This is a genomic window from Actinomyces bowdenii (assembly GCF_017592395.1).
Taxonomy (GTDB): Bacteria; Actinomycetota; Actinomycetes; order Actinomycetales; family Actinomycetaceae; genus Actinomyces; species Actinomyces bowdenii.
Map to the genome: position 1 here is coordinate 1 of NZ_JAGFOU010000010.1, position 56,958 is coordinate 56,958.

49 protein-coding genes (1 of these 49 only partly in view) are annotated in these 56,958 nt (G+C 71.9%); 22 read left to right on the plus strand and 27 right to left on the minus strand.

All coding sequences use genetic code 11. The features are described from left to right. From J5X07_RS05795 to J5X07_RS05810, 4 genes are all read right to left on the minus strand, one after another. Positions 1 to 324, minus strand: a 324-nt coding sequence (locus J5X07_RS05795) for a hypothetical protein (RefSeq protein ID WP_208478973.1), incomplete at its 3' end; no start/stop codon positions are given. A 3-nt stretch (positions 325 to 327) separates the two neighbouring features. After that, the gene (locus J5X07_RS05800; protein WP_208478974.1) at positions 328 to 801 is read right to left on the minus strand and encodes an alpha/beta hydrolase; all 474 of its coding nucleotides are present in this window, start codon (positions 799 to 801) and stop codon (positions 328 to 330) included. After that, positions 791 to 1,399 (minus strand): hypothetical protein, encoded by a 609-nt coding sequence (locus J5X07_RS13240; protein ID WP_208478975.1) that lies wholly within the window; start codon positions 1,397 to 1,399, stop codon positions 791 to 793. The genes J5X07_RS05800 and J5X07_RS13240 overlap by 11 nt, the downstream gene beginning before the upstream one ends. Positions 1,400 to 1,588: 189 nt before the next feature. Next, positions 1,589 to 3,301: an alpha/beta hydrolase gene (locus J5X07_RS05810; RefSeq protein WP_208478976.1), complete on the minus strand. Its 1,713-nt coding sequence runs from the start codon at positions 3,299 to 3,301 to the stop codon at positions 1,589 to 1,591. 515 nt (positions 3,302 to 3,816) lie between these two features. Here J5X07_RS05810 and J5X07_RS05815 point away from each other — a divergent pair. From J5X07_RS05815 to J5X07_RS05830, 4 genes are read left to right on the plus strand one after another with little or no spacing between them, the layout of a single operon-like run. After that, positions 3,817 to 4,647, plus strand: coding sequence for an ABC transporter permease (locus J5X07_RS05815; protein ID WP_243896519.1), 831 nt, complete (start codon positions 3,817 to 3,819; stop codon positions 4,645 to 4,647). Further along, positions 4,647 to 5,867, plus strand: a complete 1,221-nt coding sequence (locus J5X07_RS05820) for an ABC transporter ATP-binding protein (RefSeq protein WP_208478977.1) — start codon at positions 4,647 to 4,649, stop codon at positions 5,865 to 5,867. The genes J5X07_RS05815 and J5X07_RS05820 overlap by 1 nt, the downstream gene beginning before the upstream one ends. Beyond that, positions 5,864 to 7,348 carry a glycosyltransferase family 4 protein gene (locus J5X07_RS05825; RefSeq protein WP_208478978.1) on the plus strand — a complete coding sequence of 495 codons (1,485 nt, stop codon included), beginning with the start codon at positions 5,864 to 5,866 and terminating at the stop codon, positions 7,346 to 7,348. The genes J5X07_RS05820 and J5X07_RS05825 overlap by 4 nt, the downstream gene beginning before the upstream one ends. Further along, positions 7,345 to 8,346: a glycosyltransferase family 2 protein gene (locus J5X07_RS05830; protein WP_208478979.1), complete on the plus strand. Its 1,002-nt coding sequence runs from the start codon at positions 7,345 to 7,347 to the stop codon at positions 8,344 to 8,346. Before J5X07_RS05825 ends, J5X07_RS05830 begins: the two co-directional genes overlap by 4 nt. 112 nt (positions 8,347 to 8,458) lie before the next feature. On the opposite strand, the gene J5X07_RS05835 is transcribed toward J5X07_RS05830, so the two are convergent. Continuing rightward, a complete protein-coding gene (locus J5X07_RS05835) occupies positions 8,459 to 11,137 on the minus strand; it encodes a glycosyltransferase (RefSeq protein WP_208478980.1) in 2,679 nt (892 codons plus the stop codon). Between the two features lie 55 nt (positions 11,138 to 11,192). On the opposite strand from J5X07_RS05835, the gene J5X07_RS05840 reads away from it, so the two are divergent. The 4 genes from J5X07_RS05840 to J5X07_RS05855 all read left to right on the plus strand — a co-directional run bounded on the left by J5X07_RS05840 (position 11,193) and on the right by J5X07_RS05855 (position 17,143). After that, positions 11,193 to 11,669, plus strand: a complete 477-nt coding sequence (locus J5X07_RS05840; RefSeq protein WP_208478981.1) for a hypothetical protein — start codon at positions 11,193 to 11,195, stop codon at positions 11,667 to 11,669. Then, positions 11,666 to 13,231 (plus strand): glycosyltransferase family 2 protein, encoded by a 1,566-nt coding sequence (locus J5X07_RS05845; RefSeq protein WP_208478982.1) that lies wholly within the window; start codon positions 11,666 to 11,668, stop codon positions 13,229 to 13,231. Before J5X07_RS05840 ends, J5X07_RS05845 begins: the two co-directional genes overlap by 4 nt. 182 nt (positions 13,232 to 13,413) lie before the next feature. Then, positions 13,414 to 14,946, plus strand: a complete 1,533-nt coding sequence (locus J5X07_RS05850) for a sugar nucleotide-binding protein (RefSeq protein WP_208478983.1) — start codon at positions 13,414 to 13,416, stop codon at positions 14,944 to 14,946. Next, positions 14,939 to 17,143, plus strand: a complete 2,205-nt coding sequence (locus J5X07_RS05855) for a DUF2142 domain-containing protein (RefSeq protein WP_208478984.1) — start codon at positions 14,939 to 14,941, stop codon at positions 17,141 to 17,143. Before J5X07_RS05850 ends, J5X07_RS05855 begins: the two co-directional genes overlap by 8 nt. Positions 17,144 to 17,206: 63 nt before the next feature. On the opposite strand, the gene J5X07_RS05860 is transcribed toward J5X07_RS05855, so the two are convergent. From J5X07_RS05860 to J5X07_RS13245, 3 genes are all read right to left on the minus strand, one after another. Further along, a complete protein-coding gene (locus tag J5X07_RS05860) occupies positions 17,207 to 17,611 on the minus strand; it encodes an IS630 family transposase (RefSeq protein ID WP_124934690.1) in 405 nt (134 codons plus the stop codon). A 24-nt stretch (positions 17,612 to 17,635) separates the two neighbouring features. Further along, on the minus strand, positions 17,636 to 17,887 hold the full coding sequence (locus J5X07_RS13470) for a transposase family protein (protein ID WP_208478985.1): 252 nt from the start codon (positions 17,885 to 17,887) through the stop codon (positions 17,636 to 17,638). A gap of 152 nt (positions 17,888 to 18,039) precedes the next feature. Beyond that, positions 18,040 to 18,483, minus strand: a complete 444-nt coding sequence (locus J5X07_RS13245; RefSeq protein ID WP_279596077.1) for a transposase family protein — start codon at positions 18,481 to 18,483, stop codon at positions 18,040 to 18,042. A 104-nt stretch (positions 18,484 to 18,587) separates the two neighbouring features. Between J5X07_RS13245 and J5X07_RS05875 the strand changes: the two genes are divergently transcribed. Continuing rightward, positions 18,588 to 19,154: a hypothetical protein gene (locus tag J5X07_RS05875; RefSeq protein ID WP_124934689.1), complete on the plus strand. Its 567-nt coding sequence runs from the start codon at positions 18,588 to 18,590 to the stop codon at positions 19,152 to 19,154. 556 nt (positions 19,155 to 19,710) lie between these two features. On the opposite strand, the gene J5X07_RS05880 is transcribed toward J5X07_RS05875, so the two are convergent. The 7 genes from J5X07_RS05880 to J5X07_RS05910 form a co-directional block, all read right to left on the minus strand. Further along, the gene (locus tag J5X07_RS05880) at positions 19,711 to 19,938 is read right to left on the minus strand and encodes a hypothetical protein (protein WP_124934688.1); all 228 of its coding nucleotides are present in this window, start codon (positions 19,936 to 19,938) and stop codon (positions 19,711 to 19,713) included. Positions 19,939 to 20,335: 397 nt separating this feature from the next. Continuing rightward, positions 20,336 to 21,445: a glycosyltransferase family 4 protein gene (locus J5X07_RS05885; protein WP_208478987.1), complete on the minus strand. Its 1,110-nt coding sequence runs from the start codon at positions 21,443 to 21,445 to the stop codon at positions 20,336 to 20,338. An 83-nt stretch (positions 21,446 to 21,528) separates the two neighbouring features. Then, positions 21,529 to 22,788, minus strand: coding sequence for a lipopolysaccharide biosynthesis protein (locus J5X07_RS05890; protein WP_208478988.1), 1,260 nt, complete (start codon positions 22,786 to 22,788; stop codon positions 21,529 to 21,531). Between the two features lie 25 nt (positions 22,789 to 22,813). Continuing rightward, on the minus strand, positions 22,814 to 23,779 hold the full coding sequence (locus J5X07_RS05895; RefSeq protein WP_208478989.1) for a DMT family transporter: 966 nt from the start codon (positions 23,777 to 23,779) through the stop codon (positions 22,814 to 22,816). Further along, positions 23,776 to 25,620, minus strand: a complete 1,845-nt coding sequence (locus J5X07_RS05900) for a phosphotransferase (protein WP_424924090.1) — start codon at positions 25,618 to 25,620, stop codon at positions 23,776 to 23,778. Before J5X07_RS05900 ends, J5X07_RS05895 begins: the two co-directional genes overlap by 4 nt. 810 nt (positions 25,621 to 26,430) lie before the next feature. Then, the gene (locus J5X07_RS05905) at positions 26,431 to 26,973 is read right to left on the minus strand and encodes a DUF2304 domain-containing protein (protein ID WP_208478991.1); all 543 of its coding nucleotides are present in this window, start codon (positions 26,971 to 26,973) and stop codon (positions 26,431 to 26,433) included. 2 nt (positions 26,974 to 26,975) lie between these two features. After that, entirely contained in the window at positions 26,976 to 27,734 is a 759-nt protein-coding gene (locus tag J5X07_RS05910) for a glycosyltransferase family 2 protein (protein WP_208478992.1), read from the minus strand. 233 nt (positions 27,735 to 27,967) lie between these two features. Between J5X07_RS05910 and J5X07_RS05915 the strand changes: the two genes are divergently transcribed. The 3 genes from J5X07_RS05915 to J5X07_RS05925 are packed head-to-tail and all read left to right on the plus strand — an operon-like array spanning position 27,968 to position 31,064. After that, positions 27,968 to 28,822 (plus strand): LicD family protein, encoded by an 855-nt coding sequence (locus J5X07_RS05915; RefSeq protein WP_124934682.1) that lies wholly within the window; start codon positions 27,968 to 27,970, stop codon positions 28,820 to 28,822. Further along, the gene (locus tag J5X07_RS05920; RefSeq protein ID WP_208478993.1) at positions 28,815 to 29,753 is read left to right on the plus strand and encodes a glycosyltransferase family 2 protein; all 939 of its coding nucleotides are present in this window, start codon (positions 28,815 to 28,817) and stop codon (positions 29,751 to 29,753) included. Before J5X07_RS05915 ends, J5X07_RS05920 begins: the two co-directional genes overlap by 8 nt. 12 nt (positions 29,754 to 29,765) lie before the next feature. Next, complete coding sequence (locus J5X07_RS05925; protein ID WP_244925147.1) at positions 29,766 to 31,064, plus strand: lipopolysaccharide biosynthesis protein; 1,299 nt, start codon at positions 29,766 to 29,768, stop codon at positions 31,062 to 31,064. A gap of 72 nt (positions 31,065 to 31,136) precedes the next feature. On the opposite strand, the gene J5X07_RS05930 is transcribed toward J5X07_RS05925, so the two are convergent. Further along, positions 31,137 to 32,081, minus strand: coding sequence for a LicD family protein (locus J5X07_RS05930; RefSeq protein WP_208478994.1), 945 nt, complete (start codon positions 32,079 to 32,081; stop codon positions 31,137 to 31,139). Positions 32,082 to 32,155: 74 nt separating this feature from the next. Then, positions 32,156 to 33,049 (minus strand): glucose-1-phosphate thymidylyltransferase RfbA, encoded by an 894-nt coding sequence (rfbA, locus tag J5X07_RS05935; protein ID WP_124934679.1) that lies wholly within the window; start codon positions 33,047 to 33,049, stop codon positions 32,156 to 32,158. Between the two features lie 202 nt (positions 33,050 to 33,251). On the opposite strand from rfbA, the gene manA reads away from it, so the two are divergent. Then, entirely contained in the window at positions 33,252 to 34,442 is a 1,191-nt protein-coding gene (gene manA, locus J5X07_RS05940; protein ID WP_208478995.1) for a mannose-6-phosphate isomerase, class I, read from the plus strand. A gap of 139 nt (positions 34,443 to 34,581) precedes the next feature. Here the strand turns inward: manA and J5X07_RS05945 are convergent, their stop codons facing one another. Further along, the gene (locus J5X07_RS05945) at positions 34,582 to 35,430 is read right to left on the minus strand and encodes a TIGR03089 family protein (RefSeq protein WP_208478996.1); all 849 of its coding nucleotides are present in this window, start codon (positions 35,428 to 35,430) and stop codon (positions 34,582 to 34,584) included. Positions 35,431 to 35,766: 336 nt separating this feature from the next. Between J5X07_RS05945 and J5X07_RS05950 the strand changes: the two genes are divergently transcribed. From J5X07_RS05950 to J5X07_RS05960, 3 genes are read left to right on the plus strand one after another with little or no spacing between them, the layout of a single operon-like run. Beyond that, a complete protein-coding gene (locus J5X07_RS05950; protein WP_124934595.1) occupies positions 35,767 to 36,087 on the plus strand; it encodes a WhiB family transcriptional regulator in 321 nt (106 codons plus the stop codon). Positions 36,088 to 36,140: 53 nt separating this feature from the next. Beyond that, complete coding sequence (locus J5X07_RS05955; protein ID WP_341769420.1) at positions 36,141 to 39,905, plus strand: glycosyltransferase; 3,765 nt, start codon at positions 36,141 to 36,143, stop codon at positions 39,903 to 39,905. Further along, entirely contained in the window at positions 39,902 to 42,022 is a 2,121-nt protein-coding gene (locus J5X07_RS05960; RefSeq protein ID WP_208478998.1) for a DUF5719 family protein, read from the plus strand. The genes J5X07_RS05955 and J5X07_RS05960 overlap by 4 nt, the downstream gene beginning before the upstream one ends. Positions 42,023 to 42,441: 419 nt before the next feature. Here J5X07_RS05960 and J5X07_RS05965 read toward each other — a convergent pair whose 3' ends face one another. Continuing rightward, a complete protein-coding gene (locus J5X07_RS05965) occupies positions 42,442 to 42,897 on the minus strand; it encodes a metallopeptidase family protein (protein ID WP_244925134.1) in 456 nt (151 codons plus the stop codon). A 108-nt stretch (positions 42,898 to 43,005) separates the two neighbouring features. Between J5X07_RS05965 and J5X07_RS05970 the strand changes: the two genes are divergently transcribed. Together J5X07_RS05970 and J5X07_RS05975 are read left to right on the plus strand one after the other, a co-directional pair. Next, positions 43,006 to 43,419 carry a DUF3499 domain-containing protein gene (locus J5X07_RS05970; RefSeq protein WP_244925133.1) on the plus strand — a complete coding sequence of 138 codons (414 nt, stop codon included), beginning with the start codon at positions 43,006 to 43,008 and terminating at the stop codon, positions 43,417 to 43,419. Between the two features lie 2 nt (positions 43,420 to 43,421). Next, positions 43,422 to 43,637: a Trm112 family protein gene (locus J5X07_RS05975; protein WP_208479024.1), complete on the plus strand. Its 216-nt coding sequence runs from the start codon at positions 43,422 to 43,424 to the stop codon at positions 43,635 to 43,637. A 47-nt stretch (positions 43,638 to 43,684) separates the two neighbouring features. Here the strand turns inward: J5X07_RS05975 and J5X07_RS05980 are convergent, their stop codons facing one another. Beyond that, entirely contained in the window at positions 43,685 to 44,584 is a 900-nt protein-coding gene (locus J5X07_RS05980; RefSeq protein ID WP_208478999.1) for an RDD family protein, read from the minus strand. Between the two features lie 14 nt (positions 44,585 to 44,598). Here J5X07_RS05980 and J5X07_RS12925 point away from each other — a divergent pair, with 14 nt between their 5' ends. Further along, on the plus strand, positions 44,599 to 45,594 hold the full coding sequence (locus J5X07_RS12925; protein WP_208479000.1) for a stage II sporulation protein M: 996 nt from the start codon (positions 44,599 to 44,601) through the stop codon (positions 45,592 to 45,594). Positions 45,595 to 45,626: 32 nt separating this feature from the next. Here the strand turns inward: J5X07_RS12925 and J5X07_RS05990 are convergent, their stop codons facing one another. The 5 genes from J5X07_RS05990 to J5X07_RS06010 are packed head-to-tail and all read right to left on the minus strand — an operon-like array spanning position 45,627 to position 51,163. Continuing rightward, positions 45,627 to 46,922 carry a DUF58 domain-containing protein gene (locus J5X07_RS05990; protein WP_208479001.1) on the minus strand — a complete coding sequence of 432 codons (1,296 nt, stop codon included), beginning with the start codon at positions 46,920 to 46,922 and terminating at the stop codon, positions 45,627 to 45,629. A gap of 30 nt (positions 46,923 to 46,952) precedes the next feature. Continuing rightward, complete coding sequence (locus J5X07_RS05995; RefSeq protein ID WP_208479002.1) at positions 46,953 to 48,035, minus strand: AAA family ATPase; 1,083 nt, start codon at positions 48,033 to 48,035, stop codon at positions 46,953 to 46,955. Next, positions 48,028 to 49,257: a DUF4350 domain-containing protein gene (locus tag J5X07_RS06000; protein ID WP_208479003.1), complete on the minus strand. Its 1,230-nt coding sequence runs from the start codon at positions 49,255 to 49,257 to the stop codon at positions 48,028 to 48,030. Before J5X07_RS06000 ends, J5X07_RS05995 begins: the two co-directional genes overlap by 8 nt. Then, entirely contained in the window at positions 49,254 to 49,940 is a 687-nt protein-coding gene (locus tag J5X07_RS06005) for a DUF4129 domain-containing protein (RefSeq protein WP_208479004.1), read from the minus strand. Before J5X07_RS06005 ends, J5X07_RS06000 begins: the two co-directional genes overlap by 4 nt. 2 nt (positions 49,941 to 49,942) lie before the next feature. After that, a complete protein-coding gene (locus J5X07_RS06010) occupies positions 49,943 to 51,163 on the minus strand; it encodes a DUF7847 domain-containing protein (RefSeq protein WP_208479005.1) in 1,221 nt (406 codons plus the stop codon). Between the two features lie 234 nt (positions 51,164 to 51,397). On the opposite strand from J5X07_RS06010, the gene mtrA reads away from it, so the two are divergent. From mtrA to J5X07_RS06025, 3 genes are read left to right on the plus strand one after another with little or no spacing between them, the layout of a single operon-like run. After that, entirely contained in the window at positions 51,398 to 52,078 is a 681-nt protein-coding gene (gene mtrA / locus J5X07_RS06015; protein WP_124934584.1) for an MtrAB system response regulator MtrA, read from the plus strand. 34 nt (positions 52,079 to 52,112) lie between these two features. Next, positions 52,113 to 53,984: an MtrAB system histidine kinase MtrB gene (mtrB, locus tag J5X07_RS06020; RefSeq protein ID WP_124934583.1), complete on the plus strand. Its 1,872-nt coding sequence runs from the start codon at positions 52,113 to 52,115 to the stop codon at positions 53,982 to 53,984. Continuing rightward, the gene (locus J5X07_RS06025; RefSeq protein WP_208479006.1) at positions 53,981 to 55,762 is read left to right on the plus strand and encodes an LpqB family beta-propeller domain-containing protein; all 1,782 of its coding nucleotides are present in this window, start codon (positions 53,981 to 53,983) and stop codon (positions 55,760 to 55,762) included. The genes mtrB and J5X07_RS06025 overlap by 4 nt, the downstream gene beginning before the upstream one ends. A gap of 60 nt (positions 55,763 to 55,822) precedes the next feature. Here J5X07_RS06025 and hpf read toward each other — a convergent pair whose 3' ends face one another. Continuing rightward, complete coding sequence (gene hpf, locus J5X07_RS06030; RefSeq protein ID WP_124934581.1) at positions 55,823 to 56,482, minus strand: ribosome hibernation-promoting factor, HPF/YfiA family; 660 nt, start codon at positions 56,480 to 56,482, stop codon at positions 55,823 to 55,825. A gap of 272 nt (positions 56,483 to 56,754) precedes the next feature. Further along, positions 56,755 to 56,958, minus strand: partial view of a ComF family protein gene (locus J5X07_RS06035; RefSeq protein WP_208479007.1) — the 3' end only. The gene runs 762 nt beyond the window's last position; 204 of the gene's 966 nt are visible here — the last part of the coding sequence; its start codon lies off the right edge, out of view — the gene reads right to left on this strand; it ends in the stop codon at positions 56,755 to 56,757.

The following is a 56,958-nucleotide window of genomic DNA, read 5'->3' on the forward strand; positions in this document are numbered from 1 at the left end:
GTCGGCGCCTTGGATCTGGTAGTCGTTGGTCACCGGTTCCCAGGGGCCCAGGCCGGCCTGGTCCTCCAGGGCCTGGTAGATAGCCAGGAGCAGGTCGATGGTCTGGGCCCGGGCCTCCGTGATAGGAGTATCATCCATCACCCCATCGAACATGGGAGGGGAGTTGACCTCGTCATACCGTGAGATATCCCAGGCCAGGTACGCGATGAAGCAGGCCAGGATCGTCACCAGGATCAGCGCGGTTATCGCGATGCGCTTGAGCGCCCGCATCCACCACGGGTCGGGGCTATCCGGGCTATCAGCCGATGAGTCCTGATCGTTCACGTGTCAGCCCTTCTCGGGGATGGTGACCCCGTCGCCGATGAGGACGCTGGCCCGGTTGTACAGCGAGGTGCTTGGGGTGCCGTCCTCCCCGAGCCTGGAGTACTGGGAGTGCCCCTCGGACCCGGGCAGCTCTCGGCCTCCATGTTCTTTATGGCCGTCGTAGCGGGGGTTGCTGTGGGCGTCGGTCTCCATATGAGCGAAGTCAGGACTCGTCTGTGGTGGTCTTCCGTGTGGCCCGGGAAATGTCACCGGGTCTTCGTCAGCGGAGGCCTCTGCCAAGTGGTCGGGTAGCAGGCCCATGTCTGAGGCGTCGGCGCTTCCCGGTCCGGGTGAGCCGTGCACCTCCAGCTCATCGACCACGTCGGTCTGTTGCAGGGCCAGGCCGTTGACGACCGACCCGTAGGAGTGGCCCGAAGCATCCAGGTGGGGGTCACCGTGGTGGGTGGCCCTGACATGATCGCCACTGTTATCCAGCACCTTGCTCCTCCTCGGGGGTGGTGGTGTTCTGGAGTGAGGGGCGCTCGGGTCGTGTGCTGGGGGTGGGTGTGGGTGTGGTCCAGCCTGGTGGGGGTGAGGGTGTGGGGTTGGTGGGCTCCTGGGGGCTCCAGGTCTCGTGGTCGCGGTGTCGTCTGCCGATGCCGCGTAGGTGGGTGGGGATGTTCTCGGTTCCGGTGGGCCAGTCCTGGTAGATGGTGCCGGGGTGGCAGCCGGTGGTGATGACGACGGTGGTGTATCCGGGGGCGGCGGCATCGAACCAGATCCTGGCTCCGTCGGAGGCGCGCACGAAGACGCTGATGTTCTCCTTCATGCTGGCAAAGCCGTGGGGCTCTGCTACCTGGCCGATGATGGTGTTGGCCTGCTCGAAGGTGATGTCTCCTGGTGCGGTGGCTAGGAGGTATTCCTCGTTGGCGCCTTCTCCGGTGGGGCTGCAGATCAGGTCGGCGCCTTGGATCTGGTAGTCGTTGGTCACCGGTTCCCAGGGGCCCAGGCCGGCTTGGTCCTCCAGGGCCTGGTAGATAGCCAGGAGCAGGTCGATGGTCTGGGCCCGGGCCTCCGTGATAGGAGTATCATCCATCACCCCATCGAACACAGGACGAGAATTGACCTCGTTATAGTGTTCAATATCCTGGGCCAGACGCACCACAAAATGACTTAGGGCCACTGCCAGGATCAGGAAGACCATGATGACTCCCAAGACCACCCGCACCCACCGCGGGGCGGGGCTATCCGGGCTATGAGCCGATGAGTCCTGATCGTTCACGTGTCAGCCCTCCTCGGGGATGGTGACCCCGTCGCCGATGAGGACGCTGGCCCGGTTGTACAGCGAGGTGCTCGGCGTGCCGTCCTGCCCGAGCCTGGAGTACTGGGAGTGTCCCTTGGAGCCGGGCAACTCGGGCCCGCCGTTCTTGGGGTTGCCGTCGTAGCGGGGGTTGCTGTGGGTGTCGGTCTCCATATGAGCGAAGTCAGAACTCAGATGTGGTGATGGTCCGTGCCATCCGGATCGAGCAATCCAATCCTCATCTGCTGTGGCTTCCGCCATGTGATCGGGCAGTAGGCCCATGTCCGAGGCGTCGGCGCTTCCCGGTCCGGGTGAGCCGTGCACCTCCAGCTCATCGACCACGTCGGTCTGTTGCAGGGCCAGGCCGTTGACGACTGACCCGTAGGAGTGGCCCGAGGAATCCAGGTGGGGGTCGCCGTGGTGGGTGGCCTGAAGCCCGTTGTAGAAGGAGGACAGGCTCGCAGCCCCCTCCCGGGCCTCGGCCTGGATCAAGACCGAGTTCCTGGAGAGGGACTCCGCTAGATTCGGGGCGTCATAGCCCAGCCAGGTCACCCCGGCCACGGACTCGTCATCCCGGCCCTGCGCAGCCAGTTGCCGACGAGCCTCATCAAGGGTGTTGTCCGTGTCGGTGACCCCACTGCCCCACTCGCCGGTCTTGGTCAAGGCCGATCCCACTGTTGAGTTCATCCCCGGGGTGAAGACCATGACATGGTCCGAGGTATCGATATTCCCCGAGCCCACCGCGGCCCGGAAATGATCACCACTATTATCCAGCACCAGGAGCGTGTGACGGTAGGTCTCCTCGTCCCGGTCTGGGTTGTTGAACTGGTTGTAGAGTGAGGTGATAGCCGCCTGGCGATTCAAGAGCGTTTGATACCCCGAGGTGTTCTCCGTGATGACATGGTGCATTGTTGGATGCCGGTACTGAGTTGTCTTGGGCTTGTAGTCTTGGACTTGTTGGTCGATCTGGGCTTTCATGATGGGCAGCCAGACCATGTTGGCGGCGTGGCGGTCCTGGGCGGGGATGCCGTCGAGGTTGCCGATCCAGGCCGGGTGGGTGTCGATGATGTGCTGGCGCTGCTGGGGGGTCATGGCCGTCCACCAGTCGTTGACGTCCTGGGCCGACCAGGACGCGGGGGGCTGGCGATCGCCGTGGTTGACCACTGAGGCGCTGGGCCCCTGGGCGATCGTGCTGACCTGGGCGATGTTGTTGTAGACCCCCTCCAAGAAGACCTCCACATCCCCCGCCTGCTCCAAGACCACCTCGATGCGAAGCTCAAGCGCGGTTCTTGCAATCGTCCGTGCATTGACACCGAACTCATCGTAAGTCTCACGTTCAGGATCGCCAGGAGGAAGGGTGTCGGTGACCTCGCCGCTGTCGCTGATGGTGAAGTCATCGTTGGTGGCGGTTGCCTGGATATCCAGCGCCTCGGCGGCCAGCGCATCAGCGCTGTTGCCGGCGTCCTGCAGATCCTTGCCGCCGCGATCCAGGGCCGTCCACAGGTCCATCGCGTCATCGGCCAGGATCCGCCGCGCCTTGGCCTCGGCCTCAGCGATCTCACCCTCCAGGCCCTCCACCTTCAGTCCGTCGAGTTCCCCATAGACATACTCATAGCTCTTGGAGGCCGCCACCAGCTCCTCACCCGCATCACGCAAAGCCGTCCCATCCCACGTAAGAACATCCTTGAACGACGGCATGACCGAGACCTCCTCATCTCACACACTGTATCAATCTTCCTGTTCGATACGGGCTGTACCCGCTACAGGCGAGCGCAGCACCCCACCCCGGGTGCGCTGAATCCTCAGTGGCGCTCCCAGCCGTGACACGCCCGTGATTCTACCGGTCGTCGCCGATCGTGCCGGCCGTTCCCGACGGCCGGACGAAGCCCCTTCCGGTCTGCGGCCGTCCCCTCACCGCCACCCCGTCCCGGTGCCGGCCAAGGGGACAGTAGGGCCCATGTAGGGCCCGCAGCCGGGCGGCGCGGGGTGGTAGCGTAGGGCGGGCGCGCCGGGCGGCGACCACCACGACCGCCGAGCACGGCGCCCCTCGTCCTGTCCGTCCTCCTCCCAGAGCCCCGGCCCTCGCCCTGTGCTCACCCGCCCAGGCCTGTGCCGGTCGCTCGCCCCGGAGCCCCACGGGTCCCGGCCCGGTGCGGCCGCCGACCGGCGGTGGGCGGCGAGCGGATAGGGCCCACTCAATCGAAGGATGTGTCTTGTCGATCATCACTGATCTGCGGGAGTCCCGTGAGCTCCTCTACAACCTCACCATGCGCGAGGTCAAGGGCAAGTACAAGCGCACGGCGCTGGGCCAGCTGTGGTCCTTGGCCAACCCCATCGCCCTGATGATCGTCTACTCCTTCGTCTTCCGCTTCATCATCAGGGTCCAGCCCGATGCGGGCGACCCCTCGGGCCTGGACGTCTTCGCCCTGTGGCTCATGTGCGGCCTGCTGCCCTGGTCCTTCTTCTCCAACGTCGTCAACGGCGGCATGGGGACCCTCGTGGGCAACGAGAACCTCATCAAGAAGGTCTACTTCCCCCGCTCCGCCCTGCTGGTGTCCAACTCCCTGTCCTGGCTCTACTCCTGGAGCATCGAGATGCTCGTGCTCGTCCTGGTGGTGGTGCTGCTGGGCGGGGCGCCCTACCTCTACATCCTGCCGGCGATGGCCCTCATGGTCCTGCTCACCCTCTTCGCCACCGGGGTGGCCATGATGCTGTCCATCGCCAACGTCTACTTCCGCGACACCCAGTACCTCGTGGGCATCCTCTTCCAGATCTGGTTCTACGCCAACCCGATCGTCTACCCCGCCTCCATGGTGCGCAAGGTCTCGGACTCCCTGGGCGCCCTCCACGGCATCACCGTCTTCCGCCTCTACGAGCTCAACCCCTTCTACCACTTCATCGAGGCCTTCCGGAACCTGCTCTACGACAACCGGCTCCCCGATGCCAGCACGAGCCTCATCGTGCTGGCCCTGTCCCTGGGGGCCTTCCTCATCGGCTGGCGGGTCTTCGACCGCCACCAGTCGCGACTCGCGGAGGTGCTGTGATGACCCAGCCGGCGATCACCATCGAGGGCGTGGCCAAGACCTTCCGCATCAACAAGGAGCGCAACAACACCCTGAAGTCCGCGCTCCTGCGGCGCGGGCGCTCGGGCCACACCGAGTTCCAGGCCCTCAAGGGCATCGACCTGGACATCCCCCAGGGCTCGACCTTCGCCCTCGTGGGCGACAACGGCTCGGGCAAGTCCACCCTGCTCAAGTGCCTGGCCCGCATCCTGGTTCCCGACGCCGGGACCATCACCCGCCACGGCCGCATCGCCGCCATGCTGGAGGTCGGCTCCGGCTTCCACCCCGAGCTCTCCGGGCGCGACAACGTCTACCTCAACGGCTCCATCCTGGGCATGTCCCGCCGCGAGGTCGACGCCAAGTTCGACCAGATCGTCGACTTCTCCGGCGTGGAGGACTTCATCGACCAGCCCGTGAAGAACTACTCCTCGGGCATGTACGTGCGCCTGGGCTTCTCCGTGGCCATCCACACCGAGCCCGAGATCATGCTCGTCGACGAGATCCTCGCCGTGGGCGACGCCTCCTTCCAGGACAAGTGCGCCCAGAAGTTCGCCGAGTTCCGCCGCGACGGGCGCACCGTCGTCGTCGTCTCCCACTCCCTGCCCCAGCTGCGCGAGATGGCCGACCACGCCGCCTACCTCGACCACGGCGAGCTGCGCGCCCACGGCGCCGCCGAGGTCGTCCTGGAGCAGTACGCCGACGCCGCGCGCACCAACATCCGCACAGATGAGAACGGGCGGGTGCGCTGGGGCACCGGCGAGGCCCTGGTGGAGCGGGTGGAGATCCTCGGCCCCCACGGGCCGGTGGGCGAGGAGGGCCTGCGCAGCGGCGAGCGCACCACCCTGCGGATCCACTACAGCGCCCGCTCGCCGATCCCCGACCCCAACCTCGGCATCACCCTGGACACCGCCGAGGGAGAGAACCTCTGGGCCTGCTTCTCCCGGGACCAGGGGGCGCGCCTGGAGGCCCTGGAGGGCCGCGGGCACGTCGACATCACCATTCCGGCCCTGCCCCTCCAGCGAGGCCTCTACCGGGTCCACGCCGGGATCGTGGGCACCGGGGCCGACGACGTCGTGGACTTCGTGCGCGACATCGCCTGGCTCCACGTGGGCCACGGCACCGGCCTGGACTCCGGGGGGCCGGTGGCCATGTCCGGGCAGTGGCAGGCGCAGGAGCCGGTACAGGAGGGCACCCAGTCATGACCGAGCAGACAGAGCAGACCGGGCAGGCCGGGCAGGTCGGGCACGGCGGCGCCGCGGCCGGCCCCGGGGCGGCGGCCGCGATGCCGCAGGACCCCGCCCAGGACCCCGGCAGGGCCCCCACCGGGCCCCAGCGCATCCTCGTGGTCACCCTGGACACCCTGGGGGAGAGGATGGCGGGCCCGGCCATCCGCGCCTGGGAGATCTCCGCCCGCCTGGCCGCCGAGGGCCACCGCGTGCGCCTGGTGACCTTCGCCGACTGCCAGCGCCGCTCCGACAGCTTCCTGGTGGCGCGCACCAGCGTGGAGACCTTCCGCCGCGAGGTGGCCAGTGCCGACGTCGTCATCATCCAGGGCTACATCGCCGCCACCTTCCCCTGGCTGCGGGAGGCGGAGCAGAGGATCGTCATCGACCTCTACGACCCCTTCCACCTGGAGTCCCTGGAGGTGGAGAAGTACCAGCCGCTGGAGGACCGCGACGCGGCCCTGGCCCGGGCCCTGGCCGAGCTGGGCGCCCAGGTCTCCCGCGGCGACTTCTTCATCTGCGCCTCGGACAAGCAGCGCGACCTGTGGCTGGGCCACCTGGCCGCCGCCGGGCGCATCAACCCCGTCACCTACGACGCCGACCCCTCCCTGCGCAGCCTCATCGACGTGGTGCCCTTCGGCACCTCCGATGAGGCCCCGGCCCAGACCCGCCACCCCATCAAGGGCACCATCCCGGGCATCGGCCCGGACGACCCGGTGGTCATCTGGGGCGGCGGGGTCTACAACTGGTTCGACCCCCTCAGCGTGGTGCGCGCCATCGACATGGTGCGGGCCGAGGTGCCCAACGTGCGCCTGTTCTTCCTGGGCATGAAGCACCCCAACCCCGACGTGCCCGAGATGGACATGGCCCTGCGCACCCGCCAGGAGGCCGACCGCCTGGGCCTGACCGGGACCACCGTCTTCTTCCACGAGGACTGGGTGGTCTATGAGGACCGCATCAACTACCTCATGGACGCCGACATCGGCATCTCCACCCACTTCGACCACATCGAGACGGCCTTCTCCTTCCGCACCCGCATCCTGGACTACCTGTGGGCGGGGCTGCCCATCGTGTGCTCGGCCGGGGACTCCTTCGGCGCCCTGGTCGAGCAGCGCGAGCTGGGCGCCACCGTCCCGGTGGGCGACACCGAGGCCCTGGCCAGTGCCATCACCCGGATCCTCACCGATGAGGCCCACGCCGAGCAGATCCGGGGCCGGGTCGCCCAGGCCGCCGAGGAGTTCCGCTGGCGCCGGAGCCTGGAGCCGCTGACCTCCTACTGCGCCCACCCCCGGCGCGCCGCCGACCATGATCGCCTCGCCGAGGCGGCGGGGGCGGCCGGCCTCTCCCTGGCAGCCGCCGCCCGCCGGGACCTGCGGGCCGCCGTGCGCGTCCTGCGCACCCGGGGCGTCAAGGGCGTGGCCGACAAGATCTCCTGGCGCCTGGCCAGGTACCGCCGATGACCGCCCGGCCCCAGGCCGGCCCGGGCAATGCGGTGGCCGCCGTCGTGGTCACCTACCACCCCGATGGCGCCGCCCCCGCCCTCATCGAGGAGCTGTCCCGCCAGTGCCAGTGGGTCATCGTGGTGGACAACGGCTCCACCGGCGCCGAGCTGGAGCCCATCCGCCGGGCCTGCGGGCGCACCGGCGCCCAGCTCGTGGCCAACGGCGAGAACCTGGGCATCGCCGCCGCCCAGAACACCGGGATCGCGCGGGCGCGCGACCTGGGCGCGCGCTGGGTCCTGCTCTCCGACGACGACTCCGCGCCCCGCCCCGGGATGGTCGCTTCCCTCCTGGAGGCCTTCGCCGCCAGCCAGGCCCCCGCCCCCACGGGGGCGGCCCCCGGCTCCTCCAGTGCTCCGCCGGGGCCCCGCCCGGGCGCCGAGCCTCCAGGTCCCACCGCCGCCGTGGGGCCCCTGGTGGGGGAGGAGCGCGAGGGCCGCGACCAGCTCGTCTACGTCCCGCGCCGGTGGGGGCCGCGCCGCGCCACCCCCCAGGAGCTGGACCAGCCCCTGCTGAGCGTGGCCTTCCTGGTGGCCTCGGGCTGCCTCATCTCCATGGATGCCCTCGAGCGGGTGGGGGGCATGAACGAGGACCTCTTCATCGACCACGTGGACCTGGAGTGGGGGCTGCGGGCCCGTCGCGAGGGCTACGAGCTCTACGTGGACACGCGCACCCCCATGGCCCACTCCCTGGGCGACTCCGTGGTGCGCCTGCCCGGGCGCGCCCAGCCCATCCACGTCCACGGGCCGGTGCGCAACTACTACCTGGCCCGCAACACCATCGCGCTCATCGCCTCCGGGCTGCTGCCACTGGCCTGGCGGGTGGGCTACCTGGTGTGGATGGCCAAGTACAGCGCCTTCAACGCCCTGCTGGCCCCCCCGCGCCGCCAGCGCGCCCGCGCCCTGGCCCAGGGCATCGCCCACGGCCTGCGCGGCCGTCTGGGACCCCGGCCCTCTTAAGGGCGCCCGGAATGCGAGTTCGGGGTGCAGAATGCGACTGCAGGGCCATCGCATTCTGCACCCCGAACTCGCATTGTGGAGGAGCGGGCCCTCATATCGCCGCGGGCCGCCGCTACCCGTGAAGCCTGCGGGCCACCTTCTGGCGCGCACGGCGCAGCACCGGCCCCGCGCCCTCGGTGCGCGCCATGGCCACGGCCCGGCGCACCAGGCGCTTGGCCCGGTCGGTGGAGGTGGGGGCCACCAGGTGGTGGGGGGCCACGTCGGGGCCGTAGGGGTCGAGCTCCACGGGGATGGGGGAGGCGGGCTCGGGGTCGGAGACCGGCTCCCAGGCCGAGTCGGCGCGGTGGCCCTCCAGGCGCACCCTGATGGCCGCCCGGGCCAGCAGCTCCCGGTAGGCGCGCCCCTGGAGGAAGGGGGAGAAGCGCAGCAGCGCCTCGCGCCGCGCCATCGCCCCCATGCGGGTGCGCAGGCTCACCGAGGACACCAGCGCCTCCAGCGCCTCCTCCCACTCGGCGGTGGTGGATGCCAGCATGCCGGTGCGGCCCGGCTCGATGACCTCCCGGAAGGGCTGGGTGGGGCTGGCGATCGTGGGCCGTGAGACCAGGGCCGCCTCCAGCCACTTGATCGCCGACTTGGCCTCGTTGAAGATCGAGTCCCCGGTCAGGGGCGCCAGGCAGATATCGGTGCGGCGCAGCAGCGTGGGCAGCTCCAGCCAGGAGGTGAAGGGCATGCGCGAGACCCGGTCCCCGAACTCGGCCAGGGCCCGGGTGGGCCTGAGGTGCCCGCCCAGGGTCAGGCGCACCTGGGGGTGGCGCCGCATGACGGCGATGACGGCCGGCTCGACGGCGGCCCAATCGGCGTCATGCGTCGTCGTTCCCGAGAAGTAGCCGATGGTGACCGTCCGGGGGGAGGCGGCATCGGCCCCGCCTGCGGTTCTGCCGGGGCCCTGGGCCCCCGGGCCGCCCTGAGCGCCCTGGCCGCTGGGGAGCGCCCCCGCGCCGGAGTCGTTGCGCACCGCCGTGTCCGAGGCCCGCGCCAGGGGGATGCCCACCCCGTTGGAGAAGCGGTAGGCCGGCATGCCGGTCAGCCGCGTGGCCTCCTGGCACAGCGTGCGGGTCGAGCCCACGAAGCCGTCGCAGGCCTCCATGGTGGTGCGGTAGCGGTCCACGCCGTGCCACCACAGGTCCTCCTCGGCCTTGGACAGGGCCTTGAGTCCGTCGAGCCGCCCGCGCAGCGTGGAGTCGAAGATGAGGTCGTCGACGTCGAACAGGACGGGGACCGGCTCGGGGCGGGCCTTGACCTGCTCGATGATCCCCAGGATGCGGTCGGTGGCCGGCACGCGGTAGAGGACGACGGCGTCGGCCTCGTGGATGTCCTGGTCCAGGCGCGGGTCGGAGTAGTGGCGCACCGTCACCTCGTGGCCGTGCAGGGCCAGGGCCTCGGCGGGCAGGTAGCAGCGGTAGCGCAGGGGCGCGCCATCGATGCCTACGATGAACAGGATGCGGTGGAGCAGCTGGGCCTGCGCCTGCAGGATGTCGGGCTGCTCGCCGGCGGGCTCCAGCAGCACGGGGCTGGAGGGGTCGGTGCCCCGGTCCTGGGCGAGCTCGTCGTAGATCTCCAGCAGCTCGGCGCCCTGCTGGGACAGCGAGCGGATCGGGGAGGCCGAGCCCCGGCCGGTCAGGGCCCGGGCCGCGGCGGGGTCGTCGGCCAGGCGCTGGAGGACCTCGGCCAGGGCCCCGGGCTCCCCGGCGGGCACCACATGCCCGTTGACGCCCTCGGCCACCGCCTCCTCGGGCCCCAGGGTGTCGGTGCACACCACGGCCAGGCCCGCGGCCAGGGCCTCCCGGGTGAGGATCGAGTGGGACTCGCGCATGACCGAGGGCAGCACCAGGACGTCATGGTCCTCCAGGACCTCCAGGAGCTCCTCGGGCTTGAAGGCCTCGCGGGCGCGGAACCAGGAGGGCAGGCCGCGCGCGGCCGAGGCGCCCACCCCGTAGGCATCCAGGCCCAGCCCCTCGCGAGGCCCGATGCCGCGCGCCGCCTGGGCCAGGATGTGGAAGCCCTTCATCTCCTGCTCGCCCCCGGCGTACATGAGGCGCAGGGGGCCGTCGCCGCTGCGCGCCCGGGGGCTGGCTCCCAGCCGGGCGAGCTGGTCATCGGGAAGGCCGTTCTCATTGACGCGCAGGCGATCGGGGTCCACCCCGTTGGCCGCGAAGACCCGGGCGGCGGAGGCCGAGGGGGCCAGGACCAGGTCGGCGCTGTGCAGGGCCCGCCGCAGCCGGGCGCCGCGCCCGCGCAGCTGGGGGGCGGAGTCGCAGTCGCAGGAGCCGCACTCGCTGACCAGCGAGCAGGGCCGCATGTCATGGTCCACCAGGAACTGGCGGGAGCCGAACCACCAGAAGTCGTGCATCGTGAGCACCACCTTTGCCCCGAAGCGGTGGGCGGCCTCCACCAGGCCCACCCCCAGGGTCTGCAGGGAGTGGATGTGCACGACGTCGGGGCGCACCTGCTCCAGCCAGGCGGCGAAGGCCTCGGCGGCGGCGGGGTTGTCGAAGTTGAGCGGGTCGCTCCAGGCCGTCCACGGCGTGGTCACCAGCCAGGTGACCTCCACCCCCTGGCCGTCGGCCTGCGTCCAGGTCTCCAGGGGGGCGCGCGATTCATCCAGGTAGCCGGCGTAGACGTGGGACTCGTGGCCTGCGGCCGCCACGAGGCGCGCGATGCGCTGGGGCACCAGGGTCCCCCCCGAGACGAAGTTCGGCGGGTAGTGGGCGGAGACCTGGGCAATCCTCATGGGCCTCATGGTACCGATGTTCCTCCGGCCCCAGACGGGGCCCTATGCTGGGCGCATGAGCAGGCAGGAGTCCTCCCACACCCAGTCCCGGGCGCAGGCGGCCCCCGACGCCGGCGGCCCCGGCGGGCCCCGGGCCGATGAGGCGCAGGCGCCTCAGGCGGCCGGCGACGGCCGAGGCGCGCAGCCGGCCCGGGCGGCGGTCCCGGGGCCGGGCCGGCCTGAGCCGGTGGGCCCCGCGCAGGACGCCATCTCGATGAGGGCGCTGTCCCTGCGCTGCGACGAGCTCCAGGCCCAGGTCACCTCCCTGTCCTCGGCGGCGGCGATACGGGCTGACATCATCGAGGAGCAGATCGCCCACATCGGCGATCTGGAGCGGCACCTCAAGGCCGTCGACGCCCTGGTCGCCGACCTCCAGAACCAGCTGGGCCAGGGAGCCGCACCGGCGGCCCCCTCGGCCGCCAGCCTGCGCAGCCGGGCCTACTGGGGCCTGCGGCGCCGCGCCGGCGGTGCCGTGCGGAGGCTCCTGCGATGAGCGCCGCCGGCACCGGCCCGGGCCGCTCCAGCACTCAGGAGGCCGCCACCCCGGTCACTGCCGCCACCCCGCAGGCCGCCGGGGCCCCCGGCACCACCGGACGGCAGGCCCCTGCCGATGCGGACGGCCCCCGAGGCGTCGCGGTCCTGGTCCTGGACGGGGACCCGCAGGAGGTCGAGGCGACCACCACCAGTGCCCGCGTCGTGTCCTCACCCGCCGACGAGCTGCACGTGTGCACCACCTGGGGGCAGGGCGCGCGGCTCGCCCAGGCCCCCTACGCGATGCTGCTGCGGGCCGGGGACCGGCTGGAGCCCGGCAGCCTGCGGGCCCTGGAGGGCTTCGCCCGGGCGCGCTCGGCCCAGGTGGTCACCGCCGACCGCATCGAGCAGGGCAGTATCCGCCGCTGCCCGCGCTTCTCCCTGCGCCTCCTGGAGCAGCTGCCCTATGCGGGGCGCGCCCTGCTGGTGAGCACCGGGCTGCTGCGCGAGGTCACCGGCTCGGGGCAGGAGCCCTCCTCCGCCCGGGCCGAGAGCACCACTGCCCCGCAGCTGGGCGCCGACACCGAGTGGGACCTCCAGCTGCGCCTGGTGGGCGCCGCCGGCGTCGTCGAGCACTGCCCGGTGGTGGCCGTCAACCAGGCCGGCCCCGTGCAGGCCGGCGCCCTGGCCGACCGCCTGGCCACGGTCCGCCGCCACCTGGAGCGCCAGGGCCGCAGCGGCGAGGCCGTGCGCCCCGGGCCCACGGGCCTGCCCCGGGTCCTTCCCCGCACGCCGCGCGATCACCGCGTCTCCGTGGTCGTGCCCACCGCCTTCACCCGCCGCGACCTGGCCGGCGCCGGCCCGCGCGTCCTGGTCGAGGTGCTGGTGGCCGCCCTGGCGCAGACCGTCGAGGGCGTGGACTGCGAGATCATCCTCGTCGTCGATGAGGCCGCGCCCGAGGCGGCCATCGAGTCCTGCCGGGCCCTGTGGCGCGGTCCCCTGCGCGTGGCGCGCACCCGCGGGGGGTTCAACTTCTCCCGGGCCATCAACGCCGGCGTGGCCGAGGCCGGCGGCGACGTCGTCCTGCTGCTCAACGACGACGTCGAGCCCGTGCGCCCCGGCTGGATCCAGGACATGCTCGCCACCCTCGACCTGCCGGGAGTGGGGGCCGTGGGGGCCCGCCTGCTCTTCGACGACGGCGGCATCCAGCACCTGGGCGTGGTCTGCCCGCCCAGCATCCTGCCCACCCACCCCCGGCTCCACGAGCCCGACGACCCCGCCGAGCCGATGGCCCAGGCCGATGTGGACTACCTGGCGGTCACGGGCGCCTGCCTCATGTACCGGCGCGCCGACCACGAGGCCGTGGGCGGGTGGGACGAGGAGCTCCCGCTGAACTTCAACGACACCGACTTCTGCCTGCGCCTGGCCAGCCGGGGGGCCTCGATCGTGTGCGTCAACAGCGTGCGCCTCATCCACCGCGAGTCCTCCACCCGCCAGGCCCGGACCCTGGACTCCGAGGCCGCCAGGCTCGCCCCCTGGGCCGGCCTCATGGCCGCCGACCCCCACATCGAGTACTGGGGCTGACGGCCCCGGGACGGCCAGGGCCCGCCTCCCCGCAGCCCGATCGGCCCCCGCGCCGACCGGGTGCCCGGGGCTGCCCGCTGAGGCGCTATGATCGCCGGGCCGCGGCAGTTCCCAGTGCCTCCCAGTACGACGGCCGTGGCGAGCACGCCGGGAAGTCCTGAAGATCCTTGATAGGAGCGCCCATGACCGTCCAGACCGCCAAGCCCCTGGGCATCGAGACCACGCCGATCCCGGGGTTCCTGCGGATCGACCTGACCGTCCATGGGGACAACCGGGGCTGGTTCAAGGAGAACTGGCAGCGCGAGAAGATGCTCGCCCTGGGCCTGCCCGACTTCGGCCCGGTGCAGAACAACATCTCCTTCAACGATGAGACGGGCGTGACCCGCGGCATCCACGCCGAGCCCTGGGACAAGTACGTCTCGGTGGCCACCGGTCGGGTCTTCGGCGCCTGGGTGGACCTGCGCGAGGGGGAGACCTTCGGGGCGGTCTACACCTGTGAGATCGACCCCTCCGTGGCCGTCTACGTGCCCCGGGGGGTGGGCAACGCCTACCAGACCCTGGAGCCGGGCACCGCCTACACCTACCTGGTCAACGACCACTGGTCGGCCGAGGCCCAGTACACCTTCCTCAACCTGGCCGACGAGACCGTGGCCGTGCCCTGGCCCATCCCGCTGAGCGAGGCGATCCTGTCCGACAAGGACCGTGCCCACCCGCGCCTGGAGGCGGTCACCCCCTTCCCCGCGGCCCTCGTGGCGCCCCGGGCCGAGCCGACCGGGGGCGCCGATGCGGCAGACCCCGCCGGCGCGGCCGATGCCGCTGGGGCGCCGACGGCGCCTGCGGGCCGGCGGGTCCTGGTCACCGGGGCCAAGGGCCAGCTGGGCCGCGAGCTCATGGGCCGCCTGCCGCGGGCGGGCTTCACCGCCACCGAGGTGGACCTGCCCGAGGTGGACATCTCCGATGCCGCCGCCATGGAGGCCACCGACTGGGGCGCCTACGACATCATCATCAACGCCGCCGCCTGGACCAATGTCGACGGCGCCGAGACCCCCGAGGGGCGCCGCCTGTCCTGGAGGGCCAACGCCACCGGCCCGGCCAACCTCGCCCGGGCCGCCGCCCGCCACGGCCTGACCCTGGTGCACATCTCCAGCGAGTACACCTTCGATGGCACTGCCGAGATCCACACCGAGGATGAGGACCCCAGCCCGCTGGGCGTCTACGGCCAGTCCAAGGCCGGGGGCGACGCCGCGGTGGCCGCCGCCCCCCGCCACTACCTCGTGCGCACCTCCTGGGTGGTGGGCGAGGGCAAGAACTTCGTGCGCACCATGGCCTCCCTGGCCGAGCGGGGGGTGGAGCCCAAGGTCGTGGCAGACCAGGTCGGGCGCCTGACCTTCACCACCGACCTGGCCGAGGGCATCATCCACCTGCTGCGCACCGGGGCGCCGTGGGGCACCTACAACCTCTCCGGCGAGGGCGAGGTGGTCTCCTGGGCCGATGTGGCCAGGCGCGTCTACGAGCTGACCGGGCACAGCCCCGAGTCGGTCACCCCCATCACCACCGAGGAGTACTTCGCCGGCCAGGAGGCGGCACCCCGGCCCCTGAACTCGACCCTGGACCTGTCCAGGATCGAGGCCACCGGCTTCACCCCGGCCGACTCCATGCGCCGCCTGGAGGACTATGTCGCGGCCCTGCTCCAGGAAGGCGGAGAGCGTGCCTGAGAACAGCATGCCTGAGAGCACGGCCACGGCGCCGGGCGTCGGGAGCCCCACGAGCACGCAGCGCGCTGAGGGCATGGGGAGTGCGGAGAGCCCGCAGGGCCGCTCACCGGCCTTAGCGGGACGCACGGGAGCCGCGGCCTCCGCGGTCTCCGCGCCCAAGGAGTCCTCGTCTGCCGGTGGCCGCGGGCCCGGGCCCACCGCGCTGCGCAGGCTCGCCGCCACCCACGGCGCGCAGCACCGCTCCGGCCCGCGCGCCGACCGCCGTCGGGCGGGATCCAGGTGGGCCCTGGGACTGGTGCTGGCTGTGGCGGTCCTGGCCACCGGCCTGAGCTGGGTGGTGGCCTCCCCGGTGGGCGGGTCCCCCGACGACGACTTCCACCTGGGCAGCATCTGGTGCCCGCGGCCGGTGTCCTCCTCGGGCTGCGCCACGCGCGAGCACAACGGCGAGGTCCAGGTCCTGGTGCCCTCCCGCGTCTCGGAGACCGCCCGCTGCTACGCCTTCCAGGAGGAGGTGCCCGCCTCCTGCCAGGGCGCGGTGCCCGAGGACGCCGAGATCTACTCGCGGCGCTACGACGACGGCAACTACCCCACGGGGTACTACCGCTTCCACCACCTGCTCATCGGCGACGACGTCGATGTCTCGGCGCTGACGATGCGGGCGGTCAACCTGCTCATCGCGGTGGGCCTGCTGGGCGCCATCGGCTGGGCCATGCCCGCCCGCCTGCGCGAGCAGTACGCCCTGGCCGTCATCCTGGCCTGGATGCCCATGGGCCTCTACCTCGTGGCCTCGAACAACCCCAGCTCCTGGGCGCTGACCGGCGTGCTGGGCTACGCCGCGGGCATGTACGGCTCGCTGCGCAGCCGGGGCCGACGGCGCTGGGCGCTGCTGGGCCTGGCCCTGGTGGGCGCGCTGCTGGCCTGCGCCTGCCGCGGGGACTCGGCCTTCTACCTGCTGGTCGTCTCCCTGGCGCTGTTCATCGGCCTGAGGTGGCGCCGCCGGGTGCTCCTGCACGGGGCGGTGGCGGCCGCGGTCAGCGCCATCGGCGCCTGGATGATGCTCCGCTCGGGCCAGTCCCAGGCGGTGGCCTCCTCCGAGCCCACCAGTGCGCTGTCGGACGGCACGCGCCTGAAGCTCATCATCCTGACCATTCCCGAGTACCTCGGGGGCTTCTACGGGGGCAGCCGCTGGGGCGCGGGCTGGTTCGACGTGCCCTTCGACGGCCCGATCGCCGTCATGGCCCTGGGCCTGGCGGGCATCGCCCTGTTCATCGGCGCGCGCACCGTGGGCTGGAGGAAGCTGCTGTCGGCTGGGGTCCTGGCCGGTGCCCTGGTCTGCCTGCCCGCCGTCCTGTCCTACACGCAGGGCTTCGAGTCCAACTACGAGCTCCAGCCCCGCTACCTGCTGCCGCTGCTGGCGCCCTTCTTCCTCGTGTGGCTGCCCCAGCGCGGCGGGGAGCGGATCCTGTCCACCCCGCAGGCGGTGCTCATCGTGGGCCTGTCCTCCCTGGCCCACGCCTACGCCCTGCACCGGATCCTGTTGCGCTACACCCACGGCCTGGTCAACCTGGGCAAGGAGACCGCCGGATGGCTGCCCATCAACCTGGACTTCCAGCCCCAGTGGTGGTGGGACATCCCCATCTCGCCCATGGGCGTGTGGATGATCGGCTCCCTCATGTACGCGGTGGCGCTGGTCTGCGCCCTCCTGCTGGCCCGCCGCCTCGGGGCCCTCGGCCAGGAGGGGCCGGTGGAGCCCACCCGGCCGCAGGAGGATGGTGGCCAGGGCCGGCGGGCCGGGGCTCGGGCAGTGGACGCCTCTACTGCGGGCGAGCCGGCTGCGGTCGCCGCCGCGGGCGCCCAGGACTCCGGGGCCCGTGAGGAGGGGGCGCAGGAGACCGGTGCCGGTGGCAGCGCGTCTGGCCCGCTGGCCTCGTCGGAGGGTGGCGGGGGCCCTGCTGCACCCGGTGTCGAGGCCGGTCCAACCTCTTCCGAGCTGGCCGAGCGCTCCGAGGGCGCACCGGAGCAGGACCCTCCATCTCAGGGCGGGCGCCTGGCGGAGGCTGAGGCTCGGCCGGTGGAGCCGGGGGAGTGGGCGGATATCGAGCCGCAATGGGATCCGATGGTCATCGACCCCACGACCGCCGACTCGGGGCCCGCCTCCGTCAGCTCGGCGGCCTGCGCGGCCGGCGCCGCCGGGTAGGGCGCGCCGGATCGTCCCGATCATCTCAGCGACGCGGTTTCGCCCCTCTAGTGTCGTGTGCTGTTAGTTTGTTTCTGGTCGGCATTTGGTGAGGATCTCGTCGGGGGTCTTGGTCCAGGCAAAGGGGTGGCAGCGCTGGTTCCAGCCGTCGATGAAGGCGCGGATCTTGGCGTTGAGGTCCTTGAGCGAGGTGAAGACTCCCCGGCGGATGGCCGCGCGGGCGATGACGGAGAAGAAGATCTCGGCCATGTTGAGCCAGGAGGCGCTGGTGGGGGTGAAGTGGATGTGGATGCGGGGGTCGTCCTCCAGCCAGGCTTGTACCTGCGGGGTCTTGTGGGTGGCGTAGTTGTCCATGATCAGGTGCAGCTCGACATCGGGGTAGGCCCTGGCGACTTGACGCAGGAAGGCCAGGAGCTCGGTGTGGCGGTGGCGGGGCCTGCAGGCGGCCGTGACGTGGCCGGTGGCCATCTGAGGGTGTTATTCATGTGGGGGTTACCGGCCTGTTCTGTAGAGCTCGAGTTTGGTGACCAAGGTGATAATACTGGGCAGTTCTGACTGGCGGTGGCGATAGCCGGTGGATAGGATCTTCCATTTCTTCAAAGTGACGATCGTGTGCTCGATTGCGGCGCGTGTGGATGATACGGCTCTGTTGAACTCTTTTCCCATTCCAGGCGATCTCTGCCTGGAGTCTTCTTGATGGGGGTCAGTGCACCATGAGCAGTGTAAGCCGTATCGGCGATCCAATCGGCGCCGGTAAGGATCTCATCCCAACCGCACAAGCTCAAGGCAGCGCTATCGTGACGCGAGCCGGGCACTGGGTCTGAGACTGCTACGAGCAAGCCGTTGGTGGTGGCGTGGCCTGGACGCTCAGGCACTGGGCGTGGTGCTTGCCCCAATCAGTTGGCCTTCTCGATCGGCCTGCCGGCTGCGGGGTTGTTGCCAGTGGGGATCGGCGTGCCATCAACGAGCAGTAGGCCACCCTGGGTCACGGCTTGGGCCAGGGACATGCCAGTCATGGCCAGCACATGGGTGACCAGGGGCATCATGCGCCTGCCGACCCTGGAGACGGTGGACTGGGAGATACCGTACATGTCGGCGGACAGAGCCTGGGAGATATTATGACGCGCCAGCACCAAGGTCAGTTCCACCTGCTGCCTGAGCCCCAGGCAGTAACCCGACAGGCTCTGACCCCGTGTTTCGAGGACCTCCCCGATGCGCCCGGCAAGCTCATCAACATCATCATCGCGCAGCCCCGTGGTAGACTGATAATGTATCGGCCGCCTCCCATGGGGATCGAGTGTGGTAACCCAATTATCTCCCGAGACGGCCGATGCACCCATTAACAACACGAGCAAACCCCCATGAATAACGCCCGTAGATCATTCTGCCTAGTTTAAAGTTCATTTCGAATTGTTTACTTTGTGTATACCGAGGAGGTTTGATCATGATTGAATTAAGAAAGATATGTGGCACCTGTGCTGGGATTGTTGCTGCAATCTGCGCTGCACTGGGTTTGGCGGGGTGTTCGGTTATGAGAAATGGGGTGCAGTCGGCTGAAGATGACCGTTTTGCAGAGTTCACTCAGTATGTTCCAGAGCCTCTAGAGATACAGACTGATGTCAAGCCGTTGACTAAGAGGATGCCTGCGTTAGAGGTATCCTCAGCGAACTGGGTGGCACAGGCCCGACTCAGAGAACGCGAGTTGCTTCCTGAGCCAGACCGTCCAGTATGGTTGCATGCAGTCCTTAAAGTAGCTCCATACAGTGCTAAAGCCCTGGATGAAAAGTCGACAGGATCGGCGTCGCTACTGCCACCCGTTTACCCTGAGCTGCACCAGTATGTCCCCAAGAACTGTGCTTTCTCTGCGGTGCCCTCTGGAGATGCTGATGGCATAGTTGGTGCCGACCTGCTTCCAGTCGGATCGGACACAGAGAACCTTTATGTAAAAGAACTGGCGGTCTCTGTGGATTGCAATATTGTGGTGATGACTTCTGAAATAAGGAACCTGTAGCTCTCCGTGTCGCTGTGGCTGGAGTTAAATGAAGTGTGTTGGACTGCCTGGCGTTTTCGGGCAGTGGGAGAAAATGTTGTCCCGTTTGATCCGATAGGATAGAGGCCGTGTCGAGAGGGAAGTACTCCGAGGTCCGCCAGGAGAACGAGTTATTAAAAAACGGCGGCCTTCGTGTGGCCTCAACGGAAGTAGGGCGCCGGTGTGAATCAGTGGCCTGTGGATGGTGTTGCATAGACGATGAGGGTGTGGCTTGGTGTCAAGAGGTGGGAGCAGCGAGGAGGCGTTCGAAGGCTTGGCGTGGGGTGAGGTGGTCCAGGGTGGTGCGGGGACGTCCTCCCGTGGCCGGTGTGATCGGTCAGCACCTGGATGTTGGCGCCCAAGGCCCTGTGTTTGCCGGAGCACCACAGGCGGTCACCGGTATCGGGATCGCGTGATGCGGCCCTGTCGGTGCGGATCAGGGTCCCATCCAGGCAGCAGAAGGGCTCACCTTGCTGGCGCATCTGCTCGATGACCTGACTTCAGGCTCGGGGCCCGCTGGGCAATGACCTCCAGGGCCTCACGGGTGGTAGCGGTAGGCGGTGGCCAGGCTGATGCCGCTATCGCGCGCCAGGGCCCTCATGCTGGTGACGCCGATGAGCCAGCGCAGCACCAGCACCGCCTGAGTCCAGGGTGCAGCAGCCCGCTGAGCCGGCCGGATGTCATGGGTCTTGCGGTGGGCGGTCAGCCACCCACTGATAGTGCGGGCGGTGGAGTCAGGGACCTCAAGAGTGGCATGATAGGACACCCGTGCGGGGCCTGCCTGTGGGAGTGCTTTCCTGGTCGAAAACAACACTCTGGCCCACGGCCCCGCACGCACCCGCCTGCGACACGCCCACTTCTCCCCAGCATCTCAACGATCCCCACCCCAACACCTCACCCCCGGCGAGAAAAGCTCAATCTCACCCGGCTGCACTTCGCACGGGGATACTGAACCCCCAACGGGGTCGAGCGTGAACTCCTTGGTAGACCAGAAAGCAGCCTGACCAATGCGACAATCACCGTCCGAAAAACACCCATAAATCCAGTCACCCATGTCGCGAGGCATTACACTACTGAAGTTTGCTTGTGATCTGGGGGGGGTGAGTTAAAAGGTGTGTGCGAATTGGCGTGAAGTTGATTGTGCGGGTGATTAAAGGGCGGCGTCAGCGGGCGCCGTCGAGGACCTCCTGGGCGATCCGGCTGTACTGGCGGGCCCGCACCGGCCAGGTCCAGGGGGTGATGAGCTCGGGCGCGGCGGGCGCGGGCGGATCGGCCAGGAGCCCGCGCAGCGTGGCCACCAGCGAGGCGGTGGTGCGCTGGGCGCAGATCATCACCGGGGCCCCCGAGTCGCGCAGCAGCCGCGCACCGGGAACCTCGAAGGTCACCACCCGGCCCCCCTCGGCGATGGCCTCCAGCAGCGTGGTCTGGAAGCCCTCGGACAGGACCGTGGGATTGACCAGCGTGGCGCCGTCGAGTCGCTTCCGCACCTGGGCGGCGGGCACCCGCCCGGGGATGTCGACGACACCGTCGAGTCCCAGCTCCGAGGCCCGCCGTCGCGCCAGGGCCAGGTCTGCGCCGTCGCCCAGCAGCTCGCCGTCGACCTCCAGGCCGCTGCGGCGCAGGGCCGCCAGCGCCTCCAGGAATGCGTCCCAGCCCTTGCCATCGACCACGCGCCCCACGAAGACCAGGCGGGAGGGACGATCGCTGTGCCGCCCGGTGCCCACCGGCGGCGTGATCGCGTTGTAGAAGACCTCCGCCTCCACCCCGCTCAGGCGCGTGACGAAGTCTGCCGCCTGGGGGGAGACCGCCAGGACGCGGTCGGCGCGGCGCAGGACGTGGCGCCCCCAGGTCAGGTCCACCGTCCGCGAGCCCGCGGCGATCACCGGGGAGGCGGAGGCCACGAAGCCGCTGCCGTGCTCGGTGTGGATCACCGGGATGCCCGCGCGCCGGGCCGCCTGGAGCCCCACCAGGCTCATGGGGAAGAAGCGGGTATGGGTGGAGACCACCTCGATGCCCTCGGCGGCCAGGTAGTCGGCGATTCGCCGGGTGGTGCCCGGGGAGGGGAAGCTGATGACGTCGGCCACCGGCAGGCGGGAGCGCCCGGTCAGGACGGCGACGCTGCCATCACGGCGCCGGCCCGGGCCCTCCTGGGAGACCGTGAGCACATGGACGCTGTGCCCCTGCTCCGCCATCCCCTGGGCCAGGTGCTGGACGTGGAACTCCAGTCCGCCGGTCCGGGGAGGGTAGGTGTTGGTGATGATGGCGAGCTTCATGAGGTGATCCTTCTACCGCCCCCGGCGCATGGGGATCGAGCCGGGGCCGGGACCATGCTAGCCGAGGAGCCCGGGGCCGGTCCTCAGGCCCCACCGGGCGCCCCGCCCCGCATCCGCGCCACGAGGAGGAGTGCGAAGACGGCGGCCAGGACGCCCATGGAGGCGCAGTAGGCGGCGCTGGCCCCCATGAGCCCGGCGCGGGGCACCAGCAGGCGGCACAGGCCCCAGGAGGTGGCGGCGGCCAGGGCATAGCCGAGGAGGACGACGCGCTGGTGGCGCATCGTCGTCAGCGCGTAGTAGAGGATGACCGCCGCGGCGTTGAGCGCGCCTCCGGCTAGGAGCACCATGAGCTCGGGGCGCAGCCCGGAGACGTCCTGGCCCAGGATCAGCTCCAGCAGGGGCGGGCCCAGCGGGTAGGCCACCGCCGCCACGATGGGCAGGACTGCCGTCGTCGTGGCCAGTCCCCGGCGGATGAGGCCGGTGAAGGCCTCACGGTCCCCCTGGGCCCAGCGCACCGCCATCGGCGTCAGCAGGGGCCGGAAGACCAGGAGCGAGAGCAGGTTGATGGTCACCGCCGGCATGTAGATGATCGCGAAGCAGCCCTGCGCCCTGAGATCCAGGTGGGCCGCGATGGCGTAGCGCGGCGCGTTGACCAGGTACATGGCCAGGAAGGAGGCCAGGAACAGCGGCAGGCACTCCAGGAGGAGCCCGCCGATGGCCCGCGCCCGCCACTGGGGCCGGCGGGAGATGAGACCGCGCGCCGGGGGCAGGAAGGCCGCCAGCACCGCCAGCAGGGACACCGGCAGTGCCACCAGGGCGGAGACGGCCAGGTCGCGGGTGAGCGCGAGGGCCAGGCAGAAGGCGCTCACGGTCACGGCCGTGCGCAGCGTGCTGGCCCGGCCGCCCAGGTCCAAGCGCCCCGCCCGCTGGAACTCCGCGAGGAAGACGTCCTCGAAGGCGTCGAAGACCCGCAGGCAGGCCACCACGATGATGACCAGGGCCGTGGTGGCGGTGGAGGAGACCCATAGGGCGTTGCCGATGATCCCCAGCACCATGAGCCCCACCGTGACGAGCCTGGTGGCCAGGTAGACGCCCATGCTGAAGCGCCGGCGGACGTCGGTGGCCTGGTAGGCGCGCACCTCGTACATGCCCAGGGTCTGGAACAGCTGGCCGATCCCGATGGCCAGTGAGTACAGGCCCAGGGCCTCGATCCCGGCGGTCCGGTTGACCATGGCGAGCATGACCACCAGGGCCAGGGACCCCGTCAGGGAGGCCGCCGCATTCCACAGGTAGTCGCGCCTGGGCGGAGCGGCGCCCGATGCCCGGGGCCCGTCGCTGTGCACGGCCGCCCGCCTGGCAGTGGCCCGGTCAGTGCGTGAGGACCGGGGTGCCGGTGCCGGTGCGCGTGCGCGGGGGCCCCAGCCGCAGGTCGCTCCAGTCGGGGGTGGCCGCGAGCACGGTGCCCACGAGGATGACCACGCAGCACACCACCTGCAGGACGGTGGGCACGGTCCCCTGGAGGACCAGCGCGAAGACGACCGCCCACGCCGAGTAGGAGATGTTGAGGGCCATGCCGCGCGAGGCGCCGATCTGGCCGATGGCCTTGAAGTAGAACAGGTAGGACACCGCTCCGGCCAGGGAGGCCAGGAAGACCATGCCCATGGATGGGGACAGGGCGGCCTGCGAGGAGAATCCGACGATCCCCGCCACGGGCGCGACCACGAGGATGTAGGCGAGTCCCGATGTCGTCTGGCGGATGTGCAGGGCCGTCTCGTTGTCCACCTTGTCGTCGCGCATCCCCCAGGCGAGGATGACGGCCTCCCCGCCCCATCCCAGGACGCATGCCAGGGCGGCGATGACCCCGATGAGGGGGGAGGGGCCGGTCTGCGTGGTCGAGGACGACCAGGCGATGAGGATGATGGCGGTCAGCGCCACCATGAGGGCCACGATCTGGCGGGGCCGCATCCGCTCCTTGAGCAGTAGGAAGGCCAGGAGCGTGCCCACGGCGGGGTAGAAGGTGGAGATGATGGCGGTGTAGCCGGGACCGATGTTGTTGATGGCGATGAGGTACCCGCTCATCCCCACCGGTCCGCCCATGACGGCGCCGGCCATGACGGCCTTGCCGCTGCGGGTCCTGATGGCCTCCAGGGTGTGCCCCAGCCGTCCGCGCATCCCCATGTAGACCAGGAGGATGATGGCCGAGACGGCGTCGTGCAGCAGGGCGCTGGCCAGGGAGGCCTCACCGGCGCCCAGGAAGGGGGACATCGCCAGGGCTATGCCCAGGACCACAGTGTCCAGCCCCCACAGGCAGCCGGAGATGATGCCGAACCTCATGATCCGCTCCTCGTGCTCAGTCGGTGGCTGTCCAGGGGGGAGGGCAGCTCGGTGGTGCCGGACTCATAGGAATCCAGCAGGGCGTCCACGTAGTTGGCGGCGTGGCGGTAGTAGATGAGGAGCCACTCCCCGGCGTCGTCGCCCTCGGCCGCCTTGACCAGGGCCCACACGTACCAGCACCACCCGGCGAAGACGACGTAGGCCCAGAAGTGGCGGCGCTCGACATCGGTGGGCCTGCGGCCGAAGTAGGAGCCCAGCGCCGCATCGGCGCGCTCCTCGGACAGCTCGGCGCACACCACCATGGTGCCGAAGTCGTTGGCCACGTCGGACATGCCGGCGTACTCCCAGTCGATGAGGTGGATGCCGTCGCGGTCGTCGACCAGGAAGTTCAGGGGGAAGAAGTCGTTGTGGCTGGGCACCAGGGGGAATCCGTCGGCGTCGGCGTGGGCCTTGAGCCGCATCACCTTCTCGCGCAGCTCGGCGTAGCCGGGGACGTCGATGGGCCCGTGCTCCGTGAGCAGGGACTCGTAGCGGATGCCCTCGTCGATGAAGTCGAAGCTGCGCGACAGGGTCCGGCCGCTCTGGTGGAGGCTGCGCGCCATGATCATGGCCTGGGACAGCTCGTGGGTGCTGGAGGCATCCAGGTTGTGGGCGTCGGGGATGAAGCGGGAGATCTTCCAGCCCTTGAGCGGATCGCCGGTGAGGAAGGTTCCGTCCAGCCCCAGGTCGCGGGCCAGGTGCAGGGCCTCGAACTCGGCCTGGCGGTCCACGATCTTGTCCGTGCCGATGCCCGGGTGGCGGTAGACGTACTCCTCGCCTGAGACCGAGAAGTGACAGGACAGGTTGGTGATGCCCTGCTTGAGGGGGTAGAAGTCCTGGATCTCGGATTTGGCGCATCCCAGGGAGGATGAGATGTTGTCGAAGACCTCGGAGTCGAGGTTCTCCATGAACATGGGGTCGAAGCCGCGGATCTCATCGACCGAGTCGAACTCGTTGATGACTCCCGCCGGGTACTGGCGGATGACCATGTCGAGCTCCTTGACGTGCTCGATGTAGATCGACTCCCACAGCTTGGGCAGGGTCTCGGGAAGGTGGTAGACCCGCTCCAGGATCCGGCGGAAGGCGGAGGAGAAGGCGCGGTCGAAGTAGACGTGCCCCAGCATCGTCCAGGCGTCGGCGCCGCCGACCCGGGCGCCGGTGATGCGCCCGCCGGGGCCGGTGGCCAGGCACCACTCCTGGGTGGGGCCCTCGACGTACTGCGCCGAGTAGTAGGCCTTGTAGACGTGGGAGTCGAAGGGGTTGACGGTGAAGTAGTCGTCGGAGGAGCACACATAGGTGTTGCCCAGGTCCTCGCGCACCAGCCACAGGGAGCCGTTGTTGTTGCGGGTGACGTAGTCGTCGTTGACCACGATGCGCACGCCCAGCTGCTCGGCCAGGTGGAAGAAGTACTCCTTCTTGTAGCCCACCACCAGGGTGATGTCGGCGATCCCGGCCTCCTGGAGCTGGCGGATCTGGCGCTCGACGAGCACCTCCCCGCGCACGCGCAGCGTGCCCTTGGGGCGCTCGTAGGAGATCGGCGCGAATCGGCGCGAGAGCCCGGCGGCCATGATGATGGCGTTGTCCACCCGGTAGGGCTCCAGGGCCTGCCGGCCGGTATCGGTGATGCTGCGCTCGGCGATGTGGCCCAGGGCCTCGCACTCGCGCACCGCGGTGTTGACGGCTCCCAGGGACATGCCGGTGGTCTCGTGGATCTGCCGCTGGGTCAGGGCCGCCCCGGCCCGCAGGAGGGCGTAGAGGACGTCGAACTGGGGCTGGGTGAGCGCGCCCGCTGGGGTGGTCACGGAAGGCACCATCCGTTCATCGTGGAAGGGGTTGTGGGTGTGTTCGAGAATAGTGCTTCATGGGTGATAGGTGAACGTATAGGGCTGTGACGTCGGTCTCCGGTGGGGGAGTGGCCTCGGAGTGCCAGGCGCGGGGAGGCGCCACGGGCGCTGTGCCCGCCGCCCAATCCGCGGCCCCTCCGCCTGCCCGGGGCGGGACCAGGACGAGTCCCCGCTTCTGGCCGTGCTTTCCTGGGAGGGCGCGAATGCGGTCGGCCGGTGGAGGCTTCGATGCCGGTGTGGGGTCGGTGGTGGTTCCTGCCGTGGTGGGTGGCCCCGTGCTGTGCCGGCTGGGCTGGGACCGTGCTGAGGGAGGCCCGGTGCCCCGGGATGGCGGGCCGGCGCCAGTGGGCCAGGGCTGGCGGCGGCGGTGGGGCGGGTTCGATGGGGCGTCACTTCGCGACAGAGGCGTCACTTCGCGACATGGACGACACCTGCAGGTACCGTCCATGTCGCGAAGTGACGCGCTTTTCGCGAAACGACGCAGGGCCTGCGCCCCCACCATCCTCCCGAGCCTGCGGCCATCCCGGCGACACGCGACCCTCCCGGAGCGCGTGGCCCTCCCGGGCCTCTTGCTCCCCCTGGCGCACCACTGCCAGCCCCGCCCACCCCGAAACCATCCAGCGCACCAGGGCCACCCAGCCCAGAACCCCGACGCGGGACGCCGAGTGTTGCCCGCCGAGGTCGCTGCCAGGGCCACCCAGCCCAGAACCCCGACCCGCACCCCGGGCCAGCCCGAGCCGGGAAAGGGGCACCGTCCGGCCGCGCCGTTCACCCTCCGGGGAAGGGCGCCTCGCTCGCGGCAGTGGGTGGGGTGCCTGATCGCGGGGAATCGGCGGGCCCGGGGCGCGCAGGGGTCTGAGGGCCCTTGGCGTGGTGGGAGCGGCCTGTGGGGCCGGCTGGGTCTGCCGGGCCCGCCGGGGCGCCCGGGCCCACAGGGCCGGTGCGCGAGCGGGCCTCGCCGGTGAGGCGGTCGGTCAGCCCGGCCTCGGTGACGATGAGGTTGAGGATGGCGATGTTCTCCGCCAGGACCCGGGTCTCATCCTCCATGCGGCTGATCTCCAGGGACAGGTGGAGGGCCACGCCCAGCAGCAGGAAGATCGCCAGGACGAAGAGCAGGTTGGAGGGCACCTCGAAGCCCAGGAGCTGGGACAGCGCCTTGAGCAGTCCCGGCACGGTGGCCAGGAGCACGATCGCCAGGCCGACGACGATCCACAGCGCGGCGTACTTCTCCCGCAGCCTCCGGCTGCGCAGCAGGGCCAGGATGAAGAAGACCGTCAGGGCCGCCACCAGGACGTAGAAGAGCTGGAGCATGGTCAGTCCTCCTGGGCGGCGCCGGGCGCCGCGGTGGGGCGCCGGGTGCGGTCGATGGGGCGGCGGGTCAGGGAGATGAAGAGGGCGAACATGCTGCGGCCCAGGTAGATGGCGGACTTCCACGGGTTGTTCGACGGTGTGCCGGCCTGTCGCGGGCGCATGGAGACCCCCACCTGGCTGACGGTCAGGCCAGAGCGCAGGGCGATGACCAGGGAGTCGATCGTGTCGCCCAGGTACTCGGCGGGGTAGTGCAGGCAGTACTGGTCGATGGCGGTGGCATCGGCGGCCCTGAAGCCGCTGGTGACGTCCGTCAGGCGCGTGCGCGCCACCCGGCCGACGATGGCGGCGAGCATGACCATGGCCCACCGGCGCGGGCCGCGGGCCCGGTAGGTCCCCGCCTCGGCGAAGCGCGCCCCGATGGAGATGTTCGAGTGCTCCAGCCCCGCCAGGACGGCCTCGATGTCGCGCGGGTCGTGCTGGCCGTCGGCATCGACCTGGATGGCGCGCTCATAGCCGAAGCGGTGGGCGAACTTGTAGCCCGCCCGCATGGCGCCCCCCACGCCGAGGTTGTAGGGCAGGTCCAGGACGTGGGCCCCGGCCCGCCGGGCGACCTGGGAGGTGCGGTCCTGCGAGCCGTCGTTGACCACGAGGAGGTCGTATCCGGGGACGGTCTGCCGCAGTTCGCGAATGGTCTCGCCGATGGCCGCCTCCTCGTTCCAGGCGGGCATGATGACGAGCGTTCGGGGGACATGTGTGGGCATGGGGCTCCTGACGGCCGGGGCGCAGACGGTACCCATGCTACGGCGGCGCGGCCGGTGCGCGCCGCCCCGCGCCACGCGATGGCTGTGCCAGCGGCGGGTATCGGGCCCGGCTGCTGCCGGCGGGCTGCGCACGGCGCGGGGGGAGTGCTCCAGCAGGTACCATCGTGGCGCCGATGCCGCCAGGACACTGGCCGGTGCGGCGGGCACGGACGTCGTGAAGGAAAGGGCCTGGGATGGGTTCGCTCTCCTTGGAGGAGATCAAGAAGGTCGAGCTGGACTGCCTGCGCGAGCTGGACCGCCTGTGCGCGGAGCACGGCCTGACCTACGTCCTGGCCTACGGCACCCTCATCGGGGCCCTGCGCCACGAGGGCTTCATCCCCTGGGACGACGACATCGACGTGCACATGCCCCGGGCCGACTACGAGCGGCTCTACCGCCTCTACCAGGACGGCGCCCTGGACCCCCGCTTCACCATCGCCTCCTACCGGGACCGCTCCTCGATCTACCCCTTCTTCAAGCTGGTGGACACCCGCACCCGTGCCGAGGAGACCTTCATCGACGAGCGCAATGCCCTGGGCCTGTGGGTCGACATCTTCCCCCTGGAGCGCGTCGACCTCACCGACCCCCGTCTGGAGCGGATCAGGAGGCGGGCCTCCCGCCTCGTGTGGTGGCGCCACCTGGCGGCCACCGACCCCCGCTATGCCACCTCCTCCGCCGCCCGCCTGGTCAAGCGCCTCATCCACCCCTTCACCCGGCGCATCGACCCCTACGACGTCGCCCGCAAAGCCGACGCCCTGGCCCGCTCGGCCGATGCGGGCGCGGGCGCGCGCCAGGAGGACCTGCGCCACGTGCTGCTGGTCGATGACCGCATGGACCGCAACATCCTGGCCCCCGACGACCTCCTGCCCACCCGCCGGGCCGCCTTCGAGGGGCAGTCCTTCGCCGTGCCCGCGCGGGCCGAGGAGATCCTCACCTCCTACTACGGCGACTGGAGGCGCGTGCCGCCGCCCGAGGAGCGCCCGCCCTCCCACCTGCGATCGGTCACCTGGGTCCGCCCGGAGCATGGGGGCGGGGCCCGCCATGACTGAGCACGCGAGCCGCCGGCCCGCCGGCGGGCCGGGAACCCCGGGCGAGGGGCCCGCCTCCGCGCCCCCCACCGTCTGCGTCTTCACCCCCACCTACGAGCGCGCCTACATCCTGCCCGTGCTCTACAAGAGCCTGGTGGCCCAGACCAGCCAGGACTTCGTGTGGATGATCGTGGACGACGGCTCCACCGACTCCACCGAGGAGCTCGTGCGCTCCTGGATCGAGGAGGGCCGCATCGCCATCGACTACGTGCGCACCGAGAACGGCGGCAAGCCCCGGGCCATCAACCTGGGCGTGGCGCGCTCCAGCAGCCCCCTGTTCTTCGTCGTCGACTCCGACGACTGGCTGGTGCCCACCGCCATCGAGCATGTGCTCTCGGTGTGGGGGAGGATCGAGGGCCAGGAGCGCTACGCCGGCATCGTGGCCCTGCGCGGCACCGACGAGGCCACGCCCATGGACACCTGGATGCCCGAGGGCGCCGCGGACGTGAAGTACTGGGACCTGTTCGAGACCATGGGATTCCGGGGGGACACCTCCCTCATCCACCGCACCGAGGTGCTCCGCCGCTACCCCTACGACGTCGCCCCCGGGGAGATCTTCATCGCCGAGACCTCCGTGTACTACCGCCTCGATGAGCACTACGACATGCTCGCCGACAACACCATCCTCACCATCTGCCACTACCTGCCCGACGGGCTGACCCACAACTTCGCGGCCAACGCCAAGCGCAACCCCATCGGCTACTGGAAGCACAAGCGCTACTGCGCCCAGCGCTCCACCACGCTCAAGGGCGTGGCCCGCGAGACGCTGCTCTACCTCGTGGGATGCCGGCTGGCGGGCCAGCGCGGAGCCATCTCCATGGCCCCGAACAAGGCCGTGGCCCTCGCCTGCTACCTGCCGGCCCTGGTGGCCCGCCACACCATCTTCAGGTAGGGGGTGCGGACCGTGTCAGCCACCCCCGGGAGGATCGGGAGGCCGGGAGAGCCCGCGGCCTCCCGCAGGACGCAGGCGGACCAGGCGCCCCAGGCGCTGTCCCTGCGGACCAACATGCTGTGGAACTCCGCGGGCTCCATCACCAGGCTGGGCTGCAACTACATGCTCAGCATCGTGGTGGTCTGGCTCTCCCGCGGTTTCGACGCCGCCGGCGTCCTGACCCTGGCCGTGGCGGTCTCCAACCTCGTCACCCCCTTCGCCGACTTCCGCCTGCGCACCCTCCAGGTCACCGATGTCAAGGGCGAGCGCAGCTCGGGGGCCTACGTGGGCCTGAGAATCGCCACCACCGCCCTGGCCTTCGCCGCCGGGGCGGTCTATGCCCTGGCCACCACCGCCCTCGATGCGTTCCCCGTCATCATCCTGTACCTCATCTACAGCCTGGCCGCCAACTTCATCGAGGTCCTCCACGCCATTGATCAGCGGCACCGGCGCATGGACTACATCGGCCGGTCCTACATGATGCAGGGCCTGCTCAGCTTCACGGGCTTCTGCCTGGGCCTGTGGCTGACCAACTCACTGGAGGTGGCGGTGGGGCTCATGGCAGTGGCCACCATCGCCATCGGCGTCCTCTACGACGCGCCCCGGGCGGCCCTCTTCGAGCCCCTGCGCCCGCAGATCGACATCCGGCCCGCCCTCAGGATCCTGGCCGGCCTGCTGCCCCTGGTCATCGCCCAGGTGTGCTCCAGCGCCGTCCTGGTCATCCCGCGCCAGTACCTGGCCGCCACCTCCGGCGAGAGCGACCTGGGCATCTACAACTCGATCGCGGCGCCGGTGCTCCTGGTCCAGACAGGGGCGGCCTTCGTCTACGGCCCCCTCATGGGGGAGTTCGCGGAGAAGTTCCAGACGGACAAGCGGGGGGCCATGAGGCTGCTGCGCAAGACGACCCTCCTCCTGCTGGCCGTCACCGGTCTCATCGCCCTGGTGCTGCTCCTGGTGGGCGAGCCGCTCCTGGAGCTCGTCTTCGGCCCGGAGATCCTGCCCCATGTCGGCCTCCTCCAACCGACACTGCTGTGCACGATCATGACGGCCTTCGCCTGGTTCATGAACGACCTGCTGCTGGCCCTGCGGGACTACACGGCCAGTTTCGTGGGCAATGCGCTGGCGGCCCTGACCACTCTGGCCCTGTCCACCACGATCGTGGACGCCTTCGGCATGAACGGCATCAGCTGGATGGGGGTCATCGCCTACGGCATCGCGGTCCTGAGCCTGCTGGCCTTCCTCATGCGCGACTACCGCCGCCTGGAGGCCTGAGCCGCGGGGCACCGGCGGCACCGGCGCACCGGCGCACCGGCCATGTGGCGGCCGGCCGGCGGCCCGCCAGGCTCACATGGCGTCGGGGTCGTGACGGCCGAAGTCCACCCGCACCGGCTTGTGATTGACCCGTTCCTCCTGGGGCGGCAGCGCCATGTAATCGCCGTAGCCGCGCCGCAGCACGGCATCGTAGCCGCGGGGCAGCTCGACCATGATGTCCTCGAAGGGCACGCGGGAGGTGGGGAAGAGCTCGGCCTCGCTGGCGGACCAGCGCAGCGGCTCCTGGGTGGAGTAGTCCCCCAGGACCCGGGAGCCCCCCGCACTGCGGCCCGAGCCGTCCTCGTACAGGCGCGCGGCCCGCTCCCAGCGCTGGTAGAGGGCGGCGGGGGAGACCCTCAGCCCCCGCATCGTCCCGTGCACCGCGTGGAACACGGCGGCGGCGGCGGCCCCGACCGCGCCCGTCAGCCCCGTCTCCGGGGTGGCGCTGCCGTGGAGGAAGAGCATGCGCCCCCACACCCAGGTGCGCCGGCTCTGGCGGCGGAAGGCCCTCCGGTCCCGCGGCACCCGGTCCAGGGGGAAGACGTCCACGCCGATGGGCACGGGGAAGGACCGCTGGGCCGCGGCGGCCGGGACGAACTGCGTGCCCACCAGGCCCATGACCGCGAAGGTCTTGGGGTAGTCGCGGTGGGAGCGCTGGCTCATCACCACGAAGTCCTCCCCGATCGCCCCGGGGGCCAGCTCCAGGAAGCGCTCGTAGTCGGCCCGGGGCATGCACACGTCGACGTCGTCGTCCCAGGGGATGAAGCCCTGGTGGCGCACGGCGCCGATGGCGGTGCCCCCGTAGACGGCGTAGGCGATGCCCAGCTCGCCGCATACGCGGTCCAGCTCGCGCAGCACGCAGGTGGTCGCGCGCTGCACCCGGCGCAGCGTCGCCTCGTCCTCGATGGGGCCGCTCGGGGCCGGGCCGGTGCGCCGACCGGAGGGCGCGCCGGACGCGCCGGGATCAGTGGGGCTCATGGTGACTCTCTTCTCCTTCTCTTCCCCGGCGCCGGGTCCGCCGGCCGCCTCCGCGCTTGTCGGCGCCCGCCGCCTCAGTGCCCCTCGGCCCCGTGGCCTCGCCGGGAGCGGGCCAGGATGTCCAGGAGGTACTGGCCGTAGCCGGACTTCACCAGCGGCTCGGCGCGCTGGCGCAGTCCGTCGTCGTCGATGAAGCCCATGCGCCAGGCGACCTCCTCGGGGCAGCCGATGTTGAGGCCCTGGCGGTGCTGGACGGTGCGGATGAAGCTCGTGGCGTCGGCCAGGGAGTCGAAGGTCCCGGTGTCCAGCCAGGCGGTGCCGCGGGGCAGCACCTCCACGCTCAGGCGCCCCGCCTCCAGGTAGGTGCGGTTGACGTCGGTGATCTCGTACTCCCCGCGCGCCGAGGGCTTGAGGGCCTTGGCGATCTCGACGACGTCGTTGTCGTAGAAGTACAGGCCCGGCACCGCGTAGTCGGACTTGGGCTCGGCGGGCTTCTCCTCGATGGAGACCGCCCGGAAGTCGGCGTCGAACTCCACCACGCCGTAGGCGGAGGGGTCGGCCACCTGGTAGGCGTAGACGACGCCGCCGTCGGGGCTGGTGTGACGGCGCAGCTGGGTGCCCATGCCCGGGCCGTAGAAGATGTTGTCGCCCAGGACCAGGGCAGCGCTCTCGCCACCGATGAACTCCGCCCCCAGGACGAAGGCCTGGGCCAGCCCGTTGGGGACCTCCTGGACGGTGTAGGACAGGTTGACGCCCAGCTGCGAGCCGTCGCCCAGGAGACGGTGGAAGCTGGGGGCGTCATGGGGCGTGGTGATGATGAGCACGTCCTGGATGCCCGCGAGCATGAGGGTGCTCAGCGGGTAGTAGATCATCGGCTTGTCGTAGACCGGCACCAGCTGCTTGGAGGTGCCCAGGGTGATGGGGTTGAGTCGCGTGCCGGAGCCGCCGGCCAGGATGATGCCTCGCATGGGCCTAGTGTGGCCCATCTGGGTCCCATGTGGCACTTCTGAGCCCTCCGGGTCACGTGCGCGCCCATGCGGCCCCCGCCCCGCCGGCCCTGCGCGGCGCGTCCGCACTGCCCGGCGCCGCGGCCCCGGCCCCGCGGCCTGACGTGATTGTGATCCGGCCCCTGCAGGGCCCGGGGAGCCGTGGCGGGTACGGTGTGCGCCTATGGAATCCCTTGAGCCCGCACGCCAGCGCTATGACTGGGGGTCGCGCACCGCGATCCCCGAGCTGCTGGGCTGCGCGCCCGACCCCGATCCCTGGGCCGAGGCCTGGTACGGCACCCACCCCGCGGGGCGCACCCGGCTGGCCGACGGCACCAGCCTCAGCGAGCACATCGAATCCGACCCCCAGCGGCTCCTGGGGGAGGACGTCATGCGCCGCTTCGGCACCGGGCTGCCCTATCTGCTCAAGATCATCGCCCCCGAGCGCGCCCTGTCCCTCCAGGTCCACCCCAGCCTGGAGCAGGCCGCCTCGGGCTACGAGCGCGAGCAGGAGGCCGGGCTGGCCCTGGACGACCCCGCTCGCAGCTACAAGGACGCCAACCACAAGCCGGAGATGGTCCTGGCCCTCACCCGCTTCGAGGCGGTCGCCGGATTCCGCGCGCCGCGCCGCGCCGTCGAGGTCCTGTCCGACCTGGACACCCCGCTGGCCCGGCGCATGCGCCGCAGCCTGAGGCTCAACCCCACGCGCTTCGGCATCCGCCAGGTCTTCACCGACCTGGTCAGCGCGGACACCCGCCCGGGCCCCGGGGAGATCGAGGAGCTCGTGGCGCAGATCTCCGCCCGCCATGAGGCCGGCGCCTCACCCTCGGCGAGGGTGGACGCCAATGCGGTGGCCATGGCCCGCACCTTCCCCACCGACCCCGGAATCGCCGCCTCCCTCCTGCTCAACCCCGTCACCCTCCAGCCGGGGGAGGCGCTCTTCGTGCCCGCGGGATGCGTCCACGCCTATGTCGGCGGCCTGGGGGTGGAGATCATGGCCTCCTCGGACAACGTGCTGCGCGCGGGGCTGACGACCAAGCACATCGATGTTCCCGAGATGCTGGCCTGCGTGGACTACGTGGCCGCGCCCCCGGTGCGTCCCGCGCCCGAGTACCTCTCGCGCGCCACCCGCGCCTACTACGCCCCGGTGGACGACTTCGAGCTCATGGTCACCACCGTGGTCCCCGCCGACGGCGCCCTGCAGGTCCCCGGCCGGGGGCCGCGCATCGTCCTGGCCGTCGAGGGGACCACCACGGTGACCAGTCGCCGGGGCAGTAGGCGGATGACCCGGGGGGGCGCCGTCTTCGTCGGTGCCGACGAGCGGGTCCTGAGCGTCGAGGGCGAGGGCACGCTCATCCAGGCCGACCTGCCCTAGGCGTGCCTCTCCGTGAGGCTGTGCGCGGGGCCGGTGGGCCCTGGCCCGGGGCGCGATGCCACCATCCCCGCCGTTGGCCCCGGCCGCAGCGACCGCGACCCCCCGGGGCCGGACATCGAGGAGCCTTCCGCGGAGCCCTCTAGGAGCGGTGCTCGTCGTTCCGGGGCACCGGGGAGCCGGCGGCGCCCTCCTGGCGGGCCGCGGCTGCCGCCAGGGCGTCGTCGGCCCCGGGGGCCAGTAGGACGGCGGTGGCGCCCCGGCTCCAGGCCCCCAGCACCTCCAGCAGGGCCCGGCCCGGGTGCGCGGCGCGCACCAGTTGAGCGCCCGGGGCGGGCTGCGGCGGCCCTGCGCCACCGCCGGCAGCGGTCGGGGGCGCGGCCAGGCGGGCGCGCGTGAGCGTGATGGGGCCGCCGGCCCCCGCCTCCCGCAGGAGGATCAGGCCGGACTCCCGGCCGGGCCTGGGCACCGCGGTGAAGGCATCGGCGTGCGACATCAGCTCGGCGGCGCCGTCGATGACCAGCGGGGGCAGATCGCCGGGCCAGCGCACCGCCAGGGACTGCGCGGGCAGGAGCACATGGATGCCCGCCTCGGGATCGAGGCGCCGCTCCTCGAAGGCCACGCTCATCCCGATCTCGGGCAGGTCCTCCGGCAGGGCGACGGCGTCAGCACCGTCAGCACTGTCAGTGCCGTCAGGGCCGTCAGGGCCATCAGGGCCGGCGGCCCCGGGGGCGGCGTCCGAGACGACCACCGGCCGCCCGGCCAGCCAGGCCCCGCAGGCCCAGGCGATGGTGCGCCAGTGGGTGGGGCAGCCCAGGTGAACCGCGGTGCCGGGCTCGGACTCCGCGGTGATGAGGCCCGCGGCCTTGGACTGCCACATCGACAGCACATGGCCGCTGAGCTCGATGCGCTCGGCCGGGCTGTACCACACGATGCGGGGCTGCTGACCCTCGTGGGCGTCCAGGAGCTGCTGAAGGGCGTCTGGGGGCATGAGGGGATTGAACCAGATCTACAGGCCCGGGGGCCGCAGGGGCCGGGGTCTCGGAGCGGTGTCGGCGCCGCCGGGGCGGGTGGGGTGCGTGTCACACCCCAGTAATTAAGCCGGAAAAGACGGGATGATGCCCCTATCAGGTTCACTGCGGCATCCTCCCAGGGGTTTTGTAGGAAGTCGCCATACTGTGTCCTCCAGATGGGGATCTCCGCGGCATATCAAGGAACGATGTCAATGGTCACGAGAGGGTGAAGTTTCCCTCCCGGGCTTGACTGGCCTCATCTCACACACTTGTAATTCTTCTGGCACGCACGTCGAACTGAAGGGAGGCCGATCATGTGGAACATTCTCGGCGAGGGACCACTGACGCACCCTGAGGAGCCGGACACCGACGCTCTCCTCCTCCTCTTCGGCAGCGGCGAGGAGCTTGATGAGGGGCCGCTGGCCTGGCAGGAGCGCGCCCTGTGCGCGCAGACGGACCCCGAGGCCTTCTTCCCGGAGAAGGGCGGGTCCACGCGCGAGGCCAAGCGGGTGTGCGCCACGTGCGAGGTCCGCGAGGAGTGCCTTGAGTACGCCCTGGCCAACGACGAGCGCTTCGGCATCTGGGGCGGCCTGTCGGAGCGCGAGCGCCGCAAGCTCAAGCGTCGCGCCGTATGAGCGCGGTGGACTCCATAGGCGGGGTTGATCGAGTTGGGGCCCTGGCTGTCGTCGTGACAGCCGGGGCTACCCCGTTTCTGGCTCCTGCTCTGCGCGCCGTCGCCACGCAGAGCCGCGTTCCCGACATCGTCCTCATCGTCGACGTCGCCTCGCGGGCTAACGGCCTGGGGGACGGCACCCCCATCGAGGAGATCGTCGAGTCCTGCGGCCTGGACGACGTCAGTCCCGTGCGCATCGTGCGCTCCGGCGAGGCCGCCACCTTCGGCGACGCCGTGGCCCGGGGGCTGGAGTCCTACTCCCGGCTCATCGCCTCGGGCAACCGCCGCCGCTCAGGGGCCGCGGATCGCCGCAAGCATGCGGCTCCCGGGCAGATCACCGGCCCCACCGGGGCCATGTCCCCCATCACCGTCCACGAGTGCGAGCTGGTCTCCGAGATCGTCGAGGGCCAGGAGTCCCCCGGCCAGCAGCTGTGGCTCTGGCTCCTCCACGACGACTGCGCCCCGGAGCCCGGATGCCTCGAGGCCCTCATGAGCACCGCCACCAATGCCCGCTCGGTGGGCATCGTGGGCCCCAAGCAGGTCTCCTGGGACCGCCCCGACCACCTCCTGGAGGTCGGCCTGCGCGCCACGGCCTCGGCTCGGCGCGCCAACGACATCGTTCCCGGAGAGGTCGATCAGGGGCAGTACGACGACCGCAGCGATGTCCTGGCGGTGGGCACCGCCGGGGCCCTCATCGACCGTGCCGTGTGGGACGAGCTGGGCGGCACCGCCCCCTGGCTGGGCCCCTTCGGCGACGGCCTGGAGCTCTCCCGTGCCGCGCGCCTGGCCGGCTACCGCGTCGTCGTCGAGCCCGGGGCCGTCATCCGCCACCGGCGCGCCTCCTACCTGGGGCTGCGCCGTGCCCCCGGGGCGGAGGGGGGCGAGCAGGCGGCACCGGTGACGGCGCTGCCCGAGCAGGACCCCGAGCGCTCCTACCGCGCGCGCCGCATCGCCCAGCTGACCAACTGGGCCGCCTTCTCCAACCGCCCCCTGCCGCTGCTGCTCGCCTGGTTCCTCATCCTGGGCCTGGTCCGCTTCGTGTGGCGGATGGTCCTCAAGGCCCCCTCCCTGGCCCGCGACGAGCTGGCCGCCGCCGTGGCAGTGGCCGGCCGCGGCGGTCTCATCCGCGCGGGCCGACGCCGTCTGGCCCGCCACAGCGAGGTGCCCCGCTCCGCCCTGGGTCGCCTCTACGTCGAGCCCGCCCAGATCCGCGCCTATCGGCGGGACCGGGTGCGCCAGGACCGGGAGCGCCGCGCCCGCGAGAAGGCCCCCAGCGAGCTGGAGCTGCGCGAGCTGGCGGCCCTGGCGCGTGCGCGGCGCCGCACCCTGGGGGCCGTGACCCTCGTGGCGCTGATGGTGGCGGGCGCGGGACTGTCCCACGTGGTGCTCACCCGCTCGATCGTCGGAGGGGCCCTCACCGGGCTGGACATGACCTGGTCCCAGGCCTGGTCCGCGGCCTGGAGCGGCTGGCTGCCCACCTCCGACGGCTATGCCGGGGGCCCCGCACCGCTGCTGGCCATCCTGGCCCTGCCCCTGGCGCTGGCCGGGGCCCTGGGCCTGGGCGGCGCCACCGTCATCCAGGTCCTCCTCCTGACCGCCATCCCCCTGGCGGCCCTGGGCGCCTGGTTCGCCGCGGGCGCCCTCTCGCGCCGCGTGGCGCTGCGCGCCGGGGCCGCCCTGGCCTGGGCCCTGACCCCCACCGGACTGCTGGCCGTGGGGCAGGGCCGGCTGGCCGCCGTCCTGGTCCACCTCGCCCTGCCCTGGGCCCTGCTGGCCCTGGCCCGCGCGGTGGGTGCTGATCGGCGCGATGTCGTCGTCTCCGGCATGGTGGGGGCCCATCAGCTCACCGATGAGGAGCGCGCCGAGCTCGACCGCTTCTCCCAGGGGCGCCTGGAGGACCTGGCCCATCTCGACGAGGAGGCCGCCGGCACCGATCCGGCCGAGCCCGGGGCGGGGGAGGAGCCGGCCCCCACCCCGGCCGGCACTGCTGGCGCTGAGGCCGGCCAGGCCGGGTCCTTGGACGCGGAGCAGGCCAGCGCCGGGCGGGACGAGGAGGCCGTTTCGGCGCCCGGCACCCGTGAGGGGAGCCGCTCCGGCGTCCCGGAGCCCGGTGCCGCCAGGGCCGAGGGCATGGCGGCCCACGGCCCCGGATCGGCCACTGCGGCGGCCGCGGCGGGCCTGCTCCTGTCCATCGTGGTGGCGGCGGCGCCCGCCACGGCGGTCATCCTCCTGGCACTGCTCGTCATCCTGACGATCCTCACCCGCGGAGGCCGGCGCCTGGTCCTGACCATCCTGCCCCTCGTGGCCACCGCGGCCCCCGCCTGGTGGCGGGCCTGGCAGCTGGGCCGGGACGCCGGCTGGGGCGAGGGGCTGCGCCTGCTCCTGACCGACCTGGGAGCCCCCCTGGCCGTCTCAGCTCCCAGCAGCACCGACCTCCTCCTGGGGTCCCCCATCGACCTCGACGTGCTCCTGCCCGTCTCCTGGCTGGCCGTGCTCGCCCGGATCCTCCTGGTCCTCGTGCCGCTGGCGGGGCTCATCGGGCTGCTCATCCCCGGTGCGGCCGGCGCGCGCAGCCGCACCGGCATCCTGCTGGCCCTGGGCGGACTGGCCCTTGCGGCCCTGAGCATCCGGGTGGTCACCGCCGTGGGCACGACGGTGCAGGACCCCTCGGTGGTCCTGGTCACCGGATGGGCCGGAACCGGGCTGTCGCTGAGCCTGGCGGGCTTCCTCATCGCGGCCCTGGCCGCCGGGGATGCGGCCGTCGCGGCCCTGCGCCCCCGGCGCGCGGCCCAGCGGCGCACGGTCCTGGCCGTGGCGGGCGCCCTGGCGCTGGCCGGCCCCATCCTCATCGGGGCCGCCTGGAGCTGGCAGTCCCTCAGCGCCCCGGGCACCCAGCTCATGGCCCTGCGCCCGGGCAGCCAGCAGGTGCCCATCATCGCCGCCCAGGCCCAGGCCTCACCCACTGCCGGCCGGGTCCTGCTCCTGGCCTCCACCCCCCAGGGGCTGCGCGCCTCGGTGTGGCGGGGGCCCGGCCTCCAGATCACCGACGCCCTGCCCTCGGTGCTCAACACCGAGCTCAGGCAGCGCGCGGGGACGAGCCTGGACCGGCTCCTGCTCAGCCCGGCGGCCCCGGGGGCCCGGCCCCTGGACCTCCAGGACCGGGCGGACGCGGCCATGGCCCAGCTCGTGGCCCGCGCCACCTCCGGGCAGGACGAGGGCGTCGCCCAGGCCCTGGCCGACCACGGGATCGCTGTCATCCTGCTGCGCAACGCGGCAGGCGATGAGGTGACCGCCGATGCGCGCTCGGCCATGGCCTCCACCCCCGGCCTGGAGCAGCTGGCCCAGACCGAGTCGGGCACCGCCTGGCGCGTGGCCCCCGACGGCGAGCAGAGCGCCGCCCGCCTGCGCGTCATCGAGACCGGGGCCGCCCCCGCCGGCTCGGGCAGCCCGGCGGCGTCGACGGCGCTGCCCTGGAGCGGTGGGGCCTCGGGCACCACGGTGCAGCTGCCCGAGGGCAGGGGGGAGCGCCTCCTGGTCCTGGCCGAGCGCAGGAGCCACGACTGGAGCGCCACGCTCAACGGCCGTCCGCTGAGCGCCACCACCGTGCCCCATCCCGAGGGCGGCTGGGCGATGGCCTTCTCCCTGCCCGCCTCCGGGGGCGAGCTCACCGTCACCCACGCCAGCACCGTGGCAGTGCTCCTGAGCCGAGCGATCTGGGTGGTCTGGGCACTGACACTCATCGCGGCCCTGCCGCTGCGCCGCGGGAAGGAGTCCGCATGAGCCGCACGCCCGGCCAAGGGCCCGACGAGGACTCGGCGCGCCCGCAGGACGCGAGGGAAGCGCAGGAGATCCGCACGGTGGGGCCCGAGGCCCCGCCCGCTCAGGGAGCGTCGCAGGGCCCGTCGCAGGATGCCGCTGATGCGGCCGCGCCCGTGGGGGACGTGGAGGACGGGTCCCCGGGCGCCTCGCACGCCCGCGGCGGCCGGCCTGCCGGGGCGGAGGGATCCGACACGGCGGGCGAGGCCGGCGCCGGGGCCGAGGAGCCGCAGGCCGGCGGCGACGGCGCCGGGACCGGGAGCGCAGCCGCCGGCAGCGGCGGGACCGGTGACGAGGAGTCCAGCGGCGCCGCGCAGGCCGAGGGCGCCGCGGCGACAGGCCCCGCCGAGGAGCGGGCTGAGAGCCCCGCGACCCAGGACGGCAGCGCCCCGGGGCCGGGGCACCGGAGCCGCGCGCCCCGGGACCAGGATCCCTCGGAGGACGGCGCGAAGGATGAGGCGATGTCCGAGGCCGAGCGCAGCGGGAGGGCCGCGGCGGGAGCAGCGTCCGAGGCACCCGCCGCGCCCACCGGGCCTGCCCGGCGCCGTCTGCGCACCCTGCGGGCCCGGCGCTCCCGCGCGCCGCTGAGCTGGCGCCGCCTCGCGCGCCGCTGCGTCGCCGCGGCCAGTGCCCTGGTGCTCGTCTCAGGCGCCGCGGGCCTGACCTGGTGGGGGCGCCACAGCCCCGCGCCGATGGCACCGGCGGGCGTCGAGGCCGTGACCATCGCCGAGCAGGGTGCCCGCACGGTCTACAGCTGCCCCGGCCGGCCCGGCAACACCCTGGCCGCCGCCGATGAGGGCGAGACCACTGCGCGCACCCTCATCACCCCCGTGGGCCGGGCCCGGGCCATCGACTACCGCGGCGAGGCCCTCAGGAGCGAGGGGACCACCTCCCTGGACACCGGCACCGGCGGGGTGCTGAGCATCGAGCCGGCGGAATCCCAGGCCGTCAGCGCCGCCACGGTCATCACCAGCCTGACCAACGGTGGCGACCTGCGCGGCCTGACCGCCGCGCCGTGCCTCCAGCCCAGCGCCGTGTCCTGGATCGTGGGCGGCTCCGCCGACCTGGGGGCCTCGGCCGACCTGCGCCTGGACAACCCCGGCGTCACGGCGGTCACCGCCCGGGTCACCCTCTACGGCTCCTCAGGGCGCCTGTCCCTGCCCAGCAACGGGGAGGTGACCATCCCCGCGGGCAAGTCCCAGTCCATGCTCCTGGAGACCAGCGGCAGCCAGGACGAGCGCATCGCCGTGTCCATCGAGGCCGACGGCGGCTCCCTGGTGCCCAGCCTCGCCACCGAGTCCCTCGACGGGGAGACCGCCGCGGGCGTCGACGTCATCACCCCCGGTGCGGTCCCGGCCACGGACCTGACCATCCCCGCCGTCCAGGTCGTCGAGGCCGCCAAGCAGGGGGAGACCCCCGAGGACTCCACCGGCGCGACATCCTCCGAGGCCACCGCTGTGCGCGTGGTCAACCCGAATGAGGAGCCCGCCTCCATCAGCATCACCATGCTGGGGCCCGAGGGGCCCACGCCCCTGCCCGGGGCCCAGGAGGTCGAGATCGACCCCGGCGCCGTGTTCGACCTCTCCCTGCGGGGCGTGGAGCCCGGCACCTACGGCGTGCGGGTCACCGCCGACCGGCAGGTGGCCGCAGCCGCCCGCCTCGTGCGCAGTGCGGGGGAGCACCCGGCCCGCTCCGGCGCCCTGGTCCACGACGAGGCCTGGATCCAGGCCGGCGCCGCGGACTCCGGGCCGCGCAGCATCCTGGCCGTGCCCCGGGGCGGGGGACTGACCCCCCTGGTCGCCCTGGCCAACAGCGGCCCGCAGCGCACCGTGACCGTGGCCTCCCTCGACGGGGGCTGGAGCCAGGAGGTGAGCCTGCCCCCGGGTGCCGCGAGCACCGTCGAGGTCCCTCAGGACTTCAGCGCAGTGATCATCACCGACTCCGCAGCGGGGGAGGGGCTGGCCGCGGCCACCGTGGTGACCGCTGAGGCCACTGGGAATGCCGCAGGCACACTCATCTCCGCCGTCCCGGCGGTGCCCGACGCGGCCGCCAGCGCCCAGCGCGACATCCTGCTCGACTGACCCGCCCACCGGAGTCGCTCACCGGCCCGCCCCCTCCTGCGGTGCGGGCACCTCCCTCCAGCGCGCATCGGACCGTGCTCGACCCTGCCGCTCGCACCGCGTGCTCCCTGGAAGGCGCGGCGATGGGATGCCGGGGTGAGGGAGGCGGGGCCGGGGTGGCTCAGGGGGTGCGTGTGGGCCGGTTGGACGTCACCGCGCGGCAAAGGCGTCACTTCGCGGCAATGACGGCGCCTGGAAGGTGCGTCCACTCCGCTGAGTGACACCGGAACCGCGAAGTGGCGCCCTTCTTGGGCCGGCGGGGGCGCGATGCGGTGGGTGGCCGCGGTGCTGGGCGCTGCCGCCTGCGCGCCCCTGCCCCGCCGCATCCCGGTGCTCAGGGCAGGACAGCCTCCACCACTGCTGCTGCAGCGAGTGGTCCTCTAGTGGTAGGAGCCCGGGTCGATCTCCTCGGGGCGGCGCCCCAGCATGAGGGCCACCTGCTCGACCACCACCAGGCGCACGATCTCAGCCAGCTCCTCGTCCCCCGAGACCCGGCTGACCACCGGGCGGCGGTAGATGATGACCCGGCCGGGCAGGCCCGCATGCGGCTCCGCCGCGAAGCCCCGCCCCAGCACCACCGAGTGCTCCCAGGGCGCGGGATCGGAGGGGGGCACCTCCTCCACGGCGAACTGGATCGCCTCGACCTGGGGCCAGCGGCGGCCCAGGTCCTGGGCGGTGGCCACCACCAGCGCATCGAAGCGCTCGGCCCGGGTGCGCCAGGCGGGCAGGCTCGGGGGCATCAGCGGCCCGCGCAGGCCGCGGCCATGGCGATCGCGCCGCCGGCGCGGCCCCCTCCTCGACGGCCCGCCGGCCCCGGCGTGGTACAGGTCGGTCACAGTGTCCAGCCTAGGGGCGAACCGGCTGCCTCCCGGGCATCGGCACGGTAGCCTGCGGGCGTGAGAAGAGTCCGACGCTGCCGCAGGCCCGGCTGTGAGCAACCAGCCGTGGCCACCCTGACCTCCGTCTACGCGGACTCCACCATCGTCCTGGGGCCGCTGGCCACCGAGGCCCAGCCCGAGGCCTACGACCTGTGCGAGAAGCACGTCGCCTCCTTCACCGCGCCCCGGGGCTGGCAGGTGATCCGACTGGCCACCGAGTTCGCCCCCGCGCCCCCCAGCGAGGACGACCTGCTGGCCCTGGCCGACGCCGTGCGCGAGGCCTCCCGGACCCCCCGCCCCTCGCCCCAGCCGGCCGAGCACCGGCCCCGGCCCGGCGGGATCGTGCCCGGTCCCGTCACCGGCCCCGCCGGCGCCCAGGGGCAGGGCCTCCCGCAGCCCCCGGAGGTCCTGGCCGGCGAGATCACCCGCCGCGGGCACCTGCGCGTCCTGCGGGGGGACCGGGCGGGCGAGGAGGCATGAGCATGACCCAGGGCACCGGCCCCGCCAGGAGCGGGCCCGAGCGCATCGACCCCGGCCTGCGCGGCATCCTGCGCTGCCCCATCACCGGCGAGGAGCTGGAGGACGGCGGCGACGCCGCCGCCCCCGTGCTCATCTCCCGGGGGGCCGCACTGGCCTACCCGGTGCGCGACGGCGTGCCGATCCTCCTGCCGCACGAGGGCCGGCCCCTGCCCGCCTGAGGCGGACCACCGGCAGGGGCGGCCCAGCGCCTCCGGGGCGAGGCCCCTCAGAGGCGCTGGGCGCCGCCCGCCCCGGTTCCCGTCCCCACTCCGAGGACCGGGCGCTCCATCTCCTGGCGCGCGACGTCCTCCAGCGCCCTGTCGCGCAGCTCCAGGATCAGCTCGCGGTTGCGCCGCTCGACCATGACGGCGGCCAGGAACCGCTCCGGGTGGGTGCCGGAGGGCGGCGGCGGGGAGACCAGGTCCTGCATCTGCTGGGCCAGATCCAGGCCCAGGCGGTGACGGTGCTCGGGGCGCATCGTGCCGGCCCGGTGCAGGAAGGTGCGCACCGCCAGCGACAGTCCGCCCGGGATGCGCCGGATATCCGTTCCCGCCGCCCAGGAGCTCAGCTCGGGGGGCATGAGGAGGGGGGCGCCGTCCCTCATGTCATGGCGCTCGCGCACGACATAGGTCCCCGCCAGCAGGTCTCCCAGGCGCTTGCCCCGCTTGGTGACCAGGCTGGTGCCCAAGGCCAGCAGTGCCTGGGACAGCCAGATCTCCACCACCCCGATCAGGACCCGGACCAGGCTGTGGCGCCAGCGCACGGCGCCGCCGTCGTCGCGCACCACCCGGGTGCCCATGACCAGGCGGCCCGCGCTGCGCCCATTGCTGAGCAGCTCCACCGCCAGGGGGATGGCCACCATCCACAGGAAGACGATGAGGCTGATGAGCACGGCCAGCTGGGCACCGTCGGGCCTGCCCGCGCCCAGGGCGCCCTGCTCCGCGAGCATGGCGAGGGACATGGCGGTGGCCCACAGGCCGATCCCGTAGATGCCGTAGTCGATGACCCCCGACAGCAGGCGGGAGACGACGGTGGCGGGCACGACCTCCAGGGCCACGGCCTCACCGGTGACCATGAGGTCCTGCTCGATCCTCCGCTCGGATGAGGGCGGTGCTTGAGTCGTCATGACAGACTTCCTGTGTGGATGTTGATGCTTTCTCCGCGGCGCACCGCGACCAGTGGGACCGTCTCGACCAGCTCGTGTCCCGCAGGCGCCTCAGTGGTCAGGAGGCCGATGAGCTGGTCGCGCTCTACCGCTCCTGCGCCCGCCACCTGTCGCGGGTGCGCACCACGGCGCCGGACCCCCAGCTGGCAGCCGATCTGTCCCGCCGCCTGGCCTCGGCGCGCGGGCGCCTGACCGGCACCCGTGAGCTCAGCCTCGGCGATGCGATGCGCTTCCTCAGCACGACGATGCCGGCGGCCCTCTACCGCATCCGCTGGTGGACCATCGGGGTGACCATGGCAGAGATCGCGATCGCCGTCATCGTGGGGGTCTGGACGCTGCGCACCCCCGAGGCGATGAGCGCCCTGGGAACCCCCCAGGAGCTCGAGCAGTACGCCTCGAAGTCCTTCGAGGCCTACTACTCCACCTACGAGGCCCCGGACTTCGCCGCCCAGGTGTGGACCAACAACGCCCGCATCGCCGCGCTGTGCGTGGCCAGCGGCATCACCGGCGTGCTGCCCCTCTACATCCTGTTCCAGAACGCCGTGCTCCTGGGCAGCGCCGGAGCCGTCATGGCCGACCACGGGGCCTTCCCCCAGTTCCTGGCGCTCATCAGCCCGCATGGCCTGCTGGAGCTGACCTGCGTCTTCATCGCGGGCGCCGCCGGGCTGCGACTGTTCTGGACCCTGCTGGTGCCCGGGCCCCGCTCCCGGGGCGCCGCTCTGGCCGCCGAGGGCCGCGCCCTCATCACCGTGGCCGTCTTCCTCACCGGTGCCCTGGCCCTGGCCGGTCTCATCGAGGCCTTCGTCACGCCCGCGCCCATGCCGTGGGCCGTGAAGATCACCATCGGGGTCCTGGCCCTGACCGCCCTGTGGGCCTACACCCTCCTGCTGGGCAGGCGCGCCGCCGCCCGCGGTCACACCGGGGACCTGGGCGAGGAGGAGGCCGGGTACACCCTGCCCGAGGCCGGCTGAGCCGACGCGGCCGCTGCTTCTCATGGCGCGGCTCATAGGCGGCCCGCGGCCTTGAGGTCGAGGTAGGCGTCGGCCAGGGCCGGCGCCAGGAACTGGTCGGGGGCCTCGACCACCTCCACCCCGCTGCGCCGCAGCCGCTGGCCCACCGCCTCGATATCGGCCAGCTCCTTGTCCGCCGCGGCCGCCACGTACACCGTCTCCGCGTCCCGCCCCTGACGGCGCAGCTCCTCCAGGGCGGGGTCCGTGGCCGAGGCCAGGACCACCGTGTGCCGCTGGGCCAGGGCGGACAGGCTGCGCAGCATCACCGGGTCGACGCCGGCAGCACCGTCCATGCCGGTGAGGATGACCACCAGGGCGCGCTGGGAGAGCTGGGACTGGGCCAGGGAGGCCATGAGCGTCCAGTCCGACTCGATGAGCCGGGCCTCCACCCCGGCCAGGGAGTCCGCCAGGGCGCTCATGAGCGCGGGCCCCGACTGGCCGCGGACCTGGCCCCGCACCATGCTGTCCAGGGCCACGACATCGACCCGGTCCCCGGCGTGGGAGGCCAGGGCGCTGAGCAGGAGGGCCGCCTCGATCTGGGAGTCCAGGCGGGGGGCATCGGCCAGGCGGGCGGCCGCCAGGCGGCCGGTGTCGATGAGGATGAGCACCCGCCGGTCGCGCTCGGGGCGCCAGGTGCGCACCACGACCTCACCGCGGCGCGCCGAGGAGCGCCAGTCGATGGAGCGCACGTCGTCGCCGACGACGTACTCGCGCAGGGAGTCGAACTCGGTTCCCGCCCCGCGGACCATGACCGCGCTGCGCCCATCCATCTCGCGCAGGCGGGCCAGCCTGGAGGGCAGGTGGCGCCGGGAGCGGAAGGCCGGAAGGACCCGCAGGACCGCCGGGGCCCAGAGCGAGGCCTGCCGGCCGGCGATGCCCAGGGGGCCGGCGGAGCGCACGGTGACCGGGCCGGCCTCGCGGTCCCCCCGGCGCCAGGGGGCCAGCCGGGTCCTGTGCCGACGGCGCTCACCGGCGGGGATGGTCAGGCGGCCGCGGTCGGCGGCGGCTCCGGCACTGGGGGGCCAGGCGTCGCGGAGCACCAGGCGCACGGCGCGGGTGCCGGTGTTGGTCACGCTCAGCGTGCACGTGGCGGCCTCGCCCAGGCGCACTGCCCGTGAGACGGTCCGCTCGCACTTCAGGACCCGGGGGGAGGGCGCGGCCACGACGTCGAGGACGATGAGGACCGCCAGGGCCAGGACCCAGAGCATCACCGTGGACGGGCTCGGCGCGAGGAGCACCAGGGGGATGCCGGCCAGCATCACCCACACGGCGCGCATGGTCAGGAACATGCCGCTCCTTTCACAACGACCCCCTGCGCCTCAGCGCGGCACCGGCACCGAGCGCAGCACCGACTCGATGACCGCCTGGGTGGTCATGCCCTCCATCTCGGCCTCGGGCCGCATCTGGATGCGGTGGCGCAGCGCCGGCAGGGCCAGTGCCTTGATGTCGTCGGGGGTGACGAAGGAGCGCCCTGACAGCCAGGCCCAGGCGCGGGCCGCCCCCAGCAGGGCGGTGGCCCCACGTGGGGAGACCCCCAGGGCCACTGAGGGCATGGAGCGCGTGGCGCGCACTAGGTCCACGGTGTAGGCCAGCACCTCGGGGGAGGCGCCCACCGTGCGCACCTGCGCCCGGGCGGTGGCCAGCTCCCGGGGGCCGGCCACCGCGCGCAGCCCGGCACCGGCCAGGTCCCGGGGGTCGAAGCCGCTGGAGTGGCGGGAGAGCACCTCGATCTCCTGGCCGCGCTCCGGAAGCGGCAGGACCAGCTTGAGCAGGAAGCGGTCCAGCTGGGCCTCGGGCAGCGGGTAGGTGCCCTCGTACTCCACCGGGTTCTGGGTGGCGATGACCATGAAGGGGTCGGGCAGCGGCCGGGGCTCGCCGTCGACCGAGACCTGCCGCTCCTCCATGGCCTCCAGCAGGGCAGCCTGGGTCTTGGGGGGAGTGCGGTTGATCTCGTCGGCCAGGAGCAGGTTGGTGAAGACGGGGCCGGGGCGGAAGGAGAACTGCGCGGAGCGCGAGTCGTAGATGAGCGAGCCGGTGACATCGCCCGGCATGAGGTCGGGGGTGAACTGCACGCGCTTGGTCTCCACGCTCATGGCGGTGGCCAGGGAGCGCACCAGGAGGGTCTTGGCCACTCCGGGCACGCCCTCGAGCAGCACATGACCGCCCGCGAGCATGGCGATGACCAGCCCCGTGACCGCGGCCTCCTGGCCGACGACGGATTTGCCGACCTCGCTGCGCACCGCCACCAGGCTCTCCCGGGGATCGGGGGCGCTGCGGGCAGGGTCCTGCTCAGGGCCCTCGGCGGGGCTGTGCCGGGGGGCCTGCGGCGCGGGGGAGGAGGCCGGTGCCGCGGCCGCCGGCCCGCTCGGCTCAGGAGTGGGGGTGCCGGTCGTGTCAGTCATAGGAGAGAACCTTGCTTTCGAGTCGGTCGAGATTGGCGGCCAGGCCGGCCAGGGACTGGTCGTTGGCGGGGGCGGGCCCGTACAGGAGCTCGTCGAGGAAGGGGCGCGGCAGACCGGTGGCGGTGGTCAGGGCCTGCAGCAGATCATCCCCGCTGGCCGCGGTGCCCAGGCCCAGAGCCCGGCCCAGGCGCCTGGCGCTGCCGGTGCGCAGGGCGGTGGCGGCGCGCAGGCGGTCCCCGCCGCGGCGGTAGAGCCGGCCTCGCGCGATGGTGGTCTCCGTGGACCGCACGACGACGGGCAGCCTCTCGGGGATGATCCTGCCCATGCGGCGGCCCTGGACGATGGCCAGGACGAGGGCCGCGATCATGAGGTGGATGAGCAGCAGCGGCAGCCACGGCGGGGTGGAGGGGTCGGACTGGCCGCCGGCCGGGTCCGGTTGGAGGGCCCGGGAGGCATCGAGCCATACGAGGGTGTCGTGATGCCCCAGGGATCGGATGCCCAGGGCCGCATGGCCCTCCTGGGCCAGCCGCGCATTGGTCAGGATGCTGGGGTCGGAGATGACCCTGAGGGTGCCGCCCCCCGGAGTCGGCTCGGTCATGTAGGAGAAGTGGGTCCCATCGACGGCGAAGCAGCCCTGGGCCTGCGGGGCCTGCTCGAGGCCCACCGAACCCTTGGTCGCTCCGATGGACTGGGCGGCCTGGGCATCGGGGTCCTCGCAATCGGCCTCCAGCGCCTCGGGCGAGGACGCGCCGGCGGTCCGGGCCCGGGTCAGCCCGCTGAGATCCTCGTAGAGCGCCCCGACCACGACGATATCGCCCCCCGAGTCGGCCAGGGCCTCGCGCTGGGGGGCGGTGAGGTACGAGGGCCGGACCACGGCCACGGTGCCCCCCTGCCGGGCTGCGTAGATCGCATCCTCGACGGTGGTGGCCTGGGAGACCCCGATGCCCTCCTGGCGCAGGAGCTCTGCCAGCGCCATCGTGCCGTCATCCTTGGGATTGTCGATGGCCAGGGGGATCGAGGAGGTCTGCGGGCGCGCCCACATCGTGGCCAGCGTGACTGCCAGGAGGAGGAGCAGGGCCAGGACCAGGGGCCGCCAGCGCCGCAGCCTGGCCGTCAGGGGCTCGTCGATGACCCGGCCCGCGCCTGTGCCGGCACCCGGGTCCGCCGATGCGGGCCGGCGCGCTGCGGACTGCGGGGGGGCCGCCGCCCGGGGGGCGCTCATGGGGCGGACTCCGCCAGCGCCGGGGCCGCAGTGGCCCTAGCGCGCGGGGCCCGCGCGCCGGTGACGTCCCGGGCCAGGCCCCGCATCCACTCGTCCTGCTGCGAGGAGGGCTCCACCCGGCCGTAGCGCACGGCGTCGAACAGCTCGGCGCCCTGGCCCAGGCGGGTGATGATCTCACAGTCCCCCAGGGACCGGGCGGCCAGGGGCACCGACTCGTCGGCGGTCATGCCCGGGTACTCCTCGATGAGGCCGCGCTCGTCGAGGGAGCGGATGATGGCGCGGAAGCGCTCGACGACCGCGGTGGCGAAATCGGCCCGGGAGGCGGCCGCATCCGCGGCCCGGGTCAGGTCCGCGGAATCCCGGTCATCGCCGAAGAGCGCATCGCCCTGCGTGCCGGCCTTCGCGGGCAGCGTGATCCGGCGCGCCAGCCTGAGGATGAGCACCAGGGCGGCGATGATCAGGGCCGCGCACAGGACCATGATGGCCGTGGAGACCCAGGGCGGGGCCCCGGCCACCAGCTGGCCGTCCTCCAGGAGGCTGCGCAGCCAGGCCCACAGGCGGGCGAGCAGCCCCTCGCGCTGATCGTAGATGGGGCGGGACAGCTCGATCTCGGCGGCCTGGCGGGCCTCATCGGCCTGCGGCGTGGCGGGCGCCTCGATGCGGGGCAGAAGGGATCCCAGCACGGTCAGACCCCGGCCGCCCTGCGCAGCTCGATGTCCAGGCCCTCGGAGCGCATGCGCACATCGGTGTACTGCAGGGCGATGACGGCGGCATCGAAGGGCTGGATGAGGGCGGCCACCAGCATCCCCAGGAAGGTGGACAGGGTGGCGGAGACCTGGGCGGCCAGGATCGGATCGGAGCTCAGGGCGATGGCGGTGAGGAACCCTGCCAGCGCTCCTACGGGGGCTGAGATGAAATAGGAGGCGAAGCTGATGATGAGCAACGAGACTATGCGGATGCCAGCGGTGCGCCAGAAGTGGCCCCGGGTCAGGGCCCAGGAGCGCCGGATGCCCTCCATGATGCCCACATGCTCCAGGATGAGGGCCGCGGGAGCCAGGCAGAACTTGAAGTACAGGGTCATGGAGACGAGCGCTGCCACAACGATGCCGAGGAAGCCCAGGATGAGCGCGGCACCGGCCCCGGCGGGGCCGGTGCTGTCATCGGTGATGACCAGGACCGCGGGGATCATCGCGAGTGCCGTGATGACTACTAGGACCCCGCTGGTGATGAGCGTGGTGAGCACCGCCTGGCCGATGAGTGCCCACAGGCGCCCCTTGGTCCGCTCCCACACCTCCCCGGGAGTCGCCAGCCTGCCCAGGATGGTGCGGGAGACGGTGACGATGAGCAGGCCCGTGAGGATGGCCGTGGCCAGGGTGGAGAGCACTCCGATGACCCCGTACTGGGTGAGCAGGCCGAGCATGAAGTCCTCCGCGACAGCGGCCGTCTCCTCCTCGCTGGCCGCATTGAAGGAGGGGTCGAACAGGGACGCGTAGTCCCGGCTGCCCAGGAACCAGAAGATGATCGCCGAGATGGCCCCGGTGATGGACATGACGACCAGGGCGGGGACGAACATGGCGCGGGGGTTGGCGCGCAGCGACTCGAAGGCGCCCCCGAGGATCTCGCCGAAGGCCAGGGGGCGCAGGGGGATGATGCCGGGGCGCGGGGCTCCGAGCATGCCGGCACCGTAGGGCGCCCCGCCGTAGGGGCCGCTGCCGTAGGGCGGGCCGCTGGGGGCGCTGTAGCCCTGATAGCCGCCCTGGGGGTAGCCGGGCTGCCCGACGGGGGCGGTGCCGTAGTCGCCGTAGCGGGGGCTCCCGTCCTGCTGCCCGCCGGGGCTCTGGGGAGGCTGGGGATAGGGCGGGTTGGAGCTGGGCGGCTCCCAGCCGGGGAGGTGCGTGCTGCTCATGCGACCATCGTGGCACGGCGGTCGGGCTCGCTCCTCCATCTGGGGGAGGAGAGTCCGGGGCGGGGGAAGGGGCGAGCAACGTGATCATTCCCACTATTCAGGCGTTTCTCAGGTAGTCTGAGGGCAGCGTTGAGGGGACTGCGGGATGGTTTCAACGGTTCTGTGAAATATCCCAGCGCCACCCCGGGCGGTCGCCTCGCCCGCAACGGCCGCTGCTCGTGTCAGGATAAGCCCATGAGCACGCGCATTCTGGTAGTTGACGACGATGCCTCCCTCGCTGAGATGATCGGCATCATGCTGGAGTCGGAAAACTACACCCCTGCACTTTGTCACGATGGGGCCCAGGCTCTCGAGACATTCCACGAGGTCACCCCCGACCTGGTCCTGCTGGACCTCATGCTCCCGGGCATGGACGGCGTCGAGATCTGCAAGCTGATCAGGGCGGAGTCGGATGTCCCCATCATCATGCTGACCGCCCGCACCGACACCCAGGACGTCGTCGCGGGCCTGGAGGCGGGCGCCGATGACTACGTCACCAAGCCCTTCAAGTCCAAGGAGCTCCTCGCCCGTGTCTCGACCCGGCTGCGCCGCACCAACCCCGGCGCCGCCGAGCACGTGCGGGCCGGCGACCTGGACATCGACGTGGCCGGCCACCAGGTCAAGCGCGGGGATACCGCCATCTCCCTGACCCCCCTGGAGTTCGAGCTGCTGGTCACCCTGGCCCGATCCCCCTGGAAGGTCTTCACCCGTGAGGAGCTGCTCAGTCAGGTGTGGGGCTATCAGCACCCCGCCGACACCCGTCTGGTCAACGTCCACGTCCAGCGCCTGCGCGCCAAGATCGAGAAGGACCCCGAGCGCCCGACCATCGTGGTCACTGTGCGCGGTGTGGGGTACCGGGTCGGCGAGACCTCGTGAGACCGGGCGCTGAGCGCGCCCCGTCCCGGTCGTGATGAGTCCGACGCGAATCCCGGTGGGAGCCACCCAGGAGCGCCTGGCACGGGCGATGCCAGGCTTCCTGCGTCGCAGCCTGGAGCTGCGCATGGTCTTCGCCGCCACTGCGATCGGGCTGCTGCTCATCGCCCTGCTGCTCACCTTCGTCACCGACCGCATCCGCTCGGAGGTCTTCGAGGACCAGAGGGACGCGATCCTGGTGGATGCCCGCCAGCGCGTGTCCGTGGCCCAGGCCGAGTTCGACTCCACCACCGCCGTGGCCACGGTCGATGAGGTCAACGCCGAGGTCCAGGACCAGGTCAACTCCATCAAGGACTCCATCTCCGCCTCCGGTGGTATCGGCGTCATCATGGAGCGCAGCCGCAACGAGACCTCGGCGACGGTGGCCAACGACCTGAAGTCGGACACCAATCTCACCTACCTCATCTCCGACGAGCTGCGCCACCGGGTGGGCACCGGGGAGTCGGGCCGCCAGTACTGGCAGTCCGCCCAGGTGCCCAACAAGGACGGCGGCGTGGATCCGGGCCTCGTCGTCGGCTCGCGCGTCAGCCTGCCCATGGCCGGGGAGTACGAGCTCTACCTGGTCTACAGCCTGGCCGCCGAGCAGCGCATCGTCTCCCTGGCCTCCCGCAACATCACCATCGGCGGCCTGGGATTCCTGGCCATGCTCATCCTCATGGTCTGGGCCATCACCCGCTGGGTCCTCAGCCCCGTGCGGCACACCGCCCGGGCCGCCGAGCGCCTGGCCTCCGGGGAGCTGGCCGAGCGGCTCAACGCCCAGGGCGAGGATGAGATCTCCACCCTGGCCCAGTCCTTCAACCATATGGCCGCCTCCTTGGAGGACCAGATCGAGCGCCTGGAATCGCTCTCGAAGGTCCAGCGCCTCTTCGTCTCCGACGTCTCCCACGAGCTGCGCACCCCCCTGGCCTCCATCCGCCTGGCCACCGAGCAGATCGAGGACGCCCGCGAGGAGATCGCCGATCCCTTCGCCCTGCGCAGCATCGACGTGCTGTCCAACTCCGTGGACCGCTTCGAGAAGATGCTCACCGACCTGCTCGACATCTCCCGCATCGACTCCGGCAACGTCAAGCTGCGCCTGGAGGAGGTCGATCTGGCCGAGGTCATCGACACGGTCATCGAGACCACCATGTTCCACTTCAAGGCCACCGGCACGCCGCTGCGCCTCCACCTGCCTCAGGAGCCCGCCACCGCCGAGGTGGATGTCACCAGGGTGGAGCGGATCATCCGCAACCTGGTGGTCAACGCCCTGGAGCACGGCGAGGGCAAGCCCCTGGACCTGGCCCTGGCCGTCGACGCCGATGCCGTGGCGGTGCGCGTGCGCGACCACGGCATCGGAATGAGCCCGGATGTGGTGGCCAAGGTCTTCGACCGCTTCTACCGGGCCGACCCCTCGCGCCAGCGCAGCCTGGGGGGCACCGGCCTGGGCCTGTCGATCTCCATGGAGGACGCCATCCTCCACGGCGGCAGGCTCGCCGCATGGGGGTGGCCGGCCGACGGCGCCGCCTTCCTCCTGGTGCTCCCGCGCCGCCAGGGGCCCGACGGATCGCCCGGGCGCCTGAGCGGCGCCGGGCCGCTGGACCTGGTGCCCGAGGACGCTCCGGTGGTCGCGCGCGTGGGGGCCGCGGGATCCCGCGACGAGCACGAGACCGGCTCACTGGTCAGCCCGCTGGGCCCGGCCCCGGCCACGCGCCGGGCCCGTCAGAGCGTCGTCCTGGGGGACATCCCCATGGCCGGGGAGGCCCTCCCCCATGCGACCACCACCGAGGAGGGGCGCGTCGTCGTCGTCCTGCCGGGCCAGGAGCCCTCCGCGCGGACCCCCGCGGAGGCCGATGAGGAGGAGCGCCGATGAGCCGGTCGACTGATCCGCGCGGCCAGCGCGCCCGTGCGGCCGCCACGGGAGCCGGCCCCGGCCCGCAGAGCGCCGTGAGGGCCGGCGCGGGCGGCGTGTCCCGGCGCGGGCTGCTGGGCCTGGCCGGCTCGGCCGCGGCCCTGGTGTCGGGCTGCACCGCCCTGCCCTCCTCGGGCGAGGTCCAGGAGTCCAATGTCGTGGTCACCGATACCAACGCGCTCATCGAGACCGCCCCCGGCCCGGTGGCCGACGCCAGCCCCGAGGAGATCGTGCGGGGCTTCCTCAGGGCAGTCAACGCCGGGTTCTCCGACGGATTCGACACCGCCCGCCAGTTCCTCACCGGCGAGGCCGCCGAGCACTGGAGGCCACTGGAGGCGGTCCAGGTCTACTCCAGCTCCACCGAGCCGCAGATCTCCGTGGCCGCCGACGGCTCCATCATGGTCTCCTTCGGCACCCTGGGGCGGCTGAGCGCCGACGGCGTCTTCGCCCCCGCCGTTCAGGACGCCATCTACGAGACCTCCTTCTCCCTGGTGGCCCTCACCGCGGGGCAGTGGCGGATCGCCGGGCTGGAGTCCGGCATCCTGCTGCCCTTCAACCGGATGAGCAAGAACTTCGCGGTCCACGCCCTGCACTTCCTGACCAGGGATCACGCCCGCTTCATCCCCGAGCTGCGCTGGTACCCGCGCGATCCCGCGGGACTGGCGCGCTCCCTGGTGGCCGGGCTGATCGCCGGCCCCTCCGCCTGGTTGGCCCCGGGCACCGACGCGCTCCTGCCCGGCGGCGCCGCCCTCAGCGGCGAGGGCGTGGTCCTCCAGGATGACAGGGCCCTCGTCCTGCTCAACAGCCAGGCCAACCCGGGGGACCGGGACAGCCGGGCCCTGGTGGCCGCCCAGATCCAGCAGACCCTCAGTCAGATCAGCGGCATCACCCGCGTCGAGGTCCGCGCCGGCTCGGTGGAGCTGGGCCCGGCCGCGAGCCTGCCCTCGCTGTCGCCCGATATCGGCGGCGTGGTGGGGATGGTCGAGGGCGGAGTCGTGCGGGGCACGGGGACCACGCGCTCCACCCTGGCCACTGCCCAGGCCCTGGGGACCACTGAGGCCGGCTCCCCGGTCCTGGCTGCGGATGGGAGCGTGTACGTGCTGTCGGCCTCCAGCCTCCTGCGACTGCCCCAGGGCAGCTCGGCCGCCAGCGTCATCCTGTCGGTGGGGGATCCCGCCGCCGGCGCCGGCGGCCTGAAGGCGCCGATCGCCGACCGCCACGGCTGGGTCTGGCTGCTGGCCGAGGGCCAGTTGGCCGCGGTCAACGCCTCGGGCCAGCGCGTGGACCCGCGGGCGTCGTGGTTCGAGGGCGACAGCGTGGAGGCCTTCGACCTGTCGGTGGAGTCCGAGCGCCTGGCCGTGCGCCTGGCCTCCGGCGCGGTCGTGCTGGCCGTGGTGCTGCGCGACGGCAACGGCCAGCCCACCGGGATCGGGCCCGGCCACGACCTGCCGCGGGCCGGCGGCGCCGGTGCCTCGGGGATCTCCTGGTGCACGGCGACCTCCGTGGGCACGCTGGTCCAGCCCGAGGAGGCCGACGGGCTGCCCGAGGTGCGCATGGTGCAGGCCGGTGGGCCGGTGACCACCATGATCGGGGTGCGCTCGGCCCACAGCGTCATCGCCGACCGCTCCGAGGAGATGATCCTGCTCAACGACGACAAGGGGCAGACCTGGCAGCGCCGGGGCGCCACCTGGCGGGTGCTGACCGACGAGGTCACCGACCTGTCCTTCCCCCTGCCCTGAACCGGTGGGCCCTCCTGAGCCCCGCCCCGGGGCGGGGCTCAGGAGGGCCCACCGGGCGCGTCACATGACCGTGGCGTCCAGGCGGATGACGCCGTAGGTCCAGCCGTGGCGGTGGTAGACCGCGCAGGGCTGCTTGGTGGACTTCTCGATGAACAGGTAGAAGGGGTGGCCCACCAGCTCCATCTGGTAGAGGGCCTCATCCACCGTCATCTCGTGGGCCGCGTGCAGCTTCTGGCGCACGATGACGGGGGAGTCGCCGAGCTGGGCCTCCACGGCCACGCCCGGCTCGGTGGGCGGGGTGGGGGAGTCCTCGATGGGGGCGTCGTCGGGCTCGGGCACGGTGGGGCCGGAGGGCGCGGGGGCGGCCTCGCCGCGGCCGGGCGCCTGGGGGGCCTCGGGGAGGACCGGGTAGCGGCGGTGGTCCTTCTTCCGGTCGCGGGCCCGGCGCAGCCGCTCGGTGAGCTTGCCCATGGCGATGTCGAAGGCTGCGAAGCGGTCGGAGGAGGAGGCCTCGGCGCGGATGATCGGGCCCTTGGAGACAACCGTGATCTCCACGCGCTCGGCGGTGTCGGCCTGGCGCGGGTTGCGCTCGTGGGTGACCTCGACCTCGACGCGCTGCACCCGGGGATCGAACTGCTCGACCTTGACCGCCTTGTCCTCGACATAGTCGCGCAGGCGGGGGCTGATCTCTGCGTTGCGGCCGACGACGGTGATGTCCATGGTGGAACCTCGTTTCTGGTGGTGTGGGCTGAGCCGGGTGGGCTCCGCAGTACTTGGGTGGGGCCCGCCGCGCATCGCGACGGGATGTGGAGAGGGCGGGGTCACCTCCTGCGGCTGTCGCGTCAGCATGGGCGCAGTGGTCCGGGCGGGCATCCTCGGCCCCGGGACCGCTACGGCGGCTGCTGTGTTCTGTGCCACAGAATCTACACCATTCGGGCTGGTCATGCCTGCTTTGTCAGGGAACTGATCGCCTGTGGCGGACGTGGCGGTCGTCACCTCCTGCGGCCTGCGCCCGCACTCCCACCGCCCGGCGGCGGGGTGGCGGCCAGGACCACCGCGCCCAGCACGCGGGCGCCCGCCCCCTCCAGGGCCCTGACGCAGGACTCCAGCGTCGCCCCGGTGGTGACGACGTCGTCGACCAGGACCGCGGGCAGGCCGCGGATCTCGGCCAGGACCCGGGGCGCCCGGGACCGATT

Bases quoted from the DNA above. Each gene is read 5' to 3' on its own strand.
- J5X07_RS05885 (WP_208478987.1), bottom strand. From the start codon at position 21,445: ATGAAGCTCGCCATCATCACCAACACCTACCCTCCCCGGACCGGCGGA.
- rfbA (WP_124934679.1), bottom strand. From the start codon at position 33,049: ATGCGAGGCATCATCCTGGCCGGCGGCTCCGGCACGCGACTCAACCCC.
- J5X07_RS05990 (WP_208479001.1), bottom strand. From the start codon at position 46,922: ATGTTCCTGACCATGCGCGCCGTGTGGGTGATGCTGGCCGGCATCCCC.
- J5X07_RS05960 (WP_208478998.1), top strand. From the start codon at position 39,902: ATGAGCCGCACGCCCGGCCAAGGGCCCGACGAGGACTCGGCGCGCCCG.
- J5X07_RS13245 (WP_279596077.1), bottom strand. From the start codon at position 18,483: ATGGGTGCATCGGCCGTCTCGGGAGATAATTGGGTTACCACACTCGAT.
- J5X07_RS06000 (WP_208479003.1), bottom strand. From the start codon at position 49,257: ATGAGCGCCCCCCGGGCGGCGGCCCCCCCGCAGTCCGCAGCGCGCCGG.
- J5X07_RS05850 (WP_208478983.1), top strand. From the start codon at position 13,414: ATGACCGTCCAGACCGCCAAGCCCCTGGGCATCGAGACCACGCCGATC.
- manA (WP_208478995.1), top strand. From the start codon at position 33,252: ATGGAATCCCTTGAGCCCGCACGCCAGCGCTATGACTGGGGGTCGCGC.
- J5X07_RS05945 (WP_208478996.1), bottom strand. From the start codon at position 35,430: ATGCCCCCAGACGCCCTTCAGCAGCTCCTGGACGCCCACGAGGGTCAG.
- J5X07_RS06010 (WP_208479005.1), bottom strand. From the start codon at position 51,163: ATGAGCAGCACGCACCTCCCCGGCTGGGAGCCGCCCAGCTCCAACCCG.
- J5X07_RS05825 (WP_208478978.1), top strand. From the start codon at position 5,864: ATGACCGAGCAGACAGAGCAGACCGGGCAGGCCGGGCAGGTCGGGCAC.
- J5X07_RS05995 (WP_208479002.1), bottom strand. From the start codon at position 48,035: ATGACTGACACGACCGGCACCCCCACTCCTGAGCCGAGCGGGCCGGCG.
- hpf (WP_124934581.1), bottom strand. From the start codon at position 56,482: ATGGACATCACCGTCGTCGGCCGCAACGCAGAGATCAGCCCCCGCCTG.
- J5X07_RS05875 (WP_124934689.1), top strand. From the start codon at position 18,588: ATGATTGAATTAAGAAAGATATGTGGCACCTGTGCTGGGATTGTTGCT.
- J5X07_RS05905 (WP_208478991.1), bottom strand. From the start codon at position 26,973: ATGCTCCAGCTCTTCTACGTCCTGGTGGCGGCCCTGACGGTCTTCTTC.
- J5X07_RS05840 (WP_208478981.1), top strand. From the start codon at position 11,193: ATGAGCAGGCAGGAGTCCTCCCACACCCAGTCCCGGGCGCAGGCGGCC.
- J5X07_RS05975 (WP_208479024.1), top strand. From the start codon at position 43,422: ATGACCCAGGGCACCGGCCCCGCCAGGAGCGGGCCCGAGCGCATCGAC.
- J5X07_RS05920 (WP_208478993.1), top strand. From the start codon at position 28,815: ATGACTGAGCACGCGAGCCGCCGGCCCGCCGGCGGGCCGGGAACCCCG.
- J5X07_RS05895 (WP_208478989.1), bottom strand. From the start codon at position 23,779: ATGAGGTTCGGCATCATCTCCGGCTGCCTGTGGGGGCTGGACACTGTG.
- J5X07_RS05835 (WP_208478980.1), bottom strand. From the start codon at position 11,137: ATGAGGATTGCCCAGGTCTCCGCCCACTACCCGCCGAACTTCGTCTCG.
- J5X07_RS05820 (WP_208478977.1), top strand. From the start codon at position 4,647: ATGACCCAGCCGGCGATCACCATCGAGGGCGTGGCCAAGACCTTCCGC.
- J5X07_RS13240 (WP_208478975.1), bottom strand. From the start codon at position 1,399: ATGGATGATACTCCTATCACGGAGGCCCGGGCCCAGACCATCGACCTG.
- J5X07_RS05860 (WP_124934690.1), bottom strand. From the start codon at position 17,611: ATGGCCACCGGCCACGTCACGGCCGCCTGCAGGCCCCGCCACCGCCAC.
- J5X07_RS05930 (WP_208478994.1), bottom strand. From the start codon at position 32,081: ATGAGCCCCACTGATCCCGGCGCGTCCGGCGCGCCCTCCGGTCGGCGC.
- J5X07_RS05915 (WP_124934682.1), top strand. From the start codon at position 27,968: ATGGGTTCGCTCTCCTTGGAGGAGATCAAGAAGGTCGAGCTGGACTGC.
- J5X07_RS05910 (WP_208478992.1), bottom strand. From the start codon at position 27,734: ATGCCCACACATGTCCCCCGAACGCTCGTCATCATGCCCGCCTGGAAC.
- mtrA (WP_124934584.1), top strand. From the start codon at position 51,398: ATGAGCACGCGCATTCTGGTAGTTGACGACGATGCCTCCCTCGCTGAG.
- J5X07_RS05950 (WP_124934595.1), top strand. From the start codon at position 35,767: ATGTGGAACATTCTCGGCGAGGGACCACTGACGCACCCTGAGGAGCCG.
- J5X07_RS05830 (WP_208478979.1), top strand. From the start codon at position 7,345: ATGACCGCCCGGCCCCAGGCCGGCCCGGGCAATGCGGTGGCCGCCGTC.
- mtrB (WP_124934583.1), top strand. From the start codon at position 52,113: ATGAGTCCGACGCGAATCCCGGTGGGAGCCACCCAGGAGCGCCTGGCA.
- J5X07_RS06025 (WP_208479006.1), top strand. From the start codon at position 53,981: ATGAGCCGGTCGACTGATCCGCGCGGCCAGCGCGCCCGTGCGGCCGCC.
- J5X07_RS05810 (WP_208478976.1), bottom strand. From the start codon at position 3,301: ATGCCGTCGTTCAAGGATGTTCTTACGTGGGATGGGACGGCTTTGCGT.
- J5X07_RS05980 (WP_208478999.1), bottom strand. From the start codon at position 44,584: ATGACGACTCAAGCACCGCCCTCATCCGAGCGGAGGATCGAGCAGGAC.
- J5X07_RS05845 (WP_208478982.1), top strand. From the start codon at position 11,666: ATGAGCGCCGCCGGCACCGGCCCGGGCCGCTCCAGCACTCAGGAGGCC.